Genomic DNA, 57,671 nt, shown 5'->3' with positions numbered 1-57,671 from the left:
GCTCTCGATGGCTCCGGGAAACTATTTTTTCGGCGTCAGTCATTTGGGCTATAAACTCTATGTCTCCAAGATAACTCTGCTTCCGAACCAAGATCTGGATATGGGGAAGATCACCCTTCAAGAAGATCCCACAGAGCTGCAAACCGTTGTGGTACAAGGCAGATCCATGACCGTAAGAAGTACTCAAACCGGATTCAAGGTTGATGTAACGAAGATACGGGAGGAGAGAAACAATGCTCTGGATCTGCTGGCAGGGCTTCCCAATATATTTGTGCGTGGAGAGGAGCTGTTCATTCCAGGAAAGAAGCAGATCATACTCAAGATTGGCAATGTTGTTCAGCGTGCAACACCGGAGAGCCTGCCACGTATATTGAAAGGCTACGATGCCCGACTCATAAAAAGCGTGGAGGTTCTTATGCAACCCCCTTTGAAGTATGACAAGGACGGCAACACGGCTATGATTATTCTATCCATGGAGTCAGAGTTTCTGAACTATGTCGGGGGAGTGGTTGGAACGGAGATTATGACGGGAGAGATGCAGAACTCTCGTTATGGAGGATATGCTTCTGCTTTTCTCAATCTGGGTAGATTTTCTTTCGCCGTAAGTCCTTATTCTAACCGGAGCGAGACCGAATTTTTTGAGAATGCGGTCTATTATCATCCCAAGTCCTTACACAGCATCAACAATCCAAGTACCGGAGAGCGACGCAATGCGGGTCTCAATCTGAACTTACAGTACGATTACAGCAGCTTGGGCAACATAGGTCTTCATGCCGAGCTTAAACGCACCGGAGTGGAAAATGTTTTCGAGAGTACCGAGCTTTTTCGTAACAGAGAGACGCTCCATACAGACTCCACTCTGAACAACCATAACATTTACAGAGATACCGTGCCGAAGTATGCCGTAGCCGCCTATTGGGAGCACACACTGTCTCCCAAGGGAGCAAAGATCTGGGCTGATCTCTCCTATTACAGCTATACCGAAAGCAGAGAAACGGACTTCGGAAGCAAAATATCCTATACACCTGCTTCGCCCGACCCCGGAAATCCCTCTTTTATAAGCAGAGTGCAGTCGCCCTACTTCGGTTACAGAGACTTGGACAGGGTCAAAACATCCGGAATTGCCTCCAACATAGACCTCTCCATACCGCTTCTCCCGGACAACAAGTGGGTATTGGATGCCGGTTTTGGTGCGCAGATCTCCACAACCGACAACCGCAGATCTCATGCCCATGCCTATTGGAAGCCTGCGAACAACCCATTAGCACCCTACTATCCTTATGCCGATCTGGACAAGTCTGACGCAGAAGAGCAGAGGCAGAAAGCTCTTTTTTCAGTCGTGGAGCGCATCTACTCTCCCTACTTTAGCACCACGTTTGCCGTGAGCGATGAGGTTCTCTTGCGTCTTGGAGCCAAACTTCCCTACACCTCTACGGCAACGTCTCTCGATAATGCCGGCTACAAAGAGGGGAAAGGACGGATGCATCTCCTCCCTTCTGCATATATCGTCTATACACCATCCCGGAGACACAAGTTTTACTACACGCTCAACTCCGATATACAACGTCCGCAGTTTGACAATCTGAACCCGTTCGAGTGGAAGACTACTACGTTCTCCGTCCTCTTTGGCAATCCCGATCTTAAACCGCAAACCGCTTATCGGATGGACTTGGGCTATACATTCAGAGGCGTGCTCTCTCTTGCCGCACAGGCTCAATGGGAACGAGATATCATTGCATCCGTTACCCGTATAAAGGATGCTGTGATCTACAAAACTCCGATGAATGCCCAGCAGAGTCGCTTCTTGGCTCTAAAAGGCTCTTACTACTTCGATAAATTTTCGTGGATGACCGCATCTTTGGATGCCTATTATGGTGGCACGCTCTACACAAGCCATCTGCCCGAACTCCAAAAGAGCAAACAGAGCGTGAAGTGGGGCGTGGACGGATATCTCAACTTCGTCTTCAACAAATCGAGAACCTTTACGGGATTTCTTTCCGGCTCTTATATGGGCAAGAGATCCACCGTGATAGCAGATATTGATCCGGAATATGAGTTGAGCTGCGGAGTTACGGCATTCTTTTTCAACAGAGCTTTGTCTGTCTCCATTGCCGGTCTCGAACTGCTCAATTCGAGTTACAGCGGTACTGCTTATGTGGGAGATACAAAGTTTGAGTTTGATAACAACTACTCTTTTCCCACGCTCTACCTCTCTGTTTCCTATAAGTTTGGAAAAGCCAAAGAGAGCTCTCCCGGAAGAAAGCTCAGCCATAAGGCTGTGGAACAACGTTTTTAGCGAAGAGGCAGATATTTTTACTACTTTTGCCGGAGCATGAAGCCGTTCGGATACCATACGATCTATGCCATAGATGTTCTGCGTCGATTCAGATACAGAGCCGGGCATGGCGTACACTCTCCCTTGGCATTTACTCTTGTCGGCAGTGTCTCGTCCTGCTCCATACCCTTTTATGCTTTTGATGAGATAGCGGAGAGTCTGCCGGAAGATACGCCTGAGAGAGAGGTGCGAGTAGGGCAGTTTCTGTTTCGTCTTCTGGCTCATGCTCCGAAAGGAGAGGTTTTTTACCTCACGGACAATGCCTCCACCGGAATGCCTCTATGGGGAAAGCGTGCAGCCCCCGACAGCATACACACTGAAGTGAAGCGTCCCGAAGAGATAGCACCGACCGCTTCTCCGCTGCTGGTTTATGCGCCCATCCCCTCTCTTGCTGCGGATCTTCTTGAGACCAACGAGGGATTGCTGCGCAGAAGAGAAGCGTCTATTCATCGTCCCATGCTCCTTATCGACGGCATCCGTCGTAACAAAGAGGAGTATCGGATATGGAGAGAGTGTCTCAGGAAGCGGATCTCTCACTGCATTGTCCTGGATCTCTACCATTGCGCATTGGTCATTGGCGGACACCGAGCGGAAACACAGCTTTTTCGAGGCTATCTGAATCTGACCTGAAACCGGATTTTCTCCCTGTCTAAATATAGAAAACTCTCTTTTGAGAGCCTCTGTTTTGGAGCTCTTGAAAGGGAGTTTTTATATAAAAATGGAGCGTCGGTCGGAGGGCGAAAAAGCTCTTTTCGGATCGCTCTTTCTGCTCCGGATTTTTGTCTGATCCTTGCAATCTTTTTGTAATCAGAATCTTATGGAAAATCGCGAATTTGGAAAAATTTTTTTCTCAGTCCATTTCATGGGGCTTTTTCGCGTTAATTGGTGTGAATTTTAACGCCTAAACCTGTAAACGTTTACTAATAAAGAAATTTTCCTTTTCAGGTGCTTTTTAGGGTAAAAATACATAATGTTTTGATAATGAGTACTCTAACGATTTTGGCTAAATGCTTTAATCGAATCCGGTAAACATATTAAATGAAATCGGTAAACGTGTTCGTTGAAAAATTAAACACGTTAAGCCGAAACAATATGCTCGTTTACTGTTTTGGATGAACAGGTATCGGAATTTGTGTTAATAAAACAGCCCGAATTTAACAATTCTCTCGTGCTCTGAAAACTACCCCTCCGATCAAAATAGAGAACAAGAAAAAAGGGAGCATTTTTCGGGGCGGAATGTATAAAAATCTCTTTTGAAAAGAGGCGCGGTATGGGGAGAAAAAGGGGATAAAAAGAGTAAAAGAGAAGAGCAGTAAAAGTATCTCATATCTTAAAAAAAATCAATTTCTTCGGCAAATGTGGCAGAGATAAATGCAATTTCTTGTATGTTTGCACTGTGAAACCTTTCCACAGCTTAGAACCTGTAGCGCATCACATCGACAGAATAATGAGAAAACATATCTTAATTACCTTACTTTTAGCTGCTTCTCTCTTCTCTTTTTCCTTATACGGACAGGAAGTTTACGATGTGGAAGATGTCCCCAATGTTCATCTTCAAGATAAAGATCTGTATGTCAGCGATCCGTTGGAGACGATGTCCTCATCTATGAGAGAGCGCCTCAATGCTGCCATTGCAAAAGTAATGAAGGAAAGAGACGTTGAGATAGCTGTCGTGGTGATACCGCGGATAGATACTTCAAAGTATCCGTCCGAAAGAGATTTTGCAAACAAGCTGTTCAATACCTGGAAGATTGGGAACAAAGAGACCGATAGAGGATTGCTGATGGTTTATATCACCGATAAAAGCCAGAGGAGTATCACCTTCGAGGTGGGGTACGGATTGGAAGCCGACCTCCCGGACGGACTCTGTTATCTCATTCAGCAAGAGGCTATGATTCCTCTACTGAAAGAGGGCAACACAGCCGAAGGGCTTATTGCCGGTGTGGAAGAGGTGGATAAGGTCTTTGGCGGGGAGTCGTCTCTGAAAAAAGAGTACGAGGAGTCTGCCGGAGATGACTGGATCGGAGAGGTTATGATGTGGGCTTTTATTGTCATTTTACTGCTTGTCGGAGGGGTTCTTCTTTATGGTATGAGCATCGAATTGGTACTTCGAGAGATGAAAAAATCTGTTCACGATCCTTACCTTACGATGGTCAAGCTCAGAGAGTCGCCATTTTACTTCTCCACAATAGTTTGGAGCACTATTTTGTGTTGTTCTATTCCGGCTCTGATTGTAATGGTGGTATGGTTTTGGGTCATTAAGATCCGCTTCAGAAGGACTTTCGTCTGTGAGGCTTGCGGAAAAGCAGGAACAACCAGGTATGTAGGCAATTCCGTTCCGAAAGAACCCTCTGCTGCCTCTTCGGGAATAAAGATACACGAGTTCAGGTGTACCGCTTGCGGACACAATCATATAGAGCAAACCGCCATCAGACTCTCGGATAAAAAACTCTTTGGAGGAGGGTATCGGGACGGAGTGGTGGATTACCGCAGGCAGATTTCTGCTGTTAGAAGCTCTTATAGAGATGGTTGGGGCGGAGGCGGAAGCTCAAGCAGTGGAGGCTCTTGGGGGGGCGGCAGCTCCGGTGGAGGTGGTGCTTCGAGCAGATTTTAAGTTGGGACATAAAATATTAACTTCTAAAATCATAATGAAAAATGAGACGTTCAATTTACATCTTTATTGTTGGCATACTGCTCTGTTTGGCTATGCCTCTGTGTGCTAATGGTCAGATCCTTCGCGGAAACAGCAATGAGCAGATCGGAAGTATCAGTCCAAGCGGAGAGATAAGAAGTAAAAACGGAGCCTATGCAGGGAAGATTGCTTCCGACGGGAATATCTATGATCGTAGCAATAAGCAGATTGGCAAGATAGGGTCTGACGGAACAGTGAGAGATCGCAGTGGATCCAATATAGGGAGGATCAACTCTGACGGTACAGTGAGAGACTCCGGAAACAGATATTTGGGCAAGATAGAGTCGGATGGTACTGTACGCAACAGTAGCAACTCCAGCATTGGTCGTGCATCGGGAGTGAAGAAAGAGTGGGCTGCGGTCGCTTTCTTCTTTTTCTCGTTCTAAGGAGACCATATTAGTGTAGCACAGAAGTAAAACGGAAACAGATATGCTAAAGAGATACATTGGCTTGGCTATCGTATTTTTATTGATAGCATCCTGCGGTAAGGCCAATAAGAGTAATGAATCCGAGCAAACGACTCAAGAAGAGGTCGTGAAGGGGGATTCTACTGAAGTCTATACGGAAGAAGATCATACTTCTACCGATGAATACATGGTAACCATGGCGGTTGGGAGCGATGACGGAAAGCAGTTCATTGCACAGAATAACGGTAAAGGTTCTTCGTTCTTTAAGCATTTTACCCACTCGATATATGAGGGTAAAACTTATCCGATACGCTTCGTCAAAATGAAACGGCAGCATCCGGGAGATAACGGAAGGGAAACGACCCAGAACTTCTACTATATGAGTGGAGCTTTGTTCGAGACTACAAAAAACTTCATAAAGGTAGATGAGTACGAGTGGGTCTATGCTCTGCTTTGTAATGATGCTTTCATGAGAGACTTTGAGCTGGTTAATGTGAAAACAGAAGAGCGAGAAGGATCTTCTTCATTGGCTGAAGTGCGGGAAGATTTGACTTCTGCCGAAAGAAAGGTAAAGAACGTATTTGAAGAAGAGTACGAACGCCGCATCAAAGGAATCTCCTGCTATCAATCCATTCGGGAGAAAGGAATTTACTTTTATGCGATGCAGTTTGAAGTGGAAATGGGACAAGCACTCGGCGTCATTGCAATAGAGACCCCCGATGGCTTCGCTGTCTTGGAAGAACACAGATCTTACGATGAAGTCTCTACTTGGCGTGTGGATGATGAAGGATGCTACTATCCTAAATATGTAGTAGAATGTTTCTTGAAAAGAAGCGATAATACCCTTGTCTTTCTTCTGAAGGATGGTGGTGCTGAGGGGACAAACTTTGATATGTGGACCATAGAAGGAGATGAAATTGTCCCATACGTTTTGAATAAAAAAAACGCAGATCCGAACCGCTCAAAAGCCAATGAGGATGAGGAGGAGCAGGAAAATAGAGCTTCTTGGAGCTTCTATACTGCTCCATTATAACCACTAAAAGTTTTTAACAATAAAAATATTATGCTTATGACAACTCTTTTTTTATCCATAGCCTTAGTGCTTCTAAATCCTTTTGTACAGGATAACAACAATGAGGGAAACTCTTCCAATGCGGAACGTAATGCCCGAAAGGCGCAGACAGAACGAGTAGTATCTGACATAAAAGTCTCGATGGAGGGGACAATAGACCATAATACCTACACGGAAGGACAACGTGCATCTGTTACTTTCAGCAGATTTCCTCGAACAGTGGAGGAGTTTCAAAAGGTTAGAGAGGTGCTCGCAGTAGAACCTCATGGTGCCGTTGCTCTCCAGATCATGGCATACGAAATGTACCGGAGAAACCCGGAAATAGGATTGGAGTGCATACGTTTGAACAACACACTATCCAACTCAGGGAAAAACAGTAGTGCCGTAAGGCAGTTGGACCAAATCTTTAGCAAGGACAACTCTTCACGTCCTTATCAGATGGCAGCCTACCTAAAGGGCGCAACACACGAGAATGGGTACAACCCCACAGAGCCTTATACCGTAGAAGTAACGGTAGATAAGGGACGTAGATATGGCTATTCCAACGACTATCAAACCACTGTTCTCTATCTTTATGTGCTTACAAAAGGTAAGAGCAGTCCGGATGTCCTCTATGTTCTTAAGACCAAGAAGCCCGATGAAACGAGCGAACGTGGAAAGTATTTCATCGTAAACAATTCGCCCGGACTCTATTCTCGTGTTCGTGAGATCTCTTTTGATGCAACATTTAACGGACTGAAGTAGTAAAAGATGCTTATGATACATAGAATAACATACATTTTTATGCTCCTCCTTTTGGTTTCAAGCTGTGGCAAAAAGGCAGGAAACGGATCCGATAATGAGGGCGGAATAGATAGTGTAATGGTGTCTCACGATACGAAGGTTTCGGTACTGAAAGAGCTGTATTACTCTGAAGATATTACAACTCCTCCTACGGACAGAGTGTTGGAGATGAAAAATGCTCTCCTTTCCAATATGGACAAACTTATACCAACGGATGCAATCCATTGTCTTTACTTCTTGGAAGGGTGTGTCGAAGGAGAGCTGTTCTCTGTTTCTGAACGTGAAGCTTCTTTTCTTGAAGCTTATTCCAATGCAATGTATGATCAGAAAGAGAATGGAATAGCACCTCAAGACTCTATCTTGCAAAAGGAGAAGCATTACAAAGAGATGGGGCTGGAGATTGTCTATACCGGAGAAGGCAACTATGAGATCTCTGCCGGTGAGAAGTTCTATGAGGAGATCGTGAAACATCTGCCCGAAGAATACCGGGAGATTTGGTCTCTTTCATTGAAGTCGAGAACCTTTTTCAACGATGCCGGAGTCATGGTCTCATGGAAAGAGCTTGGAGAACTTCTCGCAAAGTATGAGGCTTACGCCACCAAAAATAAAGATCTCTTTGAAGTGATTGTTACCATGAGCAGAAGTTATGCTCTTGTTCAGGCTGCTTACATTTATGGTTTGGATAATAGTCCTATTACAGAATTTGAGAACAATGGACAGTTGAACCCGGAGGTGAAAGCAGAATACGAACGTTTTGTTGGCAGCTATCCCGATAGTCCGACAGCGAGTTTGGTACGTATATTACTTGCCGAACCGAAAATCACGGAAGAGACTTTTGAAAAGGTTAAAAAGGCAAGACAGGAACTGACTTACCCTCTTCTTACCGCGGATATGATGCAGTACAATGAAGAGTAAACGGCACAGCTTGTCGGGCGAATAATCTAAATAATTTACCTTGAAACGATAATGGTATGAAGAAATTGACTTTTACACTATCACTTTTGCTCGTTCTGCTGACCGGCTGTTCCGGAGCAGGCAAAAAGAAGATCGAGCTACCTCCTCTTGAAGATGGACAGACAATCTGTCTTGAAAACGAAGACGTGCGTCTTTTGGATCATGAAACCGATAATACATTCTATATTGTAGTACAATCCAAATACAAGGACGGAAAGAGTTTTGAGACTCCGGAGGGTACAATATTTGAGACCATCATGGGAAATTCTCTTGTCGTAAGTCAGGGAACAGGCAATATCCGAACTCTTTTGGTCTATAATCTTCAAACAGGAGAGGAGAAAGCAAGAATAGAAAATTTCTTTAGTGGAATTGCCCCTGTACCGGAAGGAGATTCGGCAATGACATTCTATATCTACAATGAAGATACTGCAGGGATGGCATGGGACGCTTCCTTGGAAGAGTGGATACTGTATGGAGATCTTGAAGAAGGTATGCAGAATGCTACAATAGAAGAGGCAAAACGCTCTTGTGAAGAACATCTGTTTCCCGGTCTATGCATTGTCCCGCTACAAAAACACCGAATGGATTTGGCATCTTGCACTGTAACTTCATTGAAAGAGTATCGCTGGAACTATTCGGAATAATCTTAAAAGTCTCTTTTACAGCTTTTATAATATCTCTCAAGCGTATCGGAATACCACTCCGATACGCTTGATTTTTTTTGATCAATGTGGTACACCTCTCTCTTTGTCGATGTGTTTTGATGGATCTGATCCGTCTCGAGCAAAAGAGGAGCAGTCATAACTTTAAGTCGGATAGGAGAAGAGAGACTGCGATGAATTGTAAAGTATCTGTATTCTCCTTGAAAATGTGTAACTTTGGCGTCTAAAAAGAACAACAGAAGCAGAGACGGCATAGTGAACGAAATGGAACAAAAGCAGCAGCTCCCGGAGATATTTTGCTCAAGAGTCTGTTCTGTAACCGATGGCTTCGGGCAAGATAAAGGTCTTGCTCTTATTGAGGCTATTCTCCATAAGCCTTCTCCTGTTTCCGTGAGACTGCATAGAAGCAAAGGTGTGGCTCTATCTTCTACGGAGGATATACGTAGAGTGCCGTGGTGTTCCGATAACGCTTTTTATCTTGAATCTCGTCCGGTCTTTACGGCAGACCCGTGGTGGCACTCCGGTGCATACTATGTTCAGGAGGCCGGAAGCATGATGCTGAATCAGTACATCGGACACATCAAGCCGGTTAGCGGTGTCGTGGTGGATCTTTGTGCCGCTCCGGGAGGGAAAAGCTCTCTGCTTAGGGATGCGCTTCCTGCCGATACGCTTCTTATCTCGAACGAATGGGATGCTTCTCGTGTTCAGGTTCTGAAAGAAAACATGACCCGTCTCGGACATGAGAATGTAATCATCACTCATGGAAGTGTCCCAGCTTTGGCAGATTCGGGGATAGTGGCAGATGCAGTTGTCGTAGATGCTCCATGCAGTGGGGAAGGGATGTTTCGGAAAGAGCCGGAGAGTGTATCTCAATGGAGTCTGCAACTTATATCTCATTGCTCGGAACTGCAACGGGAGATTGTAGATGCTGCCTGGAAGATGCTCCGAGAGGGTGGAGTATTGATTTACAGTACTTGTACGTACAACAGGGAAGAGAATGAACAGATGCTCTCACACCTTTTATCCGAGTATGATGCTGAGGTTTTAGAACCTTTTGAGCCCCATTCAGCAAGTGGAATCTTCACTTCCGGTGATGGCATTTATAGGGCTTTACCGTCTGAAACAGACTCTGAGGGATTCAGCATCTTTGCGGTTAGAAAATGTGGAGGAACAGAACAAAACAACTCTTTTTCCAAGGCTAAGAAAGGAGTCGTAACTCTTCGACACCCGAAAGTGGAAGTGGAAAAAGCAACATCCATACCGTTAGATCTGATTTGGGAAATACCTTCAGGTGAGATTTTTGCCCTGCCTTTGACTTCCGCCCCAATCCTTCAACAGCTTCATTCAAGAAGCAAAAGTCGGATCGTTCAAGCAGGAATACCTGTTGCGGAGTTCAAGGGTAAGGATCTTATCCCTCAGCACTCATGGGCACTATCTTCTCGCTTGTCTCATCCTTATCCTATGGTAGATATAGGAGAGGAACAGGCATTGGACTATCTTAAAAGAGAGAATATCTCCGTAGATGCTCCTAAAGGAATAGTGCTTCTTACCTATAAAGGTCTTCCTTTGGGCTGGATAAAGCAGTTGGGTAACCGTGCCAACTCTCTTCTGCCAAAAGGGATGGCTATTTTTAATAAGTCTCTACAACCGGACGCTTGGAAGTGGAGCAATTTTTTAGTAAAGCTGTAATGAAGAGTATCATAATGCAATATCCGGGCGTTGATGCAAGGTGGAGAGTGTGGCTCTTGGCTGTATCTTTTCTGCTTTTGCTCTCTTTCCCCTCCTTGATGAAAGCACAGACAGAGGAGTCTGTGAGTGGAGAGCTCTCTGCCATTCCGAGATATGAGATCTCTGTGATCACCGTATCCCCAAGTCCCGAAACTCCTTATACACTTTACGGACACACTGCGGTAAGAGTGATAGACCATATTGTCGGAACGGATGCGGTGTATAACTACGGTGTCTTTGACTTCAATGAACCCAATTTTACGCTCAACTTTATTCAGGGGAAGCCGGAATATTGGGTGGATAAAAGGAGTTACGGCGATTTTTTCTACGAATATACCTACTTCAACAGAGGTTTTAGTCAGCAGATCTTGAACCTTACAGACACTGAAGCAGAGCTTATTGTGGCAGCTTTGGAAGAGAATATCTTGCCTGAAAATTGTCGGTATCTCTACAACTTCATTTTTGATAACTGTGCCAATAGACCCATGATGCTGTTCGAGTCAGTATTGGGAAAGATAGAGCTGGTTCCATTAAAAAATAATGGAACCTTTAGAGAGTGGATAGAGGAGTGTACTAAAAATAACTCTTGGCAGATTTTTGGAATCAATCTTGCACTTGGTGCAGGTACGGATAGTTACCCTGATACTTTAGCAGATCGCTTTTTGCCGGTAATGGTAGAAGAAACTCTTAGAAACGGGAGGTGGATGGATCGTGGAGAGAAACCTCTTATCGTTCGGGAGGAAGTCCTTTTTACTCCCGATCCATTGTTTCAAAATGCCACCCCGAAGACGTGGACAGATATCGTTACACCCACTGCTCTCTTCTCTTTGCTGTTGCTTCTGCATCTTGTTATTCTTGTGGTAAGCTATCGTAAAAACTCTTTTACGGTGGTGAAAAGTGTAGAAACTCTCTTGCTTATCGTTGCCGGTATAGCTGGTTGTGTTATTTGGTATATCTCTTTGTTATCAAATCATCCGTTTACTTTTCCCAACTACAATATGCTTCTGTTGCATCCGTTCCATTTTATAACCGTTTGGATGATTTGGAAAAAGGATAACGGCTCACAACTTGTTCGGAGGTGGACTATTCTCCTTGCCGGTCTCATCCTTCTCTGCATACTTATCACTCTCCTCCTTAGAGTACAATCTCTATCCGTTCCCATATATTTATTGGCATTTCTGTTGCTTTTGTGCTACTCTCACAGAGAATTGGCACAGAATATGCGGAGACTATACAAGAAAGCAAAAGCATAGATTACTACCGGAATGAAGAAAGCAATAGTTCCTCTCATAGCCTTTTTGACGCTTTGTCAGGCACAGGCACAAGTCTCGCTGCCTCGCTTAGTTGTCTGGCTTACAGTAGAAGATCTCCGAACAGATTATTTGGAAACTCTTCTACCGGAAATGCGTGAGGATGGTTTGACAAAGCTGATCAAAGGAGGGGTCTATTACCAACAGTTGAAGTCTCCCCTTGCTGAAAGCAATGTCTTAAGTGCTATGGCTATGCTTCAGACCGGGCATACTCCGGCGGATCATCACATAACACATCGCTATCCGACTACTATTGTCGGCAACGGAAGAGAGCGTAGCAGATCTGTCTTTTACGATGATAAATATATCGGATATGCAACCAATGACAAACTCTCGCCATTAGCTCTGAATGTCTCCACGCTTGGGGACAAACTGAAAGAGAATTGGAGTGGAAAGAGTCTTGTCTATGCTGTCGGCATTCAGCCGGAAGAAGCACTTGTAATGGGCGGAAGGCGAGCAGATGCTTCCTATTGGCTGGATGGCAATTCCGGAAAATGGGCTTCCACAACCTACTATAAGCCGGCCTCTCATGCGGTTCAGAATGCCGTAGATCAGTACAACAACGGGACATCATCCCTGAATAGCAGGCTTTCCGGACTCAAATGGGAGTTGCTCTACAACGCTTATCCCACAACATACAGACATCTTCCGGCGAAGAATAAGAGAGGAGAGATCAAGCTCTCTGTCGGTTTCGGATCGGATGTGGATGCTGTCCGGAGATTCAAAGCATCTCCCATGATCAATGAGGAGATTGCAATGCTGACCAATGTTATACTGCGAAGTAGTGAATTGGGAGCAGATGAAATTCCCGATCTGCTCAATGTCCAACTCTCTGTTGCACACGATCACGAAGAAAATCCTCTCCTTGCCACACAGGACGCATACTTCCGTTTGGATAAGGCAGTTGCCGACATCCTAAGGGCGGTCGAGTATAAGCTGGGTTACCATAAAGATCAGGTGGTTTATATGCTTTCGGGTACCGGAGTGGCAAGAGACAGAGAGAGCCTCAGACATTCCGTAGGAACATTCTTCACAGACCGTTGCAAGACACTCCTTAACCTCTATCTCAACCCGAAGTATGGGCGTGCAGAATGGGTTTTGGATGTATCCGACAGGGGTGAGGTCTATCTTAATCTGCAAGCGGCAAAGCAGTACAATGTTTCAGTAAAAGATTTGGAAGAAGATGCCGCAGACTTTTTGAGAGAGTTTTCGGGCATTAAAGATGTCGTTACATCCACGCAGATAAAAAACGGACAGCTCTCTTCCCGTCAATCTTATCTCTATCACCACTCCGTATCAAAGAACAGACCGCAGCTGTTATACTCCCTTTTGCAAGGATGGGCATGCGGTACGGAAAATGGCAGACAGCGCAATGCGTCGGATCACGAAAGGGTTACAGCCGTTGCCTCTCCGCTCATTTTAGTATGGAGAGATATTAAGACACCGGAAGTTATAGGCGATGCCATTTCTACCCTGTCCGTCTCTTCTGTTTTGGCTTATGTGCTCCGCATAAGACCTCCGAATGCCGAACCGGACATTCCCAAGCAGATACCACTATTATTACACACGAACAAAAAAGAAAAATAACAAAAACATAATATTCAATGGCACTGGTAAACATATTGTCCAAGATATTCGGCAACAAAGCACAACGGGACAGAAAAGAGATAGAGCCCTATGTAAAGCAGATTCTTGAAGCGCACAAGGGGATGGAGAAGCTATCCCATGATGAGCTGCGAGCCATTTCGCAGGAGATGATGAACGATCTGCAAGCACATGTGGCAGCAGAAAGAGCAGAGATAGAAGCTCTTAAAGCAAAGATCGAGGAGCTTGAAATAGATGCTCGGAAAGAGGCATGGGAAAAGGTGGATAAGATTAACGATACCATCCTGTCCAAGCTGGAAGATAAGCTTAATGAGCTTCTTCCCAAAGCTTTTGCCCTCATGAAAGAGACAGCAACTCGCTTTACACGCAATGAAGAGATTGTTGTAACGGCAACCGATTTTGATAGAGATCTTGCCGTATCGCACGATTTTATTCACATAGAAGGAGACAAAGCAATCTATCTGAACCGCTGGATCGCCGGTGGAAACGAGATTGTCTGGGACATGATTCACTACGATGTACAGCTCTTTGGCGGTGTCGTTCTTCATAAAGGTAAGATTGCCGAGATGGCTACGGGGGAAGGAAAGACACTTGTAGCTACCTTGCCGGTCTTCTTGAATGCACTTACCCACAACGGGGTGCACGTTGTTACCGTGAACGACTACCTCTCCAAGCGTGACTCGGAGTGGATGGGCCCTCTGTATATGTTCCACGGACTTTCGGTGGACTGTATCGACAAGCATGAGCCTAACTCTGCCGCCAGAAAGCGTGCCTATAACTGCGACATCACATTTGGTACCAATAACGAGTTTGGTTTCGACTATTTGAGAGATAACATGGCTTCTTCGCCTGACGACTTGGTGCAACGCATGCACAACTACGCTATTGTCGACGAGGTGGACTCCGTTCTCATTGACGATGCACGTACTCCTCTCATCATCTCCGGACCGATAGAGTCTTCCGGCGATAAGCTCTTTGAAGAGTACAGAGGCTTTGTAGAAGCTATCGTGGAAGCGCAAAAGAAGTTGGCTTCAGAGCTTTTGTTGGAAGCAAAACAGAAGATCAAGAGCGAAGACAAGAAGGTACAGGAAGAGGGTTTTCTACTGCTTTATCGCAGCTTTAAGGCACTTCCGAGAAACAAACCTCTCATCAAGTTCCTTAGCGAAGAGGGCATAAAGGCGGGCATGATCAAGACCGAAGAGTTTTACATGCAGGACAACAACCGTCAGATGTATATCGTTACTGATCCGCTTTACTTTGTTATAGATGAGAAAAACAGCCAGATAGACCTTACCGACAAGGGGTTGGATTTCCTTGCAAAGCTTACGGGAGATGCGCAGTTCTTCGTCCTTCCGGATATTGCATCGCAGATGTCGGAACTGGAAAACCTTGCCTTGACGGAAGAGGAAAAGAGTCAGAGAAAAGACGAACTGCTATCCAACTTCTCCGTGCAGGGTGAAAGAGTACACACGCTGAACCAGTTGATGAAAGCATATACCCTGTTCGAGAAAGACGACCAATACGTCGTGATGGAGAACAAAGTGCTTATCGTGGACGAGCAGACAGGGCGTATCATGGATGGTCGTCGCTACTCGGATGGCCTTCATCAGGCGATAGAAGCAAAAGAGCGAGTGCGTGTAGAGTCTGCATCACAGACTATGGCAACTATCACTCTTCAAAACTACTTCCGTATGTATAAGAAGCTGGCGGGTATGACCGGTACAGCAGAAACAGAAGCGGCAGAGTTCTGGGATATCTACAAGCTGGATGTGGTGGTGATACCAACCAATAGACCCATCCTCCGAAACGATATGAACGACCGTGTTTACAAGACCGATCGTGCCAAGTATAACGCTGTGATAGAAGAGATCGTAGGGCTTGTGGATAAGGGTCGTCCCGTACTTGTGGGTACGACATCGGTAGAAATCTCCGAGCTTCTCAGCCGTATGCTCACGCTTCGTAAGATTCAGCACAATGTTCTCAACGCCAAGCTGCACCAGAAAGAAGCGGAAATCGTTGCGCTTGCAGGGCAGAAAGGTACCGTAACCATCGCTACCAACATGGCGGGTCGTGGTACCGACATCAAGCTCTCACCCGAAGTAAAAGCTGCCGGAGGTCTGGCCATCATCGGTACGGAAAGGCATGAGAGCCGTCGTGTAGACCGTCAGCTCAGAGGACGTGCAGGTCGTCAGGGAGACCCCGGCTCATCTATCTTCTTCGTTTCACTGCAAGACAAGCTCATGCGTCTGTTTGCATCCGAGCGTTTGGCTCCGATGATGGACAAGCTCGGCTTCGGTGAAGATGATGTATTGGAGAGTGGCTACCTTTCCAAAGCTGTGGAAAACGCACAGAAGAAGGTCGAAGAGAACAACTTCGGTATCCGTAAACACCTTCTGGAATACGATGATGTGAAGAACTCTCAACGTAAGGTGATCTACACCCGAAGACATCACGCACTTTTGGGAGAGCGTATCACTCTGGATGTGATGAACACCATAAACCAGTGTGCCGACGCCATTGGCGAGCAGTTTGCCGGTAGCGGACGTTACGAAGACTTCACTGTGGAGGTGCTTCGAGTGTTTGCCATCCAAAGTCCTATTACCGAAGAGCAGTTCAAGAAAGCCTCTCCGCTCGAGATCGGAGACTATCTGACAGATGCCGCATTGGAGGCTCTTAAGAGAAGATCGGAGAAGATAAAGTCCGATACCTACCCTGTTATTCATCGTGTATTCGAGGAACAGGGACACGCCATACGCACTGTTCACGTACCTATATCGGATGGAAAGAGCGTGTATAACGTGCCTGTCGATCTTGCGGAAGCAGATTCCACACAATGTCAGGCTATCGTTAAGGCATTCCAAAAGACCATTCTGCTCTATACGATAGACGAGGCTTGGAAAGAACACTTGCGTGAAATGGACGAGCTCCAACGTGCCGTAAGAAACGCATCGTACGAGAATAAAGATCCTCTTGTCATCTTCAAAGTGGAGGCATACGAGCTTTTCAAGACCATGGTAGAGGATATGAACAAGAAAGCCACCGCCATCATCATGCGTGGTAAGCTGCCTATCCCTCCGCAGGAAGAGGGACAGCCGGAGGGTGCAGCCGCACTGAGACAAGCTCCGGATAGAGATATGCCGAAGCCTCGCACCCGCTACACCGAGCACAAAGATGATGTACAGCAGGCGCAGGATGCCCAAAGAGAAGCCGGAATGGCAGCATCTGCGGCAGGACGTGAACGTGTTCAACCTTATGTCGCACCGGAGCGTATCGGTCGCAACGATCCTTGTCCTTGCGGTAGCGGTAAGAAGTTCAAACAATGCCACGGACGCAACTTGTAATCGTTTAAGCAACGATACAGCTTCCCCGGCTAAGGGATGCTTGAAATCCATAAAGCGGAAGCCCGATATTTCAGATCGGGCTTCCGCTTTTTTATCTCCTTTTTGCCACTTTTTCGGAAGCAAAACAGAGAGGCTTTCCAATCGTCATTTTTATATATTCCATCCCGAAAAATGCTCACTTTTTTTCTGCTCTCTATTTTGATCGTAGGGGTCGTTTTCAGAGCACGACCGGATTGTTAAATTCACCCCATTTTATTAACACGATTTTTGATATAGGTTCACCCAAAATGCTAAACAAGCATATTCTTTCGGCTTAACGTGTTTAATTTTTCAGTAAACACGTTTACCGATTTCGCTTAACACGTTTACCGGATTCGATTAACGTGTTTAGCCAAAATCATTAAATCGCTAACAATCAGCTATCTACTCATTTTCACCCTAAAATGCACCTAAAAAGGCAGATTTCTTTATTAGGAAAAGTTCACAGAAGTGCGCGTTAAAATTCACACCAATTAACGCGAAAAAGCCCCATGAAACGGACTGAGAAAAAATTTTTCCCGAATTCGAGCTGATTTATAATGCTCTTATTGTGAGCTGGTTACTCTATCAATCTTCTTTTTTCTCCGTTTCTTCGAGAGAAAACAGACCCTTTTGGGGAGAAATCTCAGAGCTTCGTTTTTATATAAAAGTACCTCTCGTGAGTGGGAGATTTCAGGGTGAAAAAAGGAGACTTTTGGGTAAAAGCCGGAAGAGAATCTTATCAAAATCATCCTGCCGTTACGGGATAGAATCCTCTTTGAATAATACCATGCAAATCGGCTAAAAATTGCTATTTTTGTCTCTTACTTAATATGTGTGGCAGGGAATGCTCCTTCCGCTTTTAATCTTTACGTTATAAACGACATGATTCTATCCTTTTTTCGCCATCCTGAGGGAGATGTTTATGCGCTCAGACACCGAGACGCTTTCAGTGCCGAACAGATATCAAGCCTCGAATGGCTGTTCGGAGGTGCCAAGTATTTGCAGGAAAAGTCGGTTGCCGGACCCTTTATAGGACCAAGACCGGAGCTTATCACCCCTTGGAGCACGAATGCAATAGAGGTGCTTCAGAACATGAACCTTTCGGGCGTCGATCGTATAGAGCGATTCACTCCGGGCGCAAAAGACTTTGATCCTCTTTTGAGCAGCTGCTATGAAAGATTGGATGAGGAGCTGTTCCGTGTGGATTGCGAGCCTGAACCGATACACTACATCGAAGACATCGAGGCTTATAACGAACAGGAGGGGCTGGCTTTGAGCGAAGAGGAGATCGTCTATCTTAAAGGCGTTGTAGAGCAGCTTGGCAGACCGTTATCAGATTCCGAGCTGTTCGGATTCTCACAAGTCAATTCCGAGCATTGCCGTCACAAAATATTCGGAGGTCGTTTCGTGGTGGATGGCGAAGAGAAAGAGATGTCTCTCTTTTCCATGATAAAGGAGACCTCCAAGCAGAATCCAAACAATCTTGTCTCTGCTTACAAAGACAACGTAGCATTCAACCGTGGTCCGAAAGCCATGCAGTTTGCTCCCGAAAAAGCGGATCGCGCTTCTCTTTTCAAGACTAAAGAGATAGAGACCGTACTTTCTCTCAAGGCAGAGACACACAATTTCCCTACAACCGTAGAGCCTTTCAATGGTGCGGCAACAGGGTCGGGAGGAGAGATTAGAGACCGTCTCGCCGGCGGACGTGCCAGTCTTCCGCTTGCAGGAACAGCGGTCTACATGACCTCTTATACCCGTCATCCGCAGAGCCGTCACGGTTGGGAAAAGAATATAGCAGAGCGTAAGTGGCTTTATCATAGCCCTTCACATATTTTGAGCAGAGCATCGGACGGAGCTTCCGACTTTGGAAACAAGTTCGGACAGCCGCTTATCTGCGGATCCGTTCTCACCTTCGAGCATGAAGAGCAAGGGCAACCCTCTTATGGTTATGACAAAGTGATCATGCTCGCCGGAGGTATCGGCTTTGCCAATAAACGCGATGCCCTCAAGGGAGAACCGAAGCCGGGCGAGAGCGTTGTGGTGATGGGCGGAGACAACTATCGTGTCGGTATGGGCGGTGGAGCGGTATCCAGCGTGGACACCGGACACTATGTCGGAGCCATCGAACTGAATGCAGTGCAACGCTCCAATCCCGAAATGCAAAAGCGTGTAGCCAATGTCGTGCGTGCAATGGCAGAGGCAGACTCCAATCCTATAGTATCTATCCACGACCATGGAGCCGGCGGACACCTCAACTGTCTATCCGAACTGGTCGAACAGACCGGAGGTAAAATCAACGTGGACAGGCTTCCCGTTGGAGATCCTACACTTTCGGCGAAAGAGATCATCGGTAATGAGAGTCAGGAACGTATGGGTCTTTTGGTCGGCAAGGAGGATATAGCAGAGATGAAGAAGATAGCAGAGCGCGAGCGTGCTCCTTTCTATGTCGTGGGCGAAACGACCAATGACATGGCGTTCATCTTTGAAAAGGATAATGGCGAATGCCCTATCGACCTGATGCTTGAACATATGTTCGGCTCTGCACCCAAGACCGTGATGACGGATAACAGCGTAGAGCGCAAGTATGCCAACGCTTCTTACGATGAGAAGAAGTTCATGGAGTATCTGCCGGAAGTATTGGCTATGGAAGCGGTAGGATGTAAAGACTTCCTTACAAATAAAGTGGACCGCTCGGTTTCGGGTAAAGTGGCTATGCAGCAGTGCATGGGCGAGCTGCAGTTGCCGTTGGCGGATCTCGGAGCCATGGCTATCGACTTCAAAGGAAAGGCAGGAGTGGCAACATCAATAGGTCATGCACCTCAAGTGGCACTTATCGACTCCCGGAAAGGCTCTGAAATGGCTATCGCCGAAGCCTTGACCAACATCGTGGGAGCACCTCTGAGGGACGGGCTATCCTCTATCTCTCTTTCTGCCAACTGGATGTGGCCCTGTAAGCATCCGGGAGAAGATGCACGCTTATACAATGCAGTGGAGGCTTGTGCCGAGTTGGCAATAGATTTGGGCATCAATATCCCTACCGGTAAGGATTCTCTCTCCATGACCCAAAAGTATCCCGACGGTAAGCAGGTACTCTCTCCGGGAACGGTTATTATCTCTGCCGCCGGTGAGGTGACGGATGTAAGAAAGATAGTCTCTCCGGTTATACAAAATGGTAAAAAGGACTCTTCCATACTCTATATAGACTTCTCGTTTGCTCCGTTGGCGTTGGGCGGTTCTGCTTTCTATCAGTCGCTGAACGCTCTTGGTACGGATGCACCGGAAGTGGGATCCGCAGAATATTTTGCGGATGCCTTTGAAGCAGTGCAGTCGCTCGTGAAAAAAGGTCTCATAGATGCCATTCACGATATTTCTGCAGGTGGTATCGTTACAACATTACTGGAGATGTTGTTTGCCAATAGCAAGGGCGGGCTTAAGGTTAATCTCACTCAGCCCGAAGGATGCGATGCCATAACCAGACTGTTTGCCGAGAATCCAGGTGTCGTTGTACAGGTTTCGGATCTTGCAAAAGTGGCTTCGATCCTGGATGAAGCAGGTGTGGCATACGAAAAGATAGGCTCTCTGATAGAAGATAGAAAGCTCGAAATCTCTGTCGGTAAGGCATTCTCCGCTTCAATTCCTGTGGATGAGATGCGAGCTGCATGGTTTGCCCCATCGTTCAGTATGGAAACACTTCAAAGCTCTAAGGCGGAAGCCGAGTCGAGAGCACGCAATCTGGGCTTCCAACCGTTGAAATATAAATTCGGTTCAAACTTTAAGGGAACATTCGATAGTCTCGGTATCGTTCCGGACAGAGAGAATAAAGCCTCCGGCATACGTGCTGCCATCGTGAGAGATAAAGGTACCAACGGAGAGCGCGAGATGGCTTATGCCCTCTATACTGCCGGCTTCGATGTTAAAGATATACACATGACAGACCTCACCTCAGGACGTGAAACGCTGGAAGATATAGATTTCCTTGTGTTCTGCGGAGGCTTCTCCAATTCGGATGTGTTCGGTTCGGCTAAAGGCTGGGCAGCAGGATTTCTTCACAATCCGCTTGCAAAAAAAGCTCTTGATGCCTTCTACGCCAGAGAAAATACCCTTAGCTTGGGTATCTGTAACGGCTGTCAGCTGATGGCGGAACTGGGTGTACTTTATCCGTCTCATACGGAAAAGCACCGGATGGAGCACAATCGCTCCGGACGTTTTGAGTCTTCATTCGTGAGCGTAGACATTCCGGAGAATAAGAGTGTTATGTTCGGCTCTCTCTCCGGCAGCTCTATCCCTGTCTGGGTAGCGCATGGAGAGGGACGTTTTGCCCTGTCTCTGCCGGTGAGCGAATACAACGTAGTGGCACAGTACAGCTATGCCGAGTATCCCGGTAACCCTAACGGTTCGGATCATAATATCGCTGCGCTGGCGTCTCCATGCGGAAGACACCTCGCGATGATGCCTCACCCCGAAAGATGTGTCTTCCCTTGGCAAGCGGCAGACTACATTGGCGAAGGATATGGAGCAGATGTAACACCTTGGATGGAAGCGTTTGTCAATGCTTATAACTGGATCAAGGATAGAAAATAAAGAGTCATGACATACGATATAGCCATTATTGGAGGTGGCCCTGCCGGCTCTAATGCTGCGGAGTATGCCGCTCGAAACGGTCTTCGTGTGCTTCTTTTTGAGAAGAAGCACTACGGAGGAACGTGTCTGAATGAAGGATGTATCCCATCGAAGATCCTGCTTCACACGGCGCATCTTTATCATTCGTTGAAGAGTGCAAAGGTGCATGCGCTGGAGATAGATGCACTTTCCGTGAACATGAAAGCTCTTCAGAGGCGCAAGAAGTCTTATGTGAAAGATTTCGGAGCAGGTATCGAGGAGTTTTACAAAGAGATGGGCGTGGAGCAGTGCTTTGGTCACGCCTACATAGATAGCCGTCTCAAGGATGGAACGTTTGTGATCGGAGTAAAAGGCAAAAAGGAACGCTACCAAGCTCGTAAGGTGATGTTGGCTACCGGATCCCGTAACTCTGTCCCGACTTTTGAGGGTATAGAGACCTGCCCATACTGGACAAGCAGCGATGTGCTCATGCTCGAAGAACTTCCCAAGTCTGTTTCCATTGTGGGCGGAGGCACTATCGCGGTCGAGATGGCTTCGTTCTTCGTAAACATGGGCGTGAAGACCACACTTATCCAACGCTCTCCTCATCTTCTCAAAGAGATGGATAAAGATATTCGTACCGCTGTCGAAGAAGAGCTTGTACGGCATGGAGTAAAGCTCTATACCGGAACCAAGCTGAAGAAGTTTCAGGGTCATACCATCACATTCGAGCATCAAGGCAGGCAGAAGAACGTTACTTCTGATGCCACTCTTATAGCCATGGGCAGAAGTGCAAATGTGGAAGAGCTTGGTTTGGAAGAGCTTCGTCTGAAGTACAAGAAAGGTTATATCCTTGTGGACAAGCACTTGGAGACCTCTCTCAAAGGGCTTTACGCTTGTGGAGACATCAACGGACTTTCTCTCTTGGCGCATTCGGCACGTAGAGAAGCCCAAGTAGCCATCAATCATATCCTGAACATCAAAGACGGCATGAGCTATAAGGATATTCCTCAAGTGGTTTACACTCATGCCGAAGCCTCCGGAGTGGGAATGACAGAGCAGGATACCATCGGGCGAAAAGGGTACAACATCCACAAAGTGCCCATTGCATACGCCGGTCGTCATCTTATAGAGTTTGGGGAGAACGAAGGTTTTTGCAAGATCATCACTTATGGCAAGAGAGAACGTATCGTCGGAGGGCATATCTTCGGGCATCTCTCTTCCGAGTACATCACGCCTGTTGCCATGGCGGTCTCTTTAGGACTTACGTTGGATCAGCTTACCCGTATTCCGTTTCCGCATCCTACCGTAGCGGAGGTTGTGCATCATGCTATCTTCCCTCACACTTATTCCAAGCAGTGAGTAGGGAAAAGGTAAGCGCAGAGAGAGCAGGTTCTCTTTACGATGGCGGTTGAAAGCATCGTAGAGCAGCTCCAACTCCTCCCAAGATATAGGATGATATTATAAATATAGTCTCATATTCGGGCAGAATGAGGGTGTTTTTCTCTCATTTTGCCCGAATTTTTATATAAAAGTGCCACTTGAAAAAAGTGCCTCCAAAGGCTCTCTTTTCTCTGTTTTTCTGCCAAGCGTTGAAGCTCTATTTTATAATATCCTTGTATTTAGGTTGTTATGAGAAATCGCGAATTTGGAAAAATTTTTTTCTCAGTCCATTTCATGGGCGTTTTTTCGCGTTAATAGGTGTGAATTTTAACACCTATTTCTGTGAACGTTTCCTAATAAAGAAATCTGCCTTTTTAGGCACATTTTAGGGTAAAAATACATAGATATTTGATTGTTAGGGTTTTAATGGTTTTGGCTAAACACGTTAACCGAATCCGGTAAACGTGTTTAATGAAATCGGTAAACGTGTTCATTGAAAAATTAAACACGTTAAGCCGAAAGAATANATCCGGTAAACGTGTTTAATGAAATCGGTAAACGTGTTCATTGAAAAATTAAACACGTTAAGCCGAAAGAATATGCTCGTTTACTGTTTTTGCTTAGCAGGTATCGGAAATTGTGTTAATAAAATAGCCTGAATTTAACAGTTCGGTCATGCTCTGAAAACACTGCCTCTGATCAAAATAGAGAGCGGAAAAATAGGAGGAGGCGAAGGGATGGAATATATAAAAATAAAAGAATCGTCCCCTCTCCCCAACGAGAGCCGTGTCCGAAACTCCCTATTTTTTCTTAACTTTGAAGAGATAAACCATTATAGAAGGAGGAAGTAATGTTACAGTCTATGACCGGTTTTGGTAAGGGAACAAGCCAAAACGATGGTGTGAAAATCTCAGTAGAAATAAGAACGCTCAACTCTAAGCAGCTCGATCTTTCCGTTCGTATGCCGAACTTATTGAGAGAGTTTGAGATAGAGTTGCGTAAAGAGGTTGCCGCACAGGTAGTAAGAGGAAAGGTAGAGGTGGCTGTCTCGATGGAAGGACAGCAAAAGAAAGGATCTGCCACACTGAACAGAGAAGTGATACTTCAGTACTGGGAGGAGATCTCTGCCCTGTGTCAGGAGACCGGTATGCCCCATCCTCTGGATGTAACAGCTTCTATCATGCGTATGCCGGACGCTATTTCCGTCAATAACGAGACGGCTCCGGAGGAGACCGCATCTTATCGTGATACGCTCTTTGAGGCATTGGCTCTTGCCATAGAGGCGTTGCAGGCTTTCCGTACACAGGAAGGGGTGATGCTGGAGGGCGTTTTGCGTGGAAATATCGAGAATATTCGCCAACATTACGAAGGTATTTCTCTCTACGAAGAGCAGCGAGTAGCCGATATTCGTGTCCGACTCACGGAGTCGCTCGAAAAGCTGCAGAATGTCTCTTATGATGCCGGAAGGCTGGAGCAGGAGCTTATCTACTACGTCGAAAAGCTCGACATCACGGAGGAGAAGAAGAGATTGGAAAACCACTTGGCATACTTCCTGAAAACCATGGAAGAGCCTGCCGCAGGTAAGAAGCTCGGCTTTATAGCTCAGGAGATCGGTCGGGAGATCAACACGATGGGATCCAAGTCCAACCAAGCAGAGATGCAACAGATTGTTGTAAAGATGAAAGATGAGTTGGAACAGATCAAAGAGCAGGTTTTGAATGTTCTCTAAACAGAAAAGTATGGCAAAAAGAGGCAAAATAATCATCTTTTCTGCTCCGTCCGGAGCAGGTAAGTCCACCATTATATCGGCATTGAGAGAGAGAGGTATTCCGTTTGTTTTCTCTGTTTCTGCCACTTCTCGTCCTCCACGAGGCGAGGAGAAAGAGGGCGAGCACTACTATTTTCTGACCCCCGAAGAGTTTGAAGCCAAAATATCTGCCGGGGAGTTTCTCGAATATGAGGAGGTTTACAAAGGACGCTACTACGGTACGCTGCGCAGCGAAGTGGATAGAAAAGTGGCTGCCGGTCTTAATGTCGTTCTCGATATAGATGTAGTGGGCGCACTCAATGTGAAGAAAATCTACGGCGATGAAGCAAAGACCATCTTCATTATGCCGCCAAGCATAGAGGCTTTGGAGCAGCGACTCTCCGCAAGAGCCACAGATGAAGCGGACAAGATAGCCGAGCGCGTAGCCAAGGCAGAGTGGGAGATCGGGCATGCAGACCGCTTCGATGCCGTTGTTGTCAATGATGACCTCTCCACCGCTTGCAATGAAGCGGAAAAGATTTTCACTCGTTTCATAGCGTCATGAAGGATAAAACGGTACTTTTCCCCGGCTCTTTCAACCCGATGCACATGGGTCATCTTGCGCTGGCAAACTATGTTTGCGAGTGTATGGATGAGGTTAAGGAACTGTGGTTTATGGTATCGCCGCACAATCCGCTCAAGGAACAGAATCATCTGTTGCCCGATGAGCTGAGAAAGGCTTGGGTTGAGAGTGCCATAGCAGGCTATCCCCGATTCGGTTTATCACTCGTGGAGGACACACTGCCACGCCCCAGCTATACCCTGCATACCGTCAGGGCATTGAAGCAGAACCGTCCGGAGCGGTCGTTTGTGCTTCTTGTCGGTACGGATAATCTGGAACAACTCCCTCGTTGGTACGGAATATCGGATCTGCTTGCAGAGATTGAGATATGGGCTTATCCGCGTCCCGGATATACCGGGGAAGTACCTGCGGAGCTGAACCACCTTGCTCACAGAATCCGACTTATAGATGCTCCGATGATGGAGATCTCTTCGTCGTTTGTGCGAGAAAGCCTGCGCAAAGATCGGGTTATCCCATATTTCCTGCCGGCAACCATTTCCGAAGAGCTGTTTGAACAGGTTGTGTCATGGCTCAAGAGGGGATGACAGGAAAATTCCTAAGAGAAACCAACGAACTGGTAGAGGATTTTTACCTCCATTTGAGAGCGGAAAGGCAGCTCTCTCCAAATACATGCGACTCCTATCTTTCCGACCTTAAACATCTTTACGAATACGCACAATCCCTTTCTCTGAACCCGTTATCTCTCTCCTACGAAAATCTACAACACTTTCTTGCCACACTTTATGATCTTGGTATTCAGGTTCGTTCGATAGCTCGTATAGTGGCGGGAGTAAAGGCTTTTTACAGATTCCTTTTTCTGGAAGAGCTTATCACGGAAGATCCTACCGAGCTTTTGGAAGCTCCCAAGATAGGTATGCGTCTGCCCGAAGTGCTCACAACGGAGGAGATAGACCGTATGCTTGCCACCGTGGATCCGGAAGAAGATCCCTACGGACGGCGAAACCTCGCGATCATGGAGCTTTTGTACAGCTGCGGATTGCGGGTCTCGGAGCTGTGTGCACTCACTTTCTCGCAGCTTTTTCTGGAAGAAGGGTATCTCCGCATTCTGGGTAAAGGTTCCAAGGAGCGTCTCGTGCCTGTCTCTCCTTTAGGTATCTCACGTTTGGAAGAGTACTTGCAAAAAGATCGCTATGCACTTGAACCGAAAGCCGGATACAGGGATCATCTGTTCATCAGTCGCAACAGACAAGCACTCACAAGGCAGATGGTGTTTGTCATTGTCCGCAAGATAGCAGCTGCGGCAGATATTCAGAAACCGATCTCTCCGCATACTTTTCGCCACTCTTTCGCTACTCATCTTCTCGAAGGCGGTGCTCACCTGCAAGCCATTCAGGCAATGCTCGGACATGCCGATATCACTACGACCGAAATCTATACACACATCAGCCGGGAGTCTCTCCGTGAGGAAATTCTGCTGCATCACCCTATGAATAAGCAGAGATAGAAGAGGATGCCTGCTCTGCTTGGATTGAAAGAAAAATAGTAACTTTGTATGAGGTCTTGGTTTGCTCTTTTGCGTGGTACGGCAAGAGGCAAAAGCGGGACATACGAATGAGGAAGAATAGGTCATGATATCTCAACAGGAACTTCAACAAGTCAAGCAAAGATTCGGAATTATAGGCAACTGTGATGCTCTCAACAGAGCCATAGAGGTGGCTCTTCAGATTGCAAAGACGGATGTCTCCGTGCTTGTCGTGGGAGAAAGTGGTGTCGGGAAAGAGGTTTTTCCACAGATCATACACCAGAATAGCGCACGTAAGCATGGGACTTATATAGCAGTAAACTGCGGTGCAATACCGGAAGGAACGATAGACTCGGAGCTTTTCGGGCATAAGAAAGGCTCGTTTACGGATGCGGTTTCGGAGCGTAACGGCTACTTTGAAGTGGCTAACGGCGGTACGATCTTTCTGGATGAGGTGGGAGAGTTACCGATGCCGACACAAGCCCGTCTGCTAAGAGTGTTGGAGTCCGGAGAGTTTATGAAAGTGGGTTCTTCCGAAGTAAAACGAACCGATATCCGCGTTGTGGCGGCAACCAATGTAGAGTTGGACAAGGCGATAAAGAAGAAAAAGTTCAGACAGGATCTCTACTATCGTCTCGATACGGTTACTATCGAGCTTCCTCCTTTAAGGGATAGAGGGGAGGATATCCCGTTGCTATTCCGGAAATTTGCCTCAGACTTTGCAGACAAGTATCGTATGCCTCCCATCCGCTTGGACGAAGGAGCGCAACGAGCCATCATGCTCTACTCTTGGCCCGGGAACATTCGCGAGCTGCGCAATCTGGTAGAGCGCATCAGTGTGGTCTCTAATGAGAGGCAGATTACGAGAGATATGCTGCTCTCTTATCTGCCGTCCAATGCTCTTACGAGACTGCCTGCCGTGGTGGAGCAACACTCCAAGATGGAGGAACAGAACGGCTGGGATATACCTCCATTCGGGCAAGGGCATACGGGTAACAGCGAGATCCTCTATAAGATGCTTATAGACCTGAAGATGGAAGTGGCAGAACTCTCCCGGATGCTAAAGGACAGCATGGCAGGAGCAGCATCAGGTGGAATAAGCGGTATGCCTTCACACTCCGGTTATGCACATGTCTCTCAGGCTTTGCTCCCGACCAAATCTCCCTCGATGACTGTTCCGCAAAACAGCTTCCTCCATGAGGTGGAGGATGTAGAGGAGATACCGGAAGCGGAAACTCCTCCCACGCTGGATGAGATGGAGAGAGAGTATATCCTTCAAGTGCTCTCCAGAAACGGAGGAAACAGAAAGAAAAGTGCAGCAGACTTGAAGATTTCGGAACGAACACTTTATAGAAAACTCAAAGAACACCGGATAGAGTAATAGCCGGATAGAACAGGATATGAAACAGATAGCCGAAAAGAGGATTGTTTTCTCTCTCTTTATATTATTGATCTTGGTGGCTTCTTTTGCTGTGAGCAGCTGCATCCCCTCATATAAGCTGAGCGGAACAAGTATAGACTACACCAAGATAAAAAGTATCTCCATAAAGGATTTTGGAAATCTTGCTCCAACCGTTTATCCTCCTTTGGCAACAAGGTTTTCGGAAGAGCTTAGAGATCAGTTCCAAAAGCGAACCCGCCTCACGCAGAATAAGGACAGGGGAGACCTGGAGCTTGAAGGCGAAATAGTAGGATACGATCTTACGGCAGAGGCGATACAGGAAAACGCTTATGCAGCAAAGACACGTCTGACAATGAGAGTGAAAGTGCGCTACGTCAATAACAAAGAGGAGAAAAAGAGCTTTGAAAGAGAGTTTACGGCATACGCTTCATTTGACAGCGGACTCATGTTCAACGATGTGCAGGATGCGTTGGTGGATGACATCTCTAAAGATATTATCAATCAGATCTTCAATGCTACGGTGGAAGACTGGTAAGATAGAACGATTGATATGACCTTAGACCAACTCTACTCTCTACTCAGAAATCCGGAGGAGATACAGGCAGAACATATAGAAGACTTGTACTCTCTGTCTGCCACTTATCCGTATGCTACTCCTCTGCACATGTTGCTGCTGAAGGCTCTTTATAAATGTAAAGACCTTCGATTTGCATCCGAACTTCGGCGGAGAAGTATTCACATCTCCCGTCCGGAGCGACTCTTTTTTCTTTTGAAAGGACAAGAGTATGGCTTGACATGGTATGGCGAAGAGCCCCAAGCCCACGGCGATAAAAGTAAGAGCATTTCCGCCTCTCAAGATGAGACTTGGGATGTGATAACTTCTCTTATCCAAGAGACGGCTGCAGAGAGTAATCTTGCCGAAAGTCCGGTAGAACCACTGCCCTTATATGCGATACCGGAATATGACTTGTCCGCTCCCGCAGAACATCCGGTAGAGGAAAAGAGTGCGACTGAAAGCACCATCAAGAATGATGATGCCACTCTGCCCGAAGAAGATGAACTCCTTACGGAAACTCTGGCAAAACTATATATAAGACAAGGTAAATATGAGCAGGCGAAGAAGATAATTTCTTCTCTACGTTTGAAATATCCGCAAAAAAATAGTTACTTTGCAGAGCAAATTCGGTTTCTGAATAGATTAATAACAAATAATAGAACTTAAATGTACACATTCTTATCTATCTTAATAATTGTATTGGCTCTTTTGCTGATTGCTATTGTAACCATACAAGAGTCTAAAGGTGGTGGCTTGGCTGCCGGCTTTGCTTCAAACAATCAGATCATGGGTGTGCGCAAGACAACAGATTTCCTTGAAAAGGCGACATGGACTCTTGCCGGACTTTTGGTATTCTTCTCTATCATTGCAGCAAGATACGCTCCCACAACACAAAGTACAAGAGAAGTATCCGACATTGAAGAGATGGTAGAAAAGGCTCCTATGCCAATTCCTGCAGAAGCAACTCCTTTCAGTGCAACTCCTGAAGAGACAGCTACTCCGGCTACAGAGACTACAACACCGGGAGATACTGCTGTACAATAATAAGGATAGATTATAAAATAGAGATAGTGATGTAGCTACTCTTCGGAATAGCCATCTTTTTATAGCATCAAAGGATCTTCCCCGGTTTTTGATTCCGAGGGTGAGATCCTTTGTTCTTTTATTAAATAACAGACTGCATATGTCCGACAATATCAATAAGCGTAGAAGATTTATTCCCGAATTTGAACCTCAAGATGCAGTGCTGCTTTGCTGGCCTCATAAGAGTATGGATTGGAACTATATCTTTTCCGATATAGAGCACTGCTATGAGCAGATTGCCAAAGCTATTTTGAGATTTCAACCTTTGCTCATTGCCTGCATAGAGCCTACGGAAACCCTTCTCCGTCTTCAGGAGCTATCTTTCCCACACACGCTTCGGGTAATTACCGATATACCTTTGAATGATACATGGGCACGGGATACAGCTCCTTTATCTTTGATGGAAGATGGCAAGCCTCTGCTTCTTGACTTTGCTTTCAATGGCTGGGGCTTGAAGTATGGTTGGGATAAGGATAATGAGATCGCAGCCTCACTGCAGAAACATGGCGTGTTTGCCCCGAATGTCGTTTGTCGCAGAAAGAAAGATTTTGTCTGCGAAGGGGGGGCGGTAGAAACGGATGGATGCGGTACGCTGCTTACAACAAACTCTGTACAATACGAGCCCAACAGGAATAGCAAACTCTCCAAGCAGGAGATCCTTGATGTCTTGAAGGAGGAGTTTGGAGTGGAACAAGTGGTCTCTCTTTCTGTCGACGCAATGTCCGGAGATGATACAGATGGACATATAGATACATTGGCAAGATTTTGCAGTCCGGATACCATAGCTTATGTCGGTGCTCCTAAGGATAAGAGTGATATTCATTTCGATTCATTGGTGCGGATGGAGCAAGAACTTCAAGTCATGAGAAACACAAAGGGAGAGTCATATCGCTTGGTAAAGCTGCCTTTTGTCTCTCCTGTTTATGACCCTCTACGAGGAGAGAGACTGCCGGCTACGTATGCAAACTTTCTTTTGATCAATGGAGCGGTTTTACTTCCAATATACAACGTACCCGAAGATGAGGAAGCAATAGCGGTCATAAAAGAAACTTTCCCGGACAGGGAGGTGGTCGCAATAAACTGTTTCACTGTTGTGCGTCAGCACGGATCGTTGCATTGTATCACGATGCAGTTTCCTAAAGGTTTTGTTCAAAACATCTAAGATATGAAAGTAGCACTCATACAGCAGCACAATACTCCCGATAGAGAAGAGAACAAACAGCGTTTACGTGGTAAAATATTGGATGTCGCCCGGCAAGGAGCCGAGTTGGTTGTTTTGCAAGAACTGCATAATGGTCTTTACTTCTGCCAGGAAGAAGATGTGAACATCTTTGATCAGGCAGAACCTATACCGGGAGAATCGACCACATTCTACGGGGCTATTGCAAAAGAGGCAGGCGTTGTACTGGTAACCTCACTATTTGAAAAGCGTGCCACCGGACTCTATCACAACACTGCGGTAGTACATGAAAAGGATGGATCTATTGCCGGAATATACAGAAAGATGCACATTCCGGACGATCCGGCATACTACGAAAAGTTTTATTTCACACCCGGAGATCTTGGCTTTCATCCCATAGAAACCTCTGTGGGTAAGCTGGGTGTTTTGGTTTGTTGGGACCAGTGGTATCCGGAAGCTGCACGGCTTATGGCTTTGGCAGGAGCCGAAATGCTCATCTATCCAACGGCGATAGGCTGGGAAAGCACCGATATTCCACAAGAGAAAGATAGACAAAGAGAGGCATGGATTACCGTGCAGAGAGGTCATGCTGTTGCCAATGGACTTCCTGTGGTAGCAGTAAATAGAGTAGGCTATGAAGAAGATCCTTCCGGACGTACAAATGGTATAACATTTTGGGGATCTTCTTTTGTTGCCGGACCACAAGGAGAGCTTTTGGCAATGTTTTCCAGTACAGAAGAAGAGGTCAGAGTCGTTGATGTGGACTTACGCCGTTCAGAAAATGTCCGTCGTTGGTGGCCCTTCTTGAGAGATAGACGAATAGATGCTTTTGCAGACCTGTCATTGAGATATAGAGATAACAAAAGATTTTAGAGCAGACGTATGAATCTTCCGATAATAGAGAATGATCCTTGGCTTAAGCCTTATGCTGATATAATAAACAAGAGAAATCAGAACATAAAGAGTAAGAGAGAAGAGCTGACCTCTAACGTGTCCGGCTCACTTTCTCGCTTTGCTGACGGGTATTTATACTTCGGTCTTCACAGAGAGAAGACCGGTTGGGTTATCAGAGAGTGGGCACCCAATGCCACGGCTCTCTACCTCCTTTGTGATGGCAATAGCTGGAAGATAGAGGAGGCATTTAAGTTTCATCCGTTAGATCATGGTATATGGGAGCTTTCTCTTTCTTTGAATGCTCTCAAGCATGGAGATCATTTCAAACTCTTTGTAGAGTGGAACGGAGGTAGTGGCGAGCGCATACCTGCCTGGGCGAAGTATGTTGTCCAAATGCCGGATACTGCCATCTTTTCTGCGATGGTATGGGAACCGGAATCTCCTTTTACCTTTAAGTACGGCAGACCGACATCCAATCATCAACCACTCTTAATTTATGAGTGTCATGTCGGAATGGCTACCGAAGAAGAGAAGATAGGAACGTACAACGAGTTTAGAGAGAATGTCCTTCCGAAGATAGCCGAATCGGGCTATAATGCCATACAGTTGATGGCGATACACGAACACCCCTACTACGCCTCTTTTGGTTATCAGGTCTCCTCTTTTTTTGCTCCATCTTCCAAGTATGGCACGCCCGATGAGTTGAAAGCACTTATTGACGAAGCGCACCGATTGGGCATAAAAGTGATAATGGATATTGTTCACTCCCATGCCGTAGCCAATGAAGTGGACGGATTGGTTCGCTTCGACGGATCCGAAGAGCAGTATTTCTATCCTGGAGGAAAAGGAGAACACTCCGAGTGGGGAACGAAACTTTTCGATTATGGTAAGAATGAAGTCCTTCATTTCTTACTCTCCAACTGCAAGTATTGGCTGGAAGAGTTTCGCTTTGATGGTTTCCGCTTCGATGGCGTAACCTCTATGCTCTATCTGCACCATGGTATCGGAGCATCTTTCTGTACCTATGGAGACTATTACAACGATATGCAGGACGAAAATGCTCTTACCTATTTGGCTTTGGCAAATGAGCTTGTGCATGAAGTCTATCCCGAAGCTGTTACCATTGCAGAAGATGTCAGCGGTATGCCCGGTCTTGCTTTACCGGTGAAGAGTGGCGGATATGGCTTCGATTACAGAATGGCTCTTAATATCCCCGATTTCTGGATAAAGATCATCAAAGAGTATCCGGACGAACATTGGACACCGGGCTCTATCTGGTGGGAGTGTACCAACAGGAGAGGAGATGAGAAGACAATAAGCTATGCCGAAAGCCATGACCAGGCATTGGTAGGAGATAAGACTATCATCTTCCGCCTTATAGATGCCGATATGTACTGGCACATGGATAGGGCGGACTCCAATATGAATGTGGAGCGTGGTATCGCATTGCACAAGATGATACGTCTGGTTACCGCTACGACCATAAACGGAGGCTACCTGAACTTTATGGGAAATGAGTTCGGACACCCCGAATGGATAGACTTTCCCCGTGAAGGCAACGATTGGAGCTATAAGTATGCTCGTCGCCAATGGTCTCTTCGAGAGAACGGATTTCTAAGGTATCAACTTCTGGATGAGTTTGACAAGAAGATGATACACTTTATCTCCGGCATCAGAGACTTTGCTTCTCTTCCTCTAAACTCTATTTGGGAGCAGAATGAAGAGCAGGTATTGGCTTACACAAGAGGTGAGTATATGTTTGTTTATAACTTCAGTCCGTCCAATTCTTATACAGACTATAACATCATAGCCCCTTCCGGTGAGTACGAAGTCCTTTTCTCTTCCGATGACACAGCCTTTGGCGGCTACGATCGGATAGATAAAACAGTACATCACTTTACCGCTCCAGATGTCAGCTATACGATAGAGGGCAAGGGGATTTTGTCTTTATACTTGCCGGCTCGTACGGCTATGGTTCTTAGACGAATAGAGAAAAAATAGGTATATCAATATTATACAGCGCAGAAAGATGAAACTATTAGTCGCTTTTAATATGCTTAGAGAGGGCTGGGATGAGCTTCAACAACATTTTGAAGTCGTATTCCCTCCCGAAGGTAGAGACTTTACACACGATGAGATTGTAGAACAAGTGGCAGACTGTGATGTGCTCTGCTCGGTATTTGATATCCCCGTAGATAGAGAGATAATAGATGCCGGAAAGAAGCTCAAACTTATTTCCAACTACGCCGTAGGCTATAACAATATAGATATAGAGTATGCAGCATCTAAAGGGATTGCTGTTACCAACACTCCTCGGTCGGTAGTAGAACCCACTGCCGACCTTGCTCTCTCTTTGTTGTTGGATGCTACACGAAACATCTCTCGCTGGGATGCACTGATGCGGAAAGAGCAGCACGCCTTGAAGATTTCCCGTTTGACCAATCTTGGGACAGGCATCCATGGCAAAACGCTTGGCATTATCGGAATGGGTAATATCGGAAAAGCCTTTGCTCGCAGGGCACAAGCGTGTGGCATGAAGATTCTCTACAATAAGCGTACACGCTATACCGAAGCAGAAGAAGCCGGACTTGCATTTACTTATGCCTCCGTGGAGGAGGTCCTGCAGCAGGCAGATGTGGTCTCTCTTCACACTCCCTATTCCAAAGAGACGCATCACCTCATAGATGCTAAAGCATTAAAGATGATGAAGCCTACTGCTATTCTGATCAATACAGGCAGAGGAGCATTGGTGGACGAATCGGCTCTTGTGGAGGCTTTACGTAGTGGCACTATTGCCGCAGCCGGGTTGGATGTTTTTGAAAATAAAGATATTCCCTCATTGGAACTCTACTCTCTGCCCAATGTATCTCTTACTCCACACATTGGAACACAGACCGTGGATGCCCGTATGGAGATGCTCAAAGAGCTGTCCGATGCCGTTATCGGATTTTTCCATGGAGGACGAGAAGTGCCTCGCGTTGTATAGATCGCTGTGGACATCCTCAAATTATAACAACTCAGAACAACAATGGATATAACATCACTCATAGATACCGATAAAGTCATTTTAGGGATAGAGTCTTCCTGCGACGACACTTCTGTGGCAGTACTTAGAGGGGATACGATACTCTCTAACGTCATAGCCGGTCAGGCTGTACATCAGGCGTATGGAGGCGTAGTGCCCGAACTTGCCGGACGTGCTCACATGCAGAACATTGTACCGGTCGTCTCGGAAGCTATCAAGCGTGCCGGTATAGAGAAAGAAGATATAGACGTCATCGCTTATACGAGAGGTCCGGGACTTTTAGGCTCTCTCCATGTGGGCACTTCGTTTGCAAAAGGGATGGCAATGGGGCTTAAAATTCCTATGGTAGATGTCAATCACTTGCAAGCTCACGTTCTGGCGCACTATATCCAGACTCCCGACACTCGTGTAGCTGTTCCGGAGTTTCCTTTTCTCTGCCTTCTCGTCTCCGGGGGCAACTCTCAGATCATTTTGGTAGAGTCTCCCTCCAAGATGGATATTGTGGGCAAGACCATTGACGATGCAGCCGGAGAAGCATTCGATAAGTGTGCAAAGGTTATGGGACTCGGTTATCCCGGTGGGCCTGTCGTGGACAGGCTGGCAAAAGAGGGAGATCCAAAAAGATTTGCTTTTGCAAAGCCTCAGATCGCCGGACTCGATTACAGCTTCAGCGGACTCAAAACCTCTTTCCTCTATACACTGAGAGACGAGCTGGAAAAAGACCCTGACTTCATTGAGAAAAATAAAGAAGATCTCTGCGCATCACTTCAACACACCATCATAGAGATATTGATGCAGAAACTGGTTAAGGCTGCCAAGCAGTATGGAGTCAAGGAAGTGGCAGTAGCCGGAGGTGTTTCTGCCAACTCCGGTCTTCGTTCTGCATTTGTAGATTACGGTAAACGCTATGGCTGGAACATCTATATTCCTCCGTTTGCATACACTACGGACAACGCTGCGATGGTAGCCATGGCAGGTGCTTTTGCTTATAAAGCAGGAGAGCGAAGCGGTTTCGACTTGGAGCCTTACTCCAGAGTAAGCATTTAGATGAATACACTAAAACAGGTGCAAGAGATAGCACAACTTCTCTTGGAACGTGGTTGCACCCTGCGAGTAGCCGAGAGCTGTACCGGAGGGAATATCTCTCACCGCCTTACGGAAACAGATGGATCTTCTCTCTGGTTCGGTGGTGGCATGGTAACCTATACGCCTGAAACCAAAAGAGAATGGCTGTTGAGCGAATGGCGTGAAGAGTGGAGCAGCGATCTTGTAAGAGAGGATGTTGCTGTGGCTATGGCGCAGTCTCTATGGGAGAGAGGCTCTTCATCCTCCTCTCTCATAACGCTATCCACTACCGGAGTAGCCGGTGATTCTCCGTATTGTGGGCATCTGCCCGGAGAGATGTGGGTGGCAGCCGTAGTGTGTGGCGAGATACACACGCTGAAAGTAACCCTACCACCTCAAGAGAGCAGGCAGGAGCGCATCCAGGCTCTAACCGAAGCAGCTCTCAGCTTTTTACTCTCTTTGCTTGAGAGGAAGTAGCAGAGTCTTTCCAAAATCAGTGTATAAAAGTTGTTATAGAGCGGTCTAAAAAGATCGCTCTTCCTGTTTATTTTCTCTTCTGAACGAGTAAAAAAATAGAAAGCAAGGTTTGATTTGTAACAGACAAGGCTTGGTTTGTAGGAGTTAAGCTTTGATTTGTGAGAGTTAAGTTTTGATTTCTGTAAATCGAGCCTTGATTTACAGAACAGAATACGTTTAGAGCAAGTTTTTAATACTATCGTTTCTGTTTGGGAACGGATTAAGTTTCTTTTTGTTCTGCTTTCACTTCTCTTTTCGATGATAGACAGGAAGAGAAGCATGGAAGATGAGTTTTGTCGTTTTAGGTAAAGCGACAGTCGGACAGAGGAGGAAAGGGGGAGAAGGTGCTATTTTGAGATCTTTTGCCAAGAAGCTCTCTTTTTCAAAGGTCTTATTTTCAAGATTGACGGCTGACAGGTAGAGAGAGCCGGAGGAGTGTGCCAGGAGTGAGGGTCGGATGTGATCCGTCTCTCAATCGTGGTGATAGGGGAGACCTTTGATGATGGAGATCCAGCGATACACCTGCTCTGCAAGGAAGAGGCGTATCATTTGGTGGGAAAATGTGAGCTTGCTAAGAGAGATTTTTTCGTGTGCCACGGCATAAACTTCATCCGAAAATCCGTAAGGTCCGCCAATGATCAAGACCATTCTTTTATAGGATGATTGTATCTGTCCATCGAGCCAAACCGCCATTTCGGACGATGTTCGCTCCTTGCCTCTTTCATCCAAAAGGATTATTCTGTCCGATGTTTCGAGTTTGCTCAAAATCAGTTCGCCCTCTCTCTTTTTCTGCTCTTCGGGGTCGAGCGATTTCCTGTTTTTTATATCCGGAATGGCTATCTCTTCCACAGAGATATACCTTCCGGATCTTTTGTAGTATTCTTGTGTGGCAGACTCCAAACCTTTGTCGTCCGTCTTGCCGATGTAGAGGATGACGATCTTATTCACTCCGAAAAGATTTTGGAACCTACTCTTACGATGGTTGCGCCGTATTCGAGGGCGATCTTGTAGTCGTGGCTCATTCCCATGGAAAGCTCTTTGAATGTGGCAGGCAGCTCAAGTTCGTCGGCTTTTGCCTGTACCTCTTTCATGAGATCGGATACTTGTTTGAACTCCGAGCGTATCTGTGCTTCGTCGTCCGTATTGGTTGCCATGGTCATCACGCCTGCAAACTCGACATTCTTGTACTTCTGCCATGGCTTGGAGGCGATAAGGGCGCGAAACTCTTCCGGTGAGAGTCCGGATTTGGTCTCTTCCTGTGCGATATGGATCTGCAACAAGACACGGAGCGGAGCCGTGCGACCCACTGCCTGTCCTGCTCTCTTGTCTATCTCTTCCAGTAGCGACTCAGAGTCCACACTGTGGATCGTGTGGATGAAAGGCGCAATATACTTCACCTTGTTACGCTGCAACTGACCTATCAGATGCCATTCGATGTCTTTCGGTGCTACTTCGTACTTGGCTCTCAACTCCTGTACACGGTTCTCTCCGAACACTCTCTGACCGGCACTCTCATAGGCTGTCATGAGAGCCTCGACCGGATAATATTTTGAGACAGCCACCAGCGTGACACTCCGATCTTGCGGAAGTGTCTGCCGGATAGCTTCTATATTTTCTCGGATGCTCATGCGTTACCTCTAAGGATGTCCATTATCATGGTTTCACTGACGGCGGCAAGCTCGTAGTCCATCATGCTTCCGCTCATTCCTTTGTGCAGTAGAGCTATGGCACCTTCTACGTCTGCTGCCTGCGAAAGCATATTGACGTACTTCTTCTTTTCTACTCCTGCTTTCTCGTCCAAAGAGATGAAGCCGACCTTCATCTTGTAAAACTTGTCGCCGTTCTCGTCTGTGAATATCTCGGCATACTTTACCTTCTTCACGCTGTCCACGATGAACGGACCACGCGGACCGAGTTCTTCGGCAAGTCTATTCTCTGCTTCGGTAAAGGAAAGAGCATCCAAAAGGTAGATTTCGGACACTTTCTTCATCTTTCCGTCCTGATTTTCTTCTTTCTCGTAGGTTACTTTACATTCAAACCAATTCATTTTCGTTGTTCTTTATATCTGTTATGCTATGTTACATTGATGTGTCTGTGCAAATTTTTCTACGGTTTCTCCGTCGTCGAAAGAGCCGATGCACTCTTTCAGTATGACGATATTCCGGGGAGGCATACCATGCTTGATGAGATCGCTCAGCGTGGTGAAGACACAATATTCGCCTGCTATGCCGCACACTTCGACAGAGGAAGAGGATCGGAGATATTCGGGCAGGCTCTCTCCGAATGCGCTATACTCATCTTTCTCTTGCAGCTTCCCTTTCTCCACAATAGTGATGCGAGGAGCAGCAGAACTGCCCTTTAGCTTGATGAGAGCCTGCATCAGCGGTTCGTATATAGCAGCTCCCACGCTCTGCTTGATGCAGTGCGGCGGCCACTCTCCGCCTTGAGCCACGAAGCTGCAGTGGTCTATCGGGTGAGCATCCACGGTAATTACGATCTGTTCCCACGCTTGGGTGGGAGCAAGAGCCTCTTTCTCTATCCGTTCCGTCAGCTTCAGCATTGCCGCTTCAGCTTTGGGTACAGCCAATGATCCCGATATGAAGTCTATTTGTGGATCTACGATCAATAGTGTTTTCATGTTCTGTGTCTGTTCTTTACGCATTGAGATTGTTGATGAGAGGGTTGGCGTACATCTCCAGAATGCGTTCTCTGAGAAATGCTTCATCCTTTTCTCCTCCCGATATCTCTATCTTCGCAATCTGTTCGGCGAAGTAACGCTCTATCTCTTCCAGATCTTTTTCTCCGTACATACTGCCTTGATACTTCTTTGTTCCGTTGAGAAGATCATAGGCGATGTAGTTTATTTCATAGAGTCTATATCTTTTGTGTATCCGCTTGTCTATCTCTTCTGCCCAGGCTTGAAGGGCTTCTTTCGTCGGGAGTCCGGTACTAAAGTCGCCCATCGGATCGCATACGGAAAGGTGTACACGCCCTTTCTTGCCTACGATACCCTGCTGCATGTTTTTGAGATCATCCATCTGGCTCTTCTTGTGATCCGGATTGATCTTTTTCTGTAACATCTCTTGCGCTTTGAGATAGTCGCATGGGTCGTACTCGTAAGAGAGCGATACGGGAACGATTTTCAACTCCCGGAGAGCGGTGTCGGTATCTTTGTCCGAACTCATCGTCAGCATTTTCAGCATGGCTGTCTGCGTCCGGTCGTTGGAGTCTTTGGCTCTACCCTCTCTTTGAGCTATCCATACCGGTTCGCCGGTCTCGGTAATGGTGTGGCGGATATAGGAAGAGAGCTTTTTGCTTTCGGCGAGCATCTCTCTGACGGATACCGCTCGTTTGACGATAAAAGAGTTGTTGATCCTGACGAGTTGCCTTATCCACTCCTTGATGAGAAGGTTATCGCCTATCGCGATTTGAGGGAACAGCTTGCCGTTCTGAAAGAGTAAGACGCTGAGGAAAGAGGCATCCAAGACAATGTCTCTATGGTTTGTGATAAAGGTGTAAGCCTTATCTCCCTCTATTTTACTCATGCCGGAAGCAGAGAGAGAAAAGCAACTTTTCTTGGCGATCTGCATTACGACCGGAAGAGAGATGTGTTTCTTGAAGTCGTAAATGGTTCGGATCCGCGGTTGCAACGCTTCCAAATCTTTTGCCGTATGCCCCGGCAGCATCAGAGGAATAAGGGCACGAAGCGTCTCATCCTGCAATAGCTGTGCAAATGCTTCCGGTATCTCTGTTTCGTTTAGCGGTCTTATGTCTTTGTAAAGATCGTTGGATATGTTGGTTGTTTCCATACTTTCAGTTTCGATTTTGTGTTGGTTGATCAGTGCGATAGTGTCTGCTCTATCGGGGCATATACTCAGGCGTTCAGGTTGTACAGGATGATCTCTTTCAAGACCTCTTTCATGGACAGTCCTGCAGCTTCTACCTGTTGCGGAATAAAGCTTGTGGGGGTCATGCCGGGCGTGGTATTGACTTCCACCAGATAGGGTGTGCCTTCGGGAGATATGAAGTAATCTATCCGGATGATGCCTTTTGCATTGAGAGTAGAATAGATGCGAACGGTCAGGTCTTGGATTAGAGCAAACTGTTCTGCCGGGATACGTGCCGGAGTGATCTCTTCAACCTGTCCGTTGTACTTCGCATCAAAGTCGAAAAACTCGTTTTTACTCACCACTTCGGTTACCGGAAGCACATGTATGCCATCGCTATCCTTGTAGCAGCCGCACGTTACTTCCGTGCCGGTCAGGAGCTGTTCGAGGATCACGTCTCCCCCTTCTGCGGTGGCATCCATTACGGCTTTTTCAAGCTCTTCTGCCTTTTTTACTTTGGTTGTAGCCACGCTGGAGCCTCCGGCATTCGGCTTTACGAACAGCGGAAGCCCAAGTCCTTTGACGATTTCCTGCTTATCGTAGGTGTCTCCTTCGCGAACAAGAATCGCTTTGGCAACATTGTAACCGAGAGCAGAAAGGCTTCTGTTGCAGAAGAACTTGTTAAAGGTCAGAGCGGAAACGAAAGCAGGGCAAGTGGAATGAGGGATCCCAAGCATCTCGAAATAGCCCGGAAGAAGTCCGTTTTCGCCCGGAGTGCCGTGGATGGTAATGTAGGCAAAGTCGAACCGAGCCTTTTCTCCATTAGGATAGTAGGAAAAGTCGTTTTTATCTATCGGGTACTCCTTGCCGTTTTCATCCGTTGCCACCCATTTCTTAGAGGTGATGATGACCGGAACGGCAGAGAACATTTCCTTGTCCAAAAAGGATAAGATACCTGCCTGACTCTTTAGAGAGACACCGTATTCACCGGAATCTCCTCCGGCTATAACGGCTATGTTGATTTTATTCATTTCAGCTCCTTGCTTCATATTCGTTTACTCGTGCTATTTACTACTCTATGCCCTCGTTGGCATATCGTCTCCACTTCTCCAGCAACATGGAGATGTCATCGGGTAGAGGGGCAGAAAACTCCATCTGTTCACCTGTGACGGGATGTACAAATCCGAGAGTTGCAGCATGTAATACCTGTCGGGGACATATCGCCATGCAGTTGCTCACAAACTTTTTATAGTTTGCCGTGGACTGTCCTCTGAGGATCTTCTCTCCGCCGTACCGCTCATCTGCAAAGAGCGGATGCCCCAAGTGCTTCATGTGTGCACGTATCTGGTGGGTTCGTCCCGTTTCGAGCCTGCACTCTATCCATGTTACGTAGCCCAGCGTCTCCAATGTTTTGTAGTGTGTAACGGCACTCTTTCCTATCTCACCCTCGTACGGATAGACCGCCATCTGCATTCGGTCTTTCGTGTCTCTCGCTATGTTTCCTTTTATTGTACCCTCTTTGGGTTCGGGGCGTCCCCATACCAAAGCGCGGTAAGACCTTGTTGTCGTTTTGTCGAAAAACTGTCTGCTGAGGTGTGTTTTGGCTTCAGCCGTTTTTGCTACCACGAGCAGTCCGCTCGTGTCCTTGTCTATCCGATGCACCAGACCTACTCTCGGATCATTCGGATCATAGTTCGGATCATCCTTCAAATAGTAGGCAAGCGCATTCAGGAGCGTGCCTGTATAGTTGCCATGACCCGGATGCACCACCAGCCCGGCAGGTTTATTCACCACCAGCAGCTCGGAGTCTTCATACACGATCTCCAGTGGGATGTTTTCCGGAATGATTTCAAACTCATAAGGAGGCCTTTCGAGACGCAGACTTACCTCGTCCAGAGGTTTTACTTTATAGTTGCTCTTGACCGGACGATCGAATACAAAGATAGCGCCTGCATCGGCTGCCTGCTGTATGCGATGCCGTGAGACGTTCGGCATACGGTGGACGAGGTATTTGTCTATACGCAAAGGGGCTTGCCCTTTATCCACTTTGACGCTGAAGTGTTCGTATAGCTCTATGACCTCATCTTCTTCATCCGACAGAGGCAAGTTGTCTAAATCCAAATCCTGCATCAGAGAAAGTCCTCATCTATTTGTGCTTCATCTTCGCCTGTTCCCAGAGAATCTTCCGGAGCAAGCATGGCATCCTCATTGTAGAGCGAGTTGATGTTATTGGAAGAGACCTCCAAGATGAGCTTGCTGTTGTATGCAACCAGCGTTCCCTCCTTGAGTTCTCGTCCCGAAGCATCTGTTACACGCAGGGCAAGATCGTTATACGGCCCACTCACATAAGCGATGGTGATATTGGTAAAACCGCTACTGCGGAGCAGAGCTTCGGCTTGTCTCATGGAGACTTCACTGATCTTCGGGATGCGTTTCTGTGCTATCTGGAATGTATTTATGGTAGCATAGACGGAGCGATGCCTTTTAATCTTGGCACCTCCTCCGGGTGTAAACTCCAAGATAACCCCTCTCGGATGGGTGGAGCTATACACTGAGTCTGTTACGTTCAGCATCAAGTCTTGCGATGCCAAAAGGGTCTGTGCTTCCTCTATCGTCATACCTTTGATGTCGGGAACCACTACCGCGTCGTTGTGATTGGTGTACACTTTCAGCAGAGCCATGATGACCCAGATGCCTGCTATGGCAAGCAGAATCATCAGACCGATATTGATGACGAACTTTGTAAGGGATTTCATTTTCTTTATCTCAGAATCTTCGCGTTGTAAACATAGTGAGACCTTTATCCTACGGCATACAGCATAAGCTTTCTCCTCTAAAAGTCCTCATACAAAAGTACAAAAAGAAAAAGGAAGAGCGGTATATGTTCGGTATAATTGCAAAAAACTGCGTATCTTTGACGCCGGAAATATTTCCAATACAACAAATTCAATATCAAAGTAACACCAAATGAAAGTAGACAAAAATCTATTTGTTGAAGCACAATATAAGCTTTATGCTCAGACCAAAGGCGTAGAAGGGGAAGAGCTGGTAGAAGAGACTACAAGCGAAGTACCTTTTCAGTACATTCACGGACTGGGCATGATGTTGCTCGCTTTCGAGCAACACCTTCTTGGTTTGGAGCCGGGAGAGAAGTTCGACTTCGTACTCTCTTCAAAAGATGCTTACGGAGAGCATTCCGACGAATACATCACCAATCTTCCTAAAGAGATATTCATGGTAGAAGGTGAGTTCGATAGCGAGATGGTTTTTGAAGGAGCGCAAGTACCTTTGATGGACGCTGAGGGTCATCAGTTGATAGGTACAGTGGTTGAGGTTGCCGACGAACACGTAAGAGTGGATCTGAACCACCCTCTTGCCGGAAAAGATTTGCACTTCATCGGAGAGATAATAGACGTACACGAAGCCACTACGGAAGAGATCGAGATGTTCTTCCCTCAAAACGGCGGATGCTGTAGCAGTGGAGACTGTGGCAGTGGTGGCTGCAGCAGTGGCGGTTGTGGCTGTTGCTAAGAAAAAGGATACTCCTTTTACGGAGAGATGATACGGAAAGCGTTCGGAGCAGAGATCCGAACGCTTTTTTTGTTTCCGGATTCTCGATTTTGAGGAGTTGTTCCACGCTCCGGATGTTCCTTTCCTCCCTTTTCCGAATGTCCCGGAAAAGCTCTTTTAGCCATTACCCGGAGACGGAAAAATGGTAGCCGGCGATGTGTGCCGAGACAGTACCTTGCTTGAACAAGAATGCCGTTCAGAGTGAAATTTTTATACAAAAATGAAAACCGGTTTTTTGCTCCGATTTTTCGCTCTTTTGGACACATATTTCTTTATTGCGCTTCTTGTTTTCTCTTATCTTATTGTCCGGTAGGGGATTATAAAATCAGCCCGAATTTGGAAAAATTTTTTCTTCAGTCCGTTTGATGGGCTGTTTTCGCGTTAATAGCTGTGAATTTTAACGCCCTCGTCTGTGAATAAATCCTAACTCATTTTTCGGTCAAAAAATGGCAAAAATAGGGTGAAAAACCTCAAAGTCTTAATTGTCAATGTTATAAGTAAAAATTCTAAACACTTTAATCGAATCCGGTAAACGTATTAAATGAAATCGGTAAACGTGTTCATTGAAAAATTAAACACGTTAAGCCGAAACAATANTAATCGAATCCGGTAAACGTATTAAATGAAATCGGTAAACGTGTTCATTGAAAAATTAAACACGTTAAGCCGAAACAATATGCTCGTTTAGTGTTTTGAGTGAACCTGTATCGGAAATTGTGTTAATAAAATGGGGTGAATTTAACAATTTGGTCGTACTCTGAAAACGACCCCTCCGATCAAAATAGAGAGTGCAATTTGGGCACAGACGGAAAGGGATGGAATATATAAAAATCTCAGCTTGGGAGAGTGGGTGTTCAGCTCAACTTTTTCAAGACAAAGAGTGTGTAGAGAGCATTGGCATAGGACACCGCACTATTTGCTTTGTCGTGCCACTCTGCGCCAAAGAGTCGGGACAGCTGCTTTAGAGAGAAGAATCGCCCTTGCGATACCTCTTCCGGCAGCTTCTCCAGGGCAAGAGCCATCGTGCAGAGCTGCTCTTTCTGCTCCATGAGAGTGTGCAGAGCTTCGTGCCGAGGCAGTGCGTGGCGGAGTACAGCCAGATCGAACGGTAGATTGTGCCCGACAAGAATATCCGCCCGCTCCATATACCGGAGCAGGACAGGGGCAAGAGCGTCTATGGGCAAGCCGTATCGCCGGACACGTTCCGCAGAAAGCCGGTGCACGCTTACGGCTTCGGGAGAGCCAATGGTCTCTTGGTAGATCAGAGAGGTGTGCGAACAGATGGGAGAAAGCTCGCCATCGGCCAACAGCAGGGTCGCTTCCAAAGGCAGGGGCGGATCCGTATCGGGGTGCTGTTTATCGAATAGTCCGGTTGTCTGCACATCTATGATAAGGTATTTTCCTGCCTTATCGGGGTTGTCGCTTTGGGGCAGAGAGCGGAGAAGCGTTCGGGCAGAGAGAGCGGAAGAAGGTGTTCCCGGTTCGGGATAGAGCCTACTGCCCTTTTTGAAAGATGCGGAGGCTCTTCGCCTTTTACCGTAGAGGTACAGGCGGTAGAGGAGTGTGGCGACCAGGGAAATGGGTATCACCACCGTTATCAGGTATTTTAGATAGAGCATCGTCCAAAAATAGTAACTTTGTCCGGATAATAATGGAAAATATGAAATCTGAATCAACGATAATTTATCCCGACTTTTCCGATCTTTCCACACCGTCTCTCAGCCGGAAGATCACGGAAGGGATAGAAGCACATAAGAGAGAAGTGGCGGAGATAAAGAGCGTAGCGGAAAAGGATGCTACGTTTGAAAACGTGATTCTTGCCCTCGAACGGAGCGGACAAGCACTCGAACAGGCAAGCAATCTCTTCTTTAACCTCCTGCATACGGACAGTACCGATGAGCGTCAGACAGAGGCAGAGCGTCTTGTGCCCCTCTTGACCGAATGGAGCAATGCCATGAAGTATGACGATGTTCTGGCGCAGCTCATCAAAACAGTGTATGAGAAGCAACCCCAACCCGAAGATGAAGCAGACCGCAGACTGCTTCAACGCACCTACGAGGGGTACAGAGACAGCGGTGCATACCTCGAAAAGGAGAAGAAGAGAGAGCTGGAAGAGATTAAGTCTGCCCTTAGCAGCCATACACTTGCATTTGCCAACCATGTGCTGGTAGAGCAGAACGCTTTCATTTTTCATACGGAGAACGAAGCGGATCTTAAGGGTATCCCTGCCACGGCACTTGCCATAGCTCACGAGAAAGCCAAGAGCAAAGGGCTGAACGGCTGGGTTTTCGACCTTTCCGCACCCTCTTTCCTTGCCGTGATGAGCTACGCCGAGGATAGGGAGCTGCGCCGTAAATTTTATATGGAAAGGCAGACGCTGGGCAATCATCCCGAAAAGTCGGAGACTTACAACGGAGATCTCCTGAGAGAGATAGCCCGACTGCGACTTCGGATGGCACAGATACTCGGAGAGCCGACCTACGCTCATCTCTCTCTGAGAAAGAAGATGGCACACTCTCCGAAAGGGGTCTATAAAATGCTCGACAGCCTCAAAGCGGCATATAAACCGAAAGCGGAAGCGGAGCTGGAAGAGGTGAGACGCTTCTTTGTCTCGGAGGGCTTTATCGGGAAAGAGGATCGTCTTCAGCCCTGGGACTGGGCTTTTGCTTCCGAAATGTATCGCCAACGTATGTTGAAGTTCGATGCCGAAGAGCTTCGCCCCTATTTCTCGTTGGATAAGGTGATAAAGGCGGTGTTCGGACTGGCTGAAACACTCTTCGGCATAGAGTTCCGCCCGGACTCCGATGCTCCTGTTTACAGAGAGGATGTGGCTGCCTATCGAGTGGTACGCACTTCTACCGAAGAGGTCGTGGGTATTCTGTACACGGACTTCTTCCCCAATCCGGGTAAGCAAAACGGGGCATGGATGACCAACTTTTCGGAACATTGGATGGATGCAGAGGGTATTGCCCATCTGCCGGTGGTGAGTATCGTCATGAATTTTACTCCTCCCACTTCCACTCAGCCCTCTCTGCTCACCTACGATGAGGTGAATACGTTCCTGCATGAGTTCGGACACGCTCTTCACGGACTACTGACCCGAGTGAAGCATGGATCTTTAAGCGGAACGAATGTAGTACGGGATTTTGTGGAGTTGCCCTCGCAATGGATGGAGAATTTTCTGCGTCAGCCGGATTATGTGGCATCGTTTGCGCATCATCACGAAACGGGCGAGCCGCTTCCGAAAGAGCTTTTGGAGAAGCTGCTGTCTACCCAAAACTTCCTTTCCGGATATGCAGGGCTTCGTCAGCTGAACTTTGGGTATCTCGATATGTTCTGGCATACGCTGTCGGACATAGAGGCTATCCCGACGGTGGCAGAGGCAGAAGCCGAGGCTTGCAAGGCTACCACTTTGATAGATACACCCTCTGAGGTAGCAATCTCAACGGCATTCAACCACATCTTCAGCGGGGGATATGCTGCCGGATATTATGGCTACAAGTGGGCGGAAGTGCTGGATGCCGATGCGTTCGACTACCTCTTGGAGGAGGGTTTATGGAGCGGAACGGTGGCTTCAAAGTTTCTACATCACATTTTGGAGCAGGGAGATCTTCGGGATCCGGATATTCTTTACAGAGAGTTTAGAGGTCGGGATGCCAAGATAGATGCGCTGCTCAAAAGAGATGGCGTGGAGCAATAGAGTGAGTATAACATCATACATATATAATTAGGAACATGAACAGAACGATCCAAAGGGTAAATACCCTACTGCTTCTCATGGTTGTCTTTCTGGGTTTTACCGCTTGTCAGAAAGGAGATGAGGAAGCACAGAAAAATCTGGCAGGCAAATGGAGTGCAACCGAACTCAAACTGGGTACAAAAAGCATTGAGGTGTCCGACAGTCCGAGCATAGACCTGAAGGCAAACGGTACGATAAACATTGCCAACATAGACTTGAACAAGATCTTCCCGGACCTTCCGGTGCTTAAACAGATGAATATCATGCCGGAAGAGTGGACGCTCAACTGGAAGATTTTGGACGGTGTCTTCTCTCTAAGTGCCGGGATGGCTTCGGCAAAGTTTGACATCATCTCTTCGACAGAAGAGGATCTGGTGCTCAAACTGACCGATGCAAGTATATTGGGAGACCGCTCTGCAATGCCGGATGAGGAGGTTGTCATTACCCTGAAACGCATTGGCGATAATTGAATAATGGCGGGGAGGTTTGTCTATTCCGGCTATTTTATCTAACTTTGTGCCTCGCGTGGCAGGATATAGCCCTGCCGGCACAAAAATATTAACGTGTAATTTATTTATAGTAAACGTTTTATGAACAATTACGAAGCCGTTTTCATTTTAACTCCCGTTTTGTCTGAAGTTCAGATGAAGGAAGCGGTAGATAAGTTTACAGACCTCATCAAAACAAACGGAGGAGAACTTGTAAACCACGAAAATTGGGGCCTAAAGAAGTTGGCTTACCCAATCCTTAAGAAATCTACCGGTTTTTATCAGTTTGTAGAGTTTAAGGCAGAGCCTTCTTTTATTGAGACATTGGAATTGCAATTCCGTCGTGACGAACGTGTTATACGTTTCTTGACTTTCCGCCAAGACAAACACTTCGCAGAGTATGCCGAAAAGAGAAGAAAACTCAAAGGCAACAAGAGCACAACAGAAGCTCAAGTAGTAACCCCTAATGAAGAACAAACAGAAGCTTAATATTATGGCATCACAATCAGAAATCCGTTATCTTACTCCACTATCTGTGGATGTTAACAAGAAGAAGTATTGCAGGTTTAAGAAAGCCGGTATTAAGTTCGTAGACTACAAAGATCCGGAGTTCCTAAAGAAATTCCTTAACGAACAAGGAAAGATTATTCCTCGTCGTATCACAGGTAACTCACTCAAGTTCCAACGTCGTGTGGCTCAAGCTGTGAAGAGAGCTCGTCATATCGCGTTGTTGCCTTACGTGACAGACCTTATGAAATAAGAGTTTTTGTAGTAATAGTAAGAAACAACTAATATAAAGGAGACAGAATATGGAAGTTATTTTGAAAGAAGACGTGCAGAACCTTGGCTTCAAGGACGATATCGTTACGGTGAAGGATGGTTATGGCCGCAACTTTCTAATCCCTAGAGGTATGGCTGTGATAGCATCAGAGTCTGCCAAGAAAGTACTAGCTGAAAACCTTAGACAAAGAGCGCACAAGCTTGCTCAAATCAAGAAAGACGCTGAGGATTTTGCTCAAAAGCTGGACGGTGTTTCTCTAACCATTACGGTTAAGACAAGTGCACAAGGAACAATCTTTGGATCTGTAAACAATATTATGATCGCTGAAAAACTTGAAGAAAAAGGTTACAGCGTAGATCGTAAGAAGATTTCAGTTCCGGGTAATATCAAAGAAGTTGGTAGCTATGTCGCTAAGATTGCTCTTCACAAAGAAGTTAGTGTGGAGATTCCTTTTGAAGTGGTATCTGAGTCTGCGCCTGTGGCAGAAGCTGCTGAACAAGAGGTTGCAGCTACACAAGAGTAATATTCTCTTTGGCTATCCTCTGAAACACAATCTTCAAAACAATTTTATGTAGAAGTTTTTGGTGTTAATAATAATTTGTGAGAGATCTCGTCCTCTGAATAAGAGGGGCGAGATCTCTCTTTTTATTCCCTCCGCATGCTCCCTTTCCGTGTCTGCTTTTCCCTCTTCCCGTTTAAGGGTGTTCCGGTAGAAACATTACAGCCGAAAGAGATACAAAAACCGCGTTAGTTGCAGCCTTGACATCTTTTGACTTTAGTATATTATTGTTACCTTTGTCCCGCCGGTAAATCTAATAAGAACCTTACAACATTAACATTATATACTTGAAAGAGTCAAACTAAACTTAGGTCTGAATTATGGAGTGGTTTACTCAGTTATTTACGGTGCAAAGTGTCGCACAGTCTGTTCTTATTATAGCGCTGACGATAGCACTGGGCATCCAGTTGGGTAAGATCAAGATTGGTGGGATCAGTCTTGGTGTTACTTTTATTCTTTTTGTGGGAATACTCTTTGGAGAGTTAGGATGGCATGTCAATCATGAAGTCCTTCATTTTTTCAAAGAGTTTGGTCTCATTCTTTTTGTTTACTCGATAGGTATGGCGGTTGGACCGAGTTTCTTCTCCAACTTTAAGAAAGGGGGAGTTACCTACAACCTGCTGGCGGCTTCGATTGTCCTTTTGGGAGCCATTACAACCCTTGCCATACATTATATGACAAAGATTCCCGTTCCTACGATGGTCGGGATTATGTCCGGTGCTATCACCAATACTCCAGGTTTGGGAGCTGCTCAACAAGCTTATTCCGACGTTACCGGAGCTGCGGATCCTACCATTGCCATGGGGTATGCGGTAGCTTATCCTTTGGGTGTCGTCGGGATTATTCTCTCTCTTATTCTGATAAGGGTTGTTTTCAGAATCAATCTTGAAGAAGAGAAGAAAAGCAGAACAGTAGGAGCGGAAGAAGAAACTCAAACTCTCGTTCCGTTGTCCTTACTCGTTACAAATCCGGCCCTGAATGGTCGTACTATCATTGATATAGTAAAAGCATTGGAGGGAAGAGATTTTGTTGTCTCGCGTCATCTCTCCGGTCAGACCGGAAAGATAGAGGTGGCAAACGGACAAACCGAGCTGCATACCGGAGATAAGCTCTTTGTGATCGCACAGAGAGACGATGTCGATGCCATCACAACCATCATAGGAGAGCAGATCGTCATGGATAGAAAGCAGTGGGTTCCAGCTCATGCAGAGTTTGTGAGTCGCCAAATCCTGGTAACGAATGGCAGACTGTCCGGAAAGAAAATCGCTGATCTGCAGTTGAGAAAACTTTATGGTGTGAATCTTACCCGACTTACACGTTCCGGTATAGACCTTGTAGCTTCTCCGGACTTGCATATTCAGGTTGGGGATAAGCTTACCATTGTTGGTAGTGATCCTGCAATAGCTCAAGTGGAAAAGATGATGGGGAATAAGGTTAAGCATCTTCACGAACCCAACTTGTTCTTCATATTTATAGGTATCGCTTTGGGTATCATTCTCGGCTCTATTCCTATTCTTGTTCCAGGTATTCCTCAACCTATTAAGTTAGGATTGGCAGGCGGTCCATTGGTTATTTCCATACTTATTAGTAGCTTTGGATACAGATTTAAGATGGTTACTTATACCACTCACAGTGCTACTTTATTGATGCGAGAGATTGGTATAAGCATCTTTTTGGCTTGCGTTGGTATCGGAGCCGGTAACGGATTTATAGATACGATCGTAAATCAAGGGGGGTGGCAGTGGATAGGATATGGTTTTATCATAACCGTTTTACCGCTACTCATTGTCGGAGCTATTGCGAGAGGAGTCTTCAAGGTGAACTATCTAAAGTTGATGGGACTTATATCGGGTAGTACCACAGACCCTCCTGCGCTTGCTTATGCCAATGCAACTGCCACAAATGATGACCCCGCCATTGCATACGCAACCGTTTATCCGCTGACAATGTTTCTACGAGTAGTGGTCGCACAGCTGATGATCTTGCTGTTTATATGATAAATTAGAGGTAGAATAAAACTTCAGATGGGACGAATAGACAAACAAACTCAAGTACCGGAGCCAACACTGCGCAGATTGCCGTGGTATTTGGCTCATGTAAAACTGATGCAAGCAGAAGGACTCAAAAGTATTTCCTCTACTGCCATAGCAAAGTGTATAGGTATAGATCCGGCTTTGGTAGCCAAAGACCTCTCTTACGTGGATATTTCCGGTAAGACACGTGTCGGTTATGGGGTGGATCAGATGGTTTCTGTCTTAGAGTCTTTTCTGGGTTTCACTCAGACTCACAAGGCTTACGTGTTCGGGGTGGGCAACTTAGGTGCTGCTCTTTTGGCGGATAAAGGACTGAGCCAGTACGGCATGGAGATTGTCGCAGGTTTTGATGTCGATCCGTCTATCTGTGGAACGACCATTTCGGACACTCCTATTTATCATTTGGACGAGTTGGATCGGGTGATGAAAGAAACTCCCGGCTCTATCGGAGTGCTTACCGTCCCGATCTCTAAAGCGCAAGAAGTGGCGGATATTGTAGTGAGCAAAGGTATCAGAGCCGTTTGGAACTTTACCCCATTTCGGATAAAAGTTCCTGAAGATATTGTAGTGCAAAATACCTCCATGTATGCACATCTTGCAGTGATGTTCAACAGACTCAAGAGTTGACACTGTACAGACTGCCGGTGTACAAGGCAAGGTAGAAACGGATAATAAATGAAGATATTCAGTCTTTCGGGACATTTGTATTCGGGTAAGAGAACACAGTCTGAGTTTTCGGATGATGCTGTGGTTCTCCTACCCGATTCTGCTTATGTAAAGAGCGGAAAGCCGGTTTTCCCTCCCATTGAAGAGGGCGAGCCTGTTGCCGTAATGCCTGTGCTGGTATTGAAGATGAATCGTATAGGCAAGAGCATCGCTCCCAGATTTATACATCGTTACTACTCTGCCATAACCGTTGGTTACTCTCTTCTATTGCCTGAACTGCTCGACACACTCTCTTCCCAAGGAGTACCGACCTTCTCTGCTTACGGCTTCGATGGTGCTTTGGTTTGGGGAGAGACAGGATTCTCCCCCGAACTTATCAGGGAGAATGGTGCGGTGAAAGTTTTCCATCAAAAAGGAGAAGCGCAAGAAGAGATTCATATCCCCGTCGAGCTTTTGACCAAAGCAGAAGAGACTCTTGCCCGTCTAAGCAGGTATCACACCATTAAGATTGGAGACATTTTCCTGCTCCCTCTCCGGCAGGCATTCGACACGGCAGCTATAGGAGACAACCTCTGCCTCTTATTGGAGGACACAAATCAAAAAGAAGAAGCACAGCTTTTGACCAGACTGTCTCTTCGATAAAGAACACATTAGAACTTAGCTAAACAATGAATATATTATCGCCCGATGCCATAGTGATGGCGGCAAAAGATCTGGGCATTTCAAAAGCAAACTATTCGCTCATAAAGACACTTCTGTTGGGCTTTCTCGGTGGAGCTTTCATCGCAATGGGAGGGACGCTCTCCGTTCTTGTCTCCGGAGGAATGCCGGCACTTACTGCCGAGAACCCCGGACTGCGAATGCTCTTGTCGGGAATGACTTTCCCCGTGGGCATTATCCTTGTCGTTATTGCAGGGGCAGAGCTTTTCACCAGCAACAATGCTGTCTTGATGCCGGGATTTTGGAATAAAGACTTTGGTCTGAAAAAGCTTCTTCGGAACTGGACACTGGTCTTCATCATGAACCTTGTAGGTGCGGTTTGCTTTGCGTACCTCTTGGTCTATCTCGTGGGACTCTTTGCGCAAGACCCTTGGCACAGTACGATCATCGGAATAGCGGAGTATAAAACTTCCGCTCCCTTTTGGAAAGTTTTCGTGAAAGGGATTGGTGCCAACTGGCTGGTCTGTTTGGCCATCTGGATGGGGCTTAGTGCTACGACCACGATAGGTAAGATTTGGGGACTTTGGTGGCCGGTAATGACATTCGTGGCGCTGGGCTACGAACACTGTGTAGCCAATATGTTCTATATCCCTCTCGGTATGATGGAGGGTGCGGATGTCTCTCTCTCAGACTTCCTTTGGGGCAACCTTCTGCCGGCAACCCTTGGTAATATCGTGGGAGGAGGGCTTATGGTTGGCACTTGGTACACCTCTTCTTTTTTGAAAAAATATTGACACTATACAGCATACGTTATGAGACAGCGAGCTTACTTTGTAAATCCTTTCCTGCTGATCTTTTTGGTCTCATTCCTGAGCATCAATAAGCTCTCCGCCCAAACCGCTTTATCGTCGGATGTTTATCTGCCGGCTCTCTCTCCCATTGTTACTGCCGCATCTTCCTTATCCATAGTCACGGATGCTCGCAGTGCGGCATTAGGAGGTCTTGGTGTCGCAACGGAAGCGGACGCCGTCTCTGCTTACTTCAACCCCGCAAAGCTCTCTCGTGCCGGTAACTCCTATGGTGTTTCTGTCGCTTATCTCTCGTGGCTGAGTGCAATAACGGATGGAATCGGTATAGCAGACCTGACCGGATATTTCCGTCCTTCCTTTTTGGGAGCGGAGCGGAAGCATACTTTCGGCGTTTCCCTCCGTAGAATGAATATTGACGATGTGCATGTCTTTGGGAAGTCCGGCTCTATCACACATACCTTCAGCCCTTTTGAAGCATCGGCTCAGCTCTCTTACGCTTATGCTCTTTCCGATAAGTGGTCTTTTGGAACAGGTTTGAGATATTTCTATACCGCAGGTTCATCGGGGCATCTCTCCTATTATCCCTCTGTGGGTAACTTTACTTTCGATTTGGGAGCACTTTTCACCGACTATCTGGATGCCGAAAAGAAGCACAAACTGACCGCCGGAGCATCTGTCCTGAATATCGGTCCGAAGCTGAAGATAGGCGAGAGCAGTAAGTCTCTTTTCATGCCGACCATGTTGCGCGCAGGGGTTGGGTATCAGACCCGATTTGCCAAAAATATCTCCTTGGCATCTTATTTGGAGCTGGAAAAACTGCTTGTGCCATCTTATCCTATCGGGAAAGACTCGGACGGAACCACGGATCTCATAGACGAGTATTACTCCACTACCGCACTTCAAGGCATATTTGCCTCATTCTCTGATGCTCCGGAAGGGTTTGGTGAAGAGCTTAGAGAGTACACACCGGCACTGGGTATCGAGGCAGGGTACAACGATCTGGCTTTTCTTCGTCTCGGTTACAAGTATATGCATCCCTCGAAAGGATCGGACAGTGGATTCTCTATGGGAGTCGGCGTAAAGTACAAGTTCGTCCGTTTCGACTTTGCCTACTTTGCTGCCATAAGCGCACGCAATCCTCAGAATGGTACGCTCCGTCTTTCGCTTACCGGCTCGTTTTAATCCATTCATCCACAGAAACAAAAAGATAAGACTATGGGAGTGAACATAAGGGTAGGGTTCGGATACGACATTCACAGGCTTGTTCCGGATAGAGATCTCATTATCGGAGGGGTTCGCATACCTCATTCGGTCGGACTTTTAGGGCATTCCGATGCGGATGTCCTCCTTCATGCCATTTCCGATGCACTTTTGGGAGCGGCAAACTTAAGAGACATCGGCTACCATTTTCCCGATACAGACCCCAAGTATAAAGGGGCAGACAGTCTCTTTTTACTCGGAGAGGTCGCAGCCCTTCTCAAGGAGAAAGGATACGCCATAGGCAATATAGACTCCACCATTATAGCTCAAGCTCCGAAGATGAACCCTCATATCCCGGAGATGCAAGCCAATATATCGAGAGTCCTGAATATCCCTCAAGAAGATATTTCGATCAAGGCAACCACTCACGAAAGGCTCGATGCCACAGGGAATGAAGAGGGTATTGCCGCCATGGCTATGGCTCTTATATATAGGAACTAAGGCGTAGGAGAACCTATTGTCCCTCTCCGCTTTTTTCACTACTTTTGAACAGAACATTATATCAATCCATTTATATATGAAGTTTTTTGTAGATACAGCGAATCTGAACGAGATCAAGAGAGCCCACGAACTTGGTATTTTGGATGGGGTTACTACCAATCCGTCCCTAATGGCAAAAGAGGGAATCTCCGGAAAAGATGCTGTCATGAAACATTACAAGGCTATCTGCGACATAGTGGAAGACAAGGTTAGCGCCGAAGTTCTCTCTACTACATACGAAGAGATGATGGCAGAAGCCGAAGAGCTTATTGCGATATGTCCGGAAAAGATTGTCATCAAAGTTCCCATTATTAAGGATGGATTAAGAGTGATCAAGGAACTGACAGAAAAAGGTATCAGAACAAACTGCACTCTTATATTCTCTCCGGCACAAGCGCTTTTGGCGGCAAAAGCAGGAGCTACCTATGTATCTCCATTCTTGGGACGCTTGGACGATATTAGTCAGGATGGGCTTAATCTTATAGAAGATATTCGTGTGATCTTTGACAACTACGGATACACTACTGAGATTTTGGCGGCTTCCATCCGTTCTCCGCTGCATATAACACTTTGTGCAAAGATCGGTGCGGATGTCATTACATCGCCTTTGGACTCTATTCTGAAGTTGCTCAATCATCCTCTTACCGATACCGGCTTGGCAAAGTTTATCCAAGACTCGAAACAGCTGGTTTAGTTCGGCAGAATTATTTTAGGAACAAGGAAGAAGACCGATGTGCTTTNAAGTTTATCCAAGACTCGAAACAGCTGGTTTAGTTCGGCAGAATTATTTTAGGAACAAGGAAGAAGACCGATGTGCTTTTGGAGGAGCGCATCGGTCTTTTTATATAAAAACGTCATGCGGAAAATGGAGGGGAGAAGGGGCGATTTTCGGCTTGGAGGAGGCGAATTTGTCAAGTCGTTTTAAGATAAGATCTTTTGAATGAAAGCGATATGGCAAAATCTCATCTTCGGAGAAAAAATTTTCTTAGTCCGTTTGATGGGGCTTTTTCGCGTTAATAGGTGTGAAATTTAACACCTTTACCTGTAAATGTTTCCTAATAAAGAAATTTGCCTTTTCGGGTGCATTTTAGGGTGAAAACAGATAAGATACTGATGTATAGCGTTTTAATGATTTTGGCTAAACACGTTAATCGAATCCGGTAAACGTGTTTAATGAAATCGGTAAACGTGTTCATTGAAAAATTAAACTTAATCGAATCCGGTAAACGTGTTTAATGAAATCGGTAAACGTGTTCATTGAAAAATTAAACACGTTAAGCCGGAAGAATATGCTCGTTTGGCGTTTTGGGTGAACCTGTATCGAAAATTGTGTTAATAAAACGGGTTGATTTAACAAATCCGGCACTCCTCCGAAAACGACCCCTCCGATCAAAATAGAGAGAGAAAAAACCGGGAAGAGGTATCGGTATGGAATATATAAAAATGACCTTCAGGGTTGGAGAGAAATGTGTCCGAAGAGGGGGATACATTATTTATATATATAGGGGAGAGCAGTTGGGGAGAGGAAATAGCGGTTTTCGATAAAATGTTTGATTCTCTTCAGTCTTGNGGGGGATACATTATTTATATATATAGGGGAGAGCAGTTGGGGAGAGGAAATAGCGGTTTTCGATAAAATGTTTGATTCTCTTCAGTCTTGATAACAAGCGGATTAAGTGCTGTTTTGGGAGTGCTGTTTGATATGTTTGTCTATCTTTTGTTAGTAAAGTTTGGTAGAATGAAAAACTCTTTCTAACTTTGCACCCACGAAACGGGATGCTGTTTGATATGTTTGTCTATCTTTTGTTAGTAAAGTTTGGTAGAATGAAAAACTCTTTCTAACTTTGCACCCACGAAACGGGAGAGCGGATCTCCTGTGAGGAATACGAGATCATAGACATATCGGAAGAGAAGAATATAGTAGCATTGTCCTGTATGGAAATACGGGATGGTATAAAACTACAATAACCGTATCATGCCGTTAACGGTATGATATGCGAGAGCAAAAAAATATAAGCAAAAGAAGGGCAGACGGTGGATGCCTTGGCTCTAAGAGGCGATGAAGGACGTGATAAGCTGCGAAAAGCTGTGGGGNAAAAAAATATAAGCAAAAGAAGGGCAGACGGTGGATGCCTTGGCTCTAAGAGGCGATGAAGGACGTGATAAGCTGCGAAAAGCTGTGGGGATCGGCAAATACGAAATGATCCACAGATATCCGAATGGGGCAACCCGGCATGCGACAGCATGTCACCTGTGAGATATTACAGGAGCGAACGTGGGGAACTGAAACATCTCATTACCCATAGGAGAAGAAAACAAAAGTGATTCCCTCAG

The 57,671-nt window shown here is 46.3% G+C and carries 51 protein-coding genes and 1 rRNA gene (1 of these 52 running past the window's edge); 42 read left to right on the top strand and 10 right to left on the bottom strand.

Translation table 11 applies throughout. The features are described from left to right. The 28 genes from HQ29_RS01730 to HQ29_RS01585 form a co-directional block, all read left to right on the top strand. Positions 1-2,296, top strand: partial view of an outer membrane beta-barrel family protein gene (locus tag HQ29_RS01730; RefSeq protein ID WP_152566467.1) — the 3' portion only. It extends 215 nt beyond the left edge of the window; 2,296 of the gene's 2,511 nt are visible here — the last part of the coding sequence; its start codon lies off the left edge, out of view; the stop codon is at positions 2,294-2,296. Positions 2,297-2,332: 36 nt separating this feature from the next. Continuing rightward, on the top strand, positions 2,333-2,965 hold the full coding sequence (locus HQ29_RS01725; protein WP_036867201.1) for a hypothetical protein: 633 nt from the start codon (positions 2,333-2,335) through the stop codon (positions 2,963-2,965). A gap of 817 nt (positions 2,966-3,782) precedes the next feature. Continuing rightward, entirely contained in the window at positions 3,783-4,949 is a 1,167-nt protein-coding gene (locus tag HQ29_RS10450) for a TPM domain-containing protein (protein WP_036867200.1), read from the top strand. Positions 4,950-4,990: 41 nt separating this feature from the next. Continuing rightward, complete coding sequence (locus HQ29_RS01715; protein ID WP_036867199.1) at positions 4,991-5,413, top strand: 5-fold beta-flower protein; 423 nt, start codon at positions 4,991-4,993, stop codon at positions 5,411-5,413. A 43-nt stretch (positions 5,414-5,456) separates the two neighbouring features. Continuing rightward, complete coding sequence (locus tag HQ29_RS01710) at positions 5,457-6,467, top strand: hypothetical protein (RefSeq protein WP_036867197.1); 1,011 nt, start codon at positions 5,457-5,459, stop codon at positions 6,465-6,467. A gap of 36 nt (positions 6,468-6,503) precedes the next feature. Next, positions 6,504-7,250 carry a DUF6935 domain-containing protein gene (locus HQ29_RS01705; RefSeq protein WP_152566466.1) on the top strand — a complete coding sequence of 249 codons (747 nt, stop codon included), beginning with the start codon at positions 6,504-6,506 and terminating at the stop codon, positions 7,248-7,250. 12 nt (positions 7,251-7,262) lie between these two features. After that, positions 7,263-8,204: a hypothetical protein gene (locus HQ29_RS01700; RefSeq protein WP_152566465.1), complete on the top strand. Its 942-nt coding sequence runs from the start codon at positions 7,263-7,265 to the stop codon at positions 8,202-8,204. A gap of 56 nt (positions 8,205-8,260) precedes the next feature. Then, positions 8,261-8,887, top strand: coding sequence for a hypothetical protein (locus tag HQ29_RS01695; protein ID WP_036867191.1), 627 nt, complete (start codon positions 8,261-8,263; stop codon positions 8,885-8,887). A gap of 234 nt (positions 8,888-9,121) precedes the next feature. Continuing rightward, on the top strand, positions 9,122-10,594 hold the full coding sequence (locus HQ29_RS01685) for a methyltransferase RsmF C-terminal domain-like protein (RefSeq protein ID WP_152566464.1): 1,473 nt from the start codon (positions 9,122-9,124) through the stop codon (positions 10,592-10,594). Beyond that, positions 10,594-11,886 (top strand): lipoprotein N-acyltransferase Lnb domain-containing protein, encoded by a 1,293-nt coding sequence (locus tag HQ29_RS01680; RefSeq protein WP_036867188.1) that lies wholly within the window; start codon positions 10,594-10,596, stop codon positions 11,884-11,886. The genes HQ29_RS01685 and HQ29_RS01680 overlap by 1 nt, the downstream gene beginning before the upstream one ends. Positions 11,887-11,898: 12 nt before the next feature. Beyond that, on the top strand, positions 11,899-13,530 hold the full coding sequence (locus HQ29_RS01675) for an alkaline phosphatase family protein (protein ID WP_036789693.1): 1,632 nt from the start codon (positions 11,899-11,901) through the stop codon (positions 13,528-13,530). Between the two features lie 17 nt (positions 13,531-13,547). Continuing rightward, the gene (gene secA / locus HQ29_RS01670; RefSeq protein ID WP_036867186.1) at positions 13,548-16,889 is read left to right on the top strand and encodes a preprotein translocase subunit SecA; all 3,342 of its coding nucleotides are present in this window, start codon (positions 13,548-13,550) and stop codon (positions 16,887-16,889) included. A 906-nt stretch (positions 16,890-17,795) separates the two neighbouring features. After that, positions 17,796-21,491 carry a phosphoribosylformylglycinamidine synthase gene (purL, locus tag HQ29_RS01660; RefSeq protein ID WP_394332362.1) on the top strand — a complete coding sequence of 1,232 codons (3,696 nt, stop codon included), beginning with the start codon at positions 17,796-17,798 and terminating at the stop codon, positions 21,489-21,491. A gap of 6 nt (positions 21,492-21,497) precedes the next feature. After that, the gene (locus HQ29_RS01655; RefSeq protein ID WP_036867182.1) at positions 21,498-22,871 is read left to right on the top strand and encodes a dihydrolipoyl dehydrogenase family protein; all 1,374 of its coding nucleotides are present in this window, start codon (positions 21,498-21,500) and stop codon (positions 22,869-22,871) included. Positions 22,872-23,742: 871 nt separating this feature from the next. Further along, positions 23,743-24,621: a YicC/YloC family endoribonuclease gene (locus tag HQ29_RS01650; RefSeq protein ID WP_036867181.1), complete on the top strand. Its 879-nt coding sequence runs from the start codon at positions 23,743-23,745 to the stop codon at positions 24,619-24,621. A gap of 10 nt (positions 24,622-24,631) precedes the next feature. Further along, positions 24,632-25,204, top strand: a complete 573-nt coding sequence (gene gmk / locus HQ29_RS01645; RefSeq protein ID WP_036789848.1) for a guanylate kinase — start codon at positions 24,632-24,634, stop codon at positions 25,202-25,204. Further along, positions 25,201-25,806, top strand: coding sequence for a nicotinate (nicotinamide) nucleotide adenylyltransferase (gene nadD / locus HQ29_RS01640; RefSeq protein WP_036867180.1), 606 nt, complete (start codon positions 25,201-25,203; stop codon positions 25,804-25,806). Before gmk ends, nadD begins: the two co-directional genes overlap by 4 nt. Continuing rightward, on the top strand, positions 25,803-26,726 hold the full coding sequence (locus HQ29_RS01635) for a tyrosine recombinase (protein ID WP_036867313.1): 924 nt from the start codon (positions 25,803-25,805) through the stop codon (positions 26,724-26,726). The genes nadD and HQ29_RS01635 overlap by 4 nt, the downstream gene beginning before the upstream one ends. A gap of 127 nt (positions 26,727-26,853) precedes the next feature. Further along, complete coding sequence (locus HQ29_RS01630; protein ID WP_036789852.1) at positions 26,854-28,125, top strand: sigma-54 interaction domain-containing protein; 1,272 nt, start codon at positions 26,854-26,856, stop codon at positions 28,123-28,125. Positions 28,126-28,144: 19 nt separating this feature from the next. Continuing rightward, positions 28,145-28,681, top strand: coding sequence for an LptE family protein (locus HQ29_RS01625; protein ID WP_082226813.1), 537 nt, complete (start codon positions 28,145-28,147; stop codon positions 28,679-28,681). 15 nt (positions 28,682-28,696) lie between these two features. Next, positions 28,697-29,368 carry a pseudouridine synthase family protein gene (locus tag HQ29_RS01620; RefSeq protein ID WP_036867178.1) on the top strand — a complete coding sequence of 224 codons (672 nt, stop codon included), beginning with the start codon at positions 28,697-28,699 and terminating at the stop codon, positions 29,366-29,368. After that, positions 29,369-29,746 carry a preprotein translocase subunit SecG gene (secG, locus tag HQ29_RS01615; RefSeq protein ID WP_036789703.1) on the top strand — a complete coding sequence of 126 codons (378 nt, stop codon included), beginning with the start codon at positions 29,369-29,371 and terminating at the stop codon, positions 29,744-29,746. A gap of 139 nt (positions 29,747-29,885) precedes the next feature. After that, a complete protein-coding gene (locus HQ29_RS01610) occupies positions 29,886-30,947 on the top strand; it encodes an agmatine deiminase family protein (RefSeq protein ID WP_036867176.1) in 1,062 nt (353 codons plus the stop codon). A gap of 3 nt (positions 30,948-30,950) precedes the next feature. Further along, positions 30,951-31,838, top strand: a complete 888-nt coding sequence (locus tag HQ29_RS01605) for a carbon-nitrogen hydrolase (protein ID WP_036867175.1) — start codon at positions 30,951-30,953, stop codon at positions 31,836-31,838. Positions 31,839-31,847: 9 nt separating this feature from the next. After that, on the top strand, positions 31,848-33,860 hold the full coding sequence (locus tag HQ29_RS01600) for an alpha amylase C-terminal domain-containing protein (protein ID WP_036867173.1): 2,013 nt from the start codon (positions 31,848-31,850) through the stop codon (positions 33,858-33,860). A 28-nt stretch (positions 33,861-33,888) separates the two neighbouring features. Next, positions 33,889-34,845 carry an NAD(P)-dependent oxidoreductase gene (locus HQ29_RS01595; protein ID WP_036867172.1) on the top strand — a complete coding sequence of 319 codons (957 nt, stop codon included), beginning with the start codon at positions 33,889-33,891 and terminating at the stop codon, positions 34,843-34,845. A gap of 42 nt (positions 34,846-34,887) precedes the next feature. Further along, positions 34,888-35,931, top strand: a complete 1,044-nt coding sequence (gene tsaD, locus HQ29_RS01590; RefSeq protein WP_036789713.1) for a tRNA (adenosine(37)-N6)-threonylcarbamoyltransferase complex transferase subunit TsaD — start codon at positions 34,888-34,890, stop codon at positions 35,929-35,931. Beyond that, entirely contained in the window at positions 35,932-36,426 is a 495-nt protein-coding gene (locus tag HQ29_RS01585; protein WP_052079371.1) for a CinA family protein, read from the top strand. A gap of 510 nt (positions 36,427-36,936) precedes the next feature. Here HQ29_RS01585 and rlmH read toward each other — a convergent pair. The 8 genes from rlmH to HQ29_RS01545 all read right to left on the bottom strand — a co-directional run bounded on the left by rlmH (position 36,937) and on the right by HQ29_RS01545 (position 43,048). Beyond that, entirely contained in the window at positions 36,937-37,413 is a 477-nt protein-coding gene (gene rlmH / locus HQ29_RS01580) for a 23S rRNA (pseudouridine(1915)-N(3))-methyltransferase RlmH (RefSeq protein ID WP_036789717.1), read from the bottom strand. Further along, a complete protein-coding gene (locus HQ29_RS01575) occupies positions 37,410-38,093 on the bottom strand; it encodes a YggS family pyridoxal phosphate-dependent enzyme (RefSeq protein ID WP_036863481.1) in 684 nt (227 codons plus the stop codon). Before HQ29_RS01575 ends, rlmH begins: the two co-directional genes overlap by 4 nt. Next, complete coding sequence (locus tag HQ29_RS01570) at positions 38,090-38,512, bottom strand: DUF4494 domain-containing protein (protein ID WP_036789726.1); 423 nt, start codon at positions 38,510-38,512, stop codon at positions 38,090-38,092. Before HQ29_RS01570 ends, HQ29_RS01575 begins: the two co-directional genes overlap by 4 nt. Positions 38,513-38,533: 21 nt before the next feature. Continuing rightward, positions 38,534-39,103, bottom strand: coding sequence for an isochorismatase family protein (locus HQ29_RS01565; protein ID WP_036863484.1), 570 nt, complete (start codon positions 39,101-39,103; stop codon positions 38,534-38,536). A 16-nt stretch (positions 39,104-39,119) separates the two neighbouring features. Continuing rightward, the gene (locus HQ29_RS01560; protein ID WP_036863487.1) at positions 39,120-40,274 is read right to left on the bottom strand and encodes a lysophospholipid acyltransferase family protein; all 1,155 of its coding nucleotides are present in this window, start codon (positions 40,272-40,274) and stop codon (positions 39,120-39,122) included. 65 nt (positions 40,275-40,339) lie between these two features. Further along, positions 40,340-41,323 (bottom strand): D-alanine--D-alanine ligase, encoded by a 984-nt coding sequence (locus tag HQ29_RS01555; RefSeq protein WP_036867309.1) that lies wholly within the window; start codon positions 41,321-41,323, stop codon positions 40,340-40,342. A 40-nt stretch (positions 41,324-41,363) separates the two neighbouring features. Further along, positions 41,364-42,422, bottom strand: a complete 1,059-nt coding sequence (locus HQ29_RS01550) for an RluA family pseudouridine synthase (protein ID WP_036846644.1) — start codon at positions 42,420-42,422, stop codon at positions 41,364-41,366. Next, positions 42,422-43,048, bottom strand: coding sequence for a PASTA domain-containing protein (locus HQ29_RS01545; protein ID WP_052089677.1), 627 nt, complete (start codon positions 43,046-43,048; stop codon positions 42,422-42,424). Before HQ29_RS01545 ends, HQ29_RS01550 begins: the two co-directional genes overlap by 1 nt. Before the next feature lie 211 nt (positions 43,049-43,259). Here HQ29_RS01545 and HQ29_RS01535 point away from each other — a divergent pair, with 211 nt between their 5' ends. Next, complete coding sequence (locus HQ29_RS01535) at positions 43,260-43,823, top strand: FKBP-type peptidyl-prolyl cis-trans isomerase (protein ID WP_036867169.1); 564 nt, start codon at positions 43,260-43,262, stop codon at positions 43,821-43,823. A gap of 17 nt (positions 43,824-43,840) precedes the next feature. Here the strand turns inward: HQ29_RS01535 and HQ29_RS01530 are convergent, their stop codons facing one another. Continuing rightward, complete coding sequence (locus HQ29_RS01530) at positions 43,841-44,080, bottom strand: hypothetical protein (protein WP_152566463.1); 240 nt, start codon at positions 44,078-44,080, stop codon at positions 43,841-43,843. Positions 44,081-44,716: 636 nt separating this feature from the next. Next, positions 44,717-45,481 carry a 3'-5' exonuclease gene (locus tag HQ29_RS01525; protein WP_036846639.1) on the bottom strand — a complete coding sequence of 255 codons (765 nt, stop codon included), beginning with the start codon at positions 45,479-45,481 and terminating at the stop codon, positions 44,717-44,719. Between the two features lie 41 nt (positions 45,482-45,522). On the opposite strand from HQ29_RS01525, the gene HQ29_RS01520 reads away from it, so the two are divergent. The 13 genes from HQ29_RS01520 to HQ29_RS01460 all read left to right on the top strand — a co-directional run. Next, positions 45,523-47,562 carry a M3 family metallopeptidase gene (locus HQ29_RS01520; protein ID WP_036867306.1) on the top strand — a complete coding sequence of 680 codons (2,040 nt, stop codon included), beginning with the start codon at positions 45,523-45,525 and terminating at the stop codon, positions 47,560-47,562. A 35-nt stretch (positions 47,563-47,597) separates the two neighbouring features. Beyond that, positions 47,598-48,071, top strand: a complete 474-nt coding sequence (locus HQ29_RS01515) for a hypothetical protein (RefSeq protein ID WP_036789763.1) — start codon at positions 47,598-47,600, stop codon at positions 48,069-48,071. Between the two features lie 120 nt (positions 48,072-48,191). Continuing rightward, positions 48,192-48,578 carry a 30S ribosomal protein S6 gene (gene rpsF / locus HQ29_RS01510; protein WP_052079375.1) on the top strand — a complete coding sequence of 129 codons (387 nt, stop codon included), beginning with the start codon at positions 48,192-48,194 and terminating at the stop codon, positions 48,576-48,578. A 1-nt stretch (position 48,579) separates the two neighbouring features. Next, entirely contained in the window at positions 48,580-48,849 is a 270-nt protein-coding gene (rpsR, locus tag HQ29_RS01505; RefSeq protein WP_200878513.1) for a 30S ribosomal protein S18, read from the top strand. 49 nt (positions 48,850-48,898) lie between these two features. Beyond that, complete coding sequence (gene rplI / locus HQ29_RS01500; protein ID WP_052089668.1) at positions 48,899-49,393, top strand: 50S ribosomal protein L9; 495 nt, start codon at positions 48,899-48,901, stop codon at positions 49,391-49,393. Between the two features lie 356 nt (positions 49,394-49,749). Beyond that, positions 49,750-51,426 (top strand): putative transporter, encoded by a 1,677-nt coding sequence (locus HQ29_RS01495; protein ID WP_036867166.1) that lies wholly within the window; start codon positions 49,750-49,752, stop codon positions 51,424-51,426. Positions 51,427-51,453: 27 nt separating this feature from the next. Continuing rightward, positions 51,454-52,089 carry a redox-sensing transcriptional repressor Rex gene (locus HQ29_RS01490; protein WP_036867163.1) on the top strand — a complete coding sequence of 212 codons (636 nt, stop codon included), beginning with the start codon at positions 51,454-51,456 and terminating at the stop codon, positions 52,087-52,089. Positions 52,090-52,137: 48 nt separating this feature from the next. Then, positions 52,138-52,770 carry a hypothetical protein gene (locus HQ29_RS01485; protein ID WP_036863495.1) on the top strand — a complete coding sequence of 211 codons (633 nt, stop codon included), beginning with the start codon at positions 52,138-52,140 and terminating at the stop codon, positions 52,768-52,770. Between the two features lie 26 nt (positions 52,771-52,796). Continuing rightward, positions 52,797-53,582 carry a formate/nitrite transporter family protein gene (locus tag HQ29_RS01480; protein ID WP_036789774.1) on the top strand — a complete coding sequence of 262 codons (786 nt, stop codon included), beginning with the start codon at positions 52,797-52,799 and terminating at the stop codon, positions 53,580-53,582. 18 nt (positions 53,583-53,600) lie between these two features. After that, positions 53,601-54,779 carry a type IX secretion system outer membrane channel protein PorV gene (gene porV / locus HQ29_RS01475; protein WP_036867162.1) on the top strand — a complete coding sequence of 393 codons (1,179 nt, stop codon included), beginning with the start codon at positions 53,601-53,603 and terminating at the stop codon, positions 54,777-54,779. Positions 54,780-54,818: 39 nt separating this feature from the next. Further along, on the top strand, positions 54,819-55,298 hold the full coding sequence (gene ispF / locus HQ29_RS01470) for a 2-C-methyl-D-erythritol 2,4-cyclodiphosphate synthase (RefSeq protein ID WP_036867302.1): 480 nt from the start codon (positions 54,819-54,821) through the stop codon (positions 55,296-55,298). A 76-nt stretch (positions 55,299-55,374) separates the two neighbouring features. Beyond that, complete coding sequence (gene fsa / locus HQ29_RS01465) at positions 55,375-56,031, top strand: fructose-6-phosphate aldolase (RefSeq protein ID WP_036789778.1); 657 nt, start codon at positions 55,375-55,377, stop codon at positions 56,029-56,031. A 1,408-nt stretch (positions 56,032-57,439) separates the two neighbouring features. Beyond that, positions 57,440-57,671: ribosomal RNA gene (locus HQ29_RS01460) — 23S ribosomal RNA — on the top strand; the annotation flags it as partial.

Origin of the sequence: Porphyromonas canoris, assembly GCF_000765975.1 — a bacterium.
Taxonomy (GTDB): domain Bacteria; phylum Bacteroidota; class Bacteroidia; order Bacteroidales; family Porphyromonadaceae; genus Porphyromonas_A; species Porphyromonas_A canoris.
This window is presented reverse-complemented; position numbering and strand designations above follow the sequence as displayed.

Coding starts and splice junctions, on each gene's coding strand:
- HQ29_RS01705 (WP_152566466.1), top strand. CDS start 6,504: ATGACAACTCTTTTTTTATCCATAGCCTTAGTGCTTCTAAATCCTTTT.
- HQ29_RS01570 (WP_036789726.1), bottom strand. CDS start 38,512: ATGAATTGGTTTGAATGTAAAGTAACCTACGAGAAAGAAGAAAATCAG.
- HQ29_RS01635 (WP_036867313.1), top strand. CDS start 25,803: ATGACAGGAAAATTCCTAAGAGAAACCAACGAACTGGTAGAGGATTTT.
- HQ29_RS01700 (WP_152566465.1), top strand. CDS start 7,263: ATGATACATAGAATAACATACATTTTTATGCTCCTCCTTTTGGTTTCA.
- HQ29_RS01575 (WP_036863481.1), bottom strand. CDS start 38,093: ATGAGCATCCGAGAAAATATAGAAGCTATCCGGCAGACACTTCCGCAA.
- HQ29_RS01620 (WP_036867178.1), top strand. CDS start 28,697: ATGACCTTAGACCAACTCTACTCTCTACTCAGAAATCCGGAGGAGATA.
- fsa (WP_036789778.1), top strand. CDS start 55,375: ATGAAGTTTTTTGTAGATACAGCGAATCTGAACGAGATCAAGAGAGCC.
- HQ29_RS01535 (WP_036867169.1), top strand. CDS start 43,260: ATGAAAGTAGACAAAAATCTATTTGTTGAAGCACAATATAAGCTTTAT.
- HQ29_RS01490 (WP_036867163.1), top strand. CDS start 51,454: ATGGGACGAATAGACAAACAAACTCAAGTACCGGAGCCAACACTGCGC.
- HQ29_RS01710 (WP_036867197.1), top strand. CDS start 5,457: ATGCTAAAGAGATACATTGGCTTGGCTATCGTATTTTTATTGATAGCA.
- HQ29_RS01610 (WP_036867176.1), top strand. CDS start 29,886: ATGTCCGACAATATCAATAAGCGTAGAAGATTTATTCCCGAATTTGAA.
- HQ29_RS01655 (WP_036867182.1), top strand. CDS start 21,498: ATGACATACGATATAGCCATTATTGGAGGTGGCCCTGCCGGCTCTAAT.
- HQ29_RS01520 (WP_036867306.1), top strand. CDS start 45,523: ATGAAATCTGAATCAACGATAATTTATCCCGACTTTTCCGATCTTTCC.
- HQ29_RS01625 (WP_082226813.1), top strand. CDS start 28,145: ATGAAACAGATAGCCGAAAAGAGGATTGTTTTCTCTCTCTTTATATTA.
- HQ29_RS01600 (WP_036867173.1), top strand. CDS start 31,848: ATGAATCTTCCGATAATAGAGAATGATCCTTGGCTTAAGCCTTATGCT.
- HQ29_RS01480 (WP_036789774.1), top strand. CDS start 52,797: ATGAATATATTATCGCCCGATGCCATAGTGATGGCGGCAAAAGATCTG.
- HQ29_RS01680 (WP_036867188.1), top strand. CDS start 10,594: ATGAAGAGTATCATAATGCAATATCCGGGCGTTGATGCAAGGTGGAGA.
- rplI (WP_052089668.1), top strand. CDS start 48,899: ATGGAAGTTATTTTGAAAGAAGACGTGCAGAACCTTGGCTTCAAGGAC.
- HQ29_RS01675 (WP_036789693.1), top strand. CDS start 11,899: ATGAAGAAAGCAATAGTTCCTCTCATAGCCTTTTTGACGCTTTGTCAG.
- HQ29_RS01565 (WP_036863484.1), bottom strand. CDS start 39,103: ATGAAAACACTATTGATCGTAGATCCACAAATAGACTTCATATCGGGA.
- HQ29_RS01595 (WP_036867172.1), top strand. CDS start 33,889: ATGAAACTATTAGTCGCTTTTAATATGCTTAGAGAGGGCTGGGATGAG.
- HQ29_RS01495 (WP_036867166.1), top strand. CDS start 49,750: ATGGAGTGGTTTACTCAGTTATTTACGGTGCAAAGTGTCGCACAGTCT.
- secA (WP_036867186.1), top strand. CDS start 13,548: ATGGCACTGGTAAACATATTGTCCAAGATATTCGGCAACAAAGCACAA.
- HQ29_RS01485 (WP_036863495.1), top strand. CDS start 52,138: ATGAAGATATTCAGTCTTTCGGGACATTTGTATTCGGGTAAGAGAACA.
- HQ29_RS01695 (WP_036867191.1), top strand. CDS start 8,261: ATGAAGAAATTGACTTTTACACTATCACTTTTGCTCGTTCTGCTGACC.
- HQ29_RS01605 (WP_036867175.1), top strand. CDS start 30,951: ATGAAAGTAGCACTCATACAGCAGCACAATACTCCCGATAGAGAAGAG.
- HQ29_RS01715 (WP_036867199.1), top strand. CDS start 4,991: ATGAGACGTTCAATTTACATCTTTATTGTTGGCATACTGCTCTGTTTG.
- nadD (WP_036867180.1), top strand. CDS start 25,201: ATGAAGGATAAAACGGTACTTTTCCCCGGCTCTTTCAACCCGATGCAC.
- tsaD (WP_036789713.1), top strand. CDS start 34,888: ATGGATATAACATCACTCATAGATACCGATAAAGTCATTTTAGGGATA.
- secG (WP_036789703.1), top strand. CDS start 29,369: ATGTACACATTCTTATCTATCTTAATAATTGTATTGGCTCTTTTGCTG.
- HQ29_RS10450 (WP_036867200.1), top strand. CDS start 3,783: ATGAGAAAACATATCTTAATTACCTTACTTTTAGCTGCTTCTCTCTTC.
- HQ29_RS01650 (WP_036867181.1), top strand. CDS start 23,743: ATGTTACAGTCTATGACCGGTTTTGGTAAGGGAACAAGCCAAAACGAT.
- HQ29_RS01550 (WP_036846644.1), bottom strand. CDS start 42,422: ATGCAGGATTTGGATTTAGACAACTTGCCTCTGTCGGATGAAGAAGAT.
- HQ29_RS01725 (WP_036867201.1), top strand. CDS start 2,333: ATGAAGCCGTTCGGATACCATACGATCTATGCCATAGATGTTCTGCGT.
- HQ29_RS01515 (WP_036789763.1), top strand. CDS start 47,598: ATGAACAGAACGATCCAAAGGGTAAATACCCTACTGCTTCTCATGGTT.
- HQ29_RS01560 (WP_036863487.1), bottom strand. CDS start 40,274: ATGGAAACAACCAACATATCCAACGATCTTTACAAAGACATAAGACCG.
- porV (WP_036867162.1), top strand. CDS start 53,601: ATGAGACAGCGAGCTTACTTTGTAAATCCTTTCCTGCTGATCTTTTTG.
- HQ29_RS01585 (WP_052079371.1), top strand. CDS start 35,932: ATGAATACACTAAAACAGGTGCAAGAGATAGCACAACTTCTCTTGGAA.
- HQ29_RS01525 (WP_036846639.1), bottom strand. CDS start 45,481: ATGCTCTATCTAAAATACCTGATAACGGTGGTGATACCCATTTCCCTG.
- HQ29_RS01545 (WP_052089677.1), bottom strand. CDS start 43,048: ATGAAATCCCTTACAAAGTTCGTCATCAATATCGGTCTGATGATTCTG.
- HQ29_RS01555 (WP_036867309.1), bottom strand. CDS start 41,323: ATGAATAAAATCAACATAGCCGTTATAGCCGGAGGAGATTCCGGTGAA.
- rpsF (WP_052079375.1), top strand. CDS start 48,192: ATGAACAATTACGAAGCCGTTTTCATTTTAACTCCCGTTTTGTCTGAA.
- gmk (WP_036789848.1), top strand. CDS start 24,632: ATGGCAAAAAGAGGCAAAATAATCATCTTTTCTGCTCCGTCCGGAGCA.